This window comes from Zunongwangia pacifica (assembly GCF_023499215.1).
GTDB classification, from domain to species: Bacteria; Bacteroidota; Bacteroidia; order Flavobacteriales; family Flavobacteriaceae; genus Zunongwangia; species Zunongwangia pacifica.
The window spans coordinates 1-57671 of record NZ_JAKHSK010000025.1; the positions used below are offsets into that span (position 1 = coordinate 1).

The 57671-nt window shown below is 37.2% G+C and carries 47 protein-coding genes and 1 pseudogene (1 of these 48 running past the window's edge); 36 read left to right on the plus strand and 12 right to left on the minus strand.

The annotated features are described in order from the left end of the window. Together L1967_RS22500 and L1967_RS15460 are read left to right on the plus strand one after the other, a co-directional pair. Positions 1–107, plus strand: a pseudogene (locus L1967_RS22500) (IS982 family transposase); the annotation flags it as partial. 19 nt (positions 108–126) lie between these two features. Beyond that, positions 127–1140, plus strand: coding sequence for an AAA family ATPase (locus L1967_RS15460; RefSeq protein ID WP_338063549.1), 1014 nt, complete (start codon positions 127–129; stop codon positions 1138–1140). A 94-nt stretch (positions 1141–1234) separates the two neighbouring features. Here L1967_RS15460 and L1967_RS15465 read toward each other — a convergent pair whose 3' ends face one another. Then, a complete protein-coding gene (locus L1967_RS15465) occupies positions 1235–1459 on the minus strand; it encodes a helix-turn-helix domain-containing protein (protein WP_249602407.1) in 225 nt (74 codons plus the stop codon). Between the two features lie 77 nt (positions 1460–1536). Continuing rightward, the gene (locus tag L1967_RS15470) at positions 1537–1755 is read right to left on the minus strand and encodes a helix-turn-helix domain-containing protein (protein ID WP_249602408.1); all 219 of its coding nucleotides are present in this window, start codon (positions 1753–1755) and stop codon (positions 1537–1539) included. A gap of 92 nt (positions 1756–1847) precedes the next feature. On the opposite strand from L1967_RS15470, the gene L1967_RS15475 reads away from it, so the two are divergent. The 3 genes from L1967_RS15475 to L1967_RS15485 all read left to right on the plus strand — a co-directional run bounded on the left by L1967_RS15475 (position 1848) and on the right by L1967_RS15485 (position 4277). After that, on the plus strand, positions 1848–2057 hold the full coding sequence (locus L1967_RS15475) for a SymE family type I addiction module toxin (RefSeq protein ID WP_249602409.1): 210 nt from the start codon (positions 1848–1850) through the stop codon (positions 2055–2057). Between the two features lie 217 nt (positions 2058–2274). Next, entirely contained in the window at positions 2275–3591 is a 1317-nt protein-coding gene (locus L1967_RS15480; RefSeq protein ID WP_249602410.1) for an AAA family ATPase, read from the plus strand. A 113-nt stretch (positions 3592–3704) separates the two neighbouring features. Continuing rightward, entirely contained in the window at positions 3705–4277 is a 573-nt protein-coding gene (locus L1967_RS15485; RefSeq protein WP_249602461.1) for an RloB domain-containing protein, read from the plus strand. 85 nt (positions 4278–4362) lie between these two features. Here L1967_RS15485 and L1967_RS15490 read toward each other — a convergent pair whose 3' ends face one another. After that, on the minus strand, positions 4363–4989 hold the full coding sequence (locus L1967_RS15490; RefSeq protein WP_249602411.1) for an FMN-dependent NADH-azoreductase: 627 nt from the start codon (positions 4987–4989) through the stop codon (positions 4363–4365). 329 nt (positions 4990–5318) lie between these two features. Between L1967_RS15490 and L1967_RS15495 the strand changes: the two genes are divergently transcribed. From L1967_RS15495 to L1967_RS15510, 4 genes are all read left to right on the plus strand, one after another. After that, on the plus strand, positions 5319–5891 hold the full coding sequence (locus tag L1967_RS15495; protein WP_249602412.1) for an ATPase: 573 nt from the start codon (positions 5319–5321) through the stop codon (positions 5889–5891). Then, on the plus strand, positions 5884–6084 hold the full coding sequence (locus tag L1967_RS15500) for a hypothetical protein (protein ID WP_249602413.1): 201 nt from the start codon (positions 5884–5886) through the stop codon (positions 6082–6084). The genes L1967_RS15495 and L1967_RS15500 overlap by 8 nt, the downstream gene beginning before the upstream one ends. A 677-nt stretch (positions 6085–6761) precedes the next feature. Continuing rightward, the gene (locus tag L1967_RS15505; RefSeq protein WP_249602414.1) at positions 6762–7064 is read left to right on the plus strand and encodes a type II toxin-antitoxin system RelE/ParE family toxin; all 303 of its coding nucleotides are present in this window, start codon (positions 6762–6764) and stop codon (positions 7062–7064) included. A gap of 1 nt (position 7065) precedes the next feature. Continuing rightward, positions 7066–7350, plus strand: a complete 285-nt coding sequence (locus L1967_RS15510) for an addiction module antidote protein (RefSeq protein ID WP_249602415.1) — start codon at positions 7066–7068, stop codon at positions 7348–7350. 710 nt (positions 7351–8060) lie between these two features. Here L1967_RS15510 and L1967_RS15515 read toward each other — a convergent pair. The 3 genes from L1967_RS15515 to L1967_RS15525 all read right to left on the minus strand — a co-directional run bounded on the left by L1967_RS15515 (position 8061) and on the right by L1967_RS15525 (position 9645). Then, complete coding sequence (locus L1967_RS15515) at positions 8061–8630, minus strand: Crp/Fnr family transcriptional regulator (RefSeq protein WP_249602416.1); 570 nt, start codon at positions 8628–8630, stop codon at positions 8061–8063. 98 nt (positions 8631–8728) lie between these two features. After that, a complete protein-coding gene (locus L1967_RS15520; protein ID WP_249602417.1) occupies positions 8729–9208 on the minus strand; it encodes a GNAT family N-acetyltransferase in 480 nt (159 codons plus the stop codon). Then, positions 9208–9645 (minus strand): GNAT family N-acetyltransferase, encoded by a 438-nt coding sequence (locus L1967_RS15525; protein ID WP_249602418.1) that lies wholly within the window; start codon positions 9643–9645, stop codon positions 9208–9210. The genes L1967_RS15520 and L1967_RS15525 overlap by 1 nt, the downstream gene beginning before the upstream one ends. Positions 9646–9729: 84 nt before the next feature. On the opposite strand from L1967_RS15525, the gene L1967_RS15530 reads away from it, so the two are divergent. The 14 genes from L1967_RS15530 (at position 9730) to L1967_RS15595 (ending at position 33280) form a co-directional block, all read left to right on the plus strand. Further along, a complete protein-coding gene (locus L1967_RS15530) occupies positions 9730–10161 on the plus strand; it encodes a MarR family winged helix-turn-helix transcriptional regulator (RefSeq protein ID WP_249602419.1) in 432 nt (143 codons plus the stop codon). A gap of 769 nt (positions 10162–10930) precedes the next feature. After that, positions 10931–14092 carry a SusC/RagA family TonB-linked outer membrane protein gene (locus L1967_RS15535; protein ID WP_249602420.1) on the plus strand — a complete coding sequence of 1054 codons (3162 nt, stop codon included), beginning with the start codon at positions 10931–10933 and terminating at the stop codon, positions 14090–14092. Between the two features lie 10 nt (positions 14093–14102). Then, positions 14103–15995: a RagB/SusD family nutrient uptake outer membrane protein gene (locus L1967_RS15540; protein WP_249602421.1), complete on the plus strand. Its 1893-nt coding sequence runs from the start codon at positions 14103–14105 to the stop codon at positions 15993–15995. A 58-nt stretch (positions 15996–16053) separates the two neighbouring features. Next, entirely contained in the window at positions 16054–19086 is a 3033-nt protein-coding gene (locus L1967_RS15545) for a SusC/RagA family TonB-linked outer membrane protein (protein ID WP_249602422.1), read from the plus strand. A 24-nt stretch (positions 19087–19110) separates the two neighbouring features. Then, positions 19111–20853 (plus strand): RagB/SusD family nutrient uptake outer membrane protein, encoded by a 1743-nt coding sequence (locus L1967_RS15550; protein WP_249602423.1) that lies wholly within the window; start codon positions 19111–19113, stop codon positions 20851–20853. A gap of 29 nt (positions 20854–20882) precedes the next feature. Then, a complete protein-coding gene (locus L1967_RS15555) occupies positions 20883–21917 on the plus strand; it encodes a DUF5627 domain-containing protein (protein ID WP_249602424.1) in 1035 nt (344 codons plus the stop codon). A gap of 27 nt (positions 21918–21944) precedes the next feature. Continuing rightward, complete coding sequence (locus L1967_RS15560; protein ID WP_249602425.1) at positions 21945–23636, plus strand: endo-1,4-beta-xylanase; 1692 nt, start codon at positions 21945–21947, stop codon at positions 23634–23636. Positions 23637–23886: 250 nt separating this feature from the next. After that, positions 23887–25047, plus strand: a complete 1161-nt coding sequence (locus tag L1967_RS15565; protein ID WP_249602426.1) for an endo-1,4-beta-xylanase — start codon at positions 23887–23889, stop codon at positions 25045–25047. A gap of 293 nt (positions 25048–25340) precedes the next feature. Beyond that, positions 25341–29411: a hybrid sensor histidine kinase/response regulator transcription factor gene (locus L1967_RS15570; RefSeq protein WP_249602427.1), complete on the plus strand. Its 4071-nt coding sequence runs from the start codon at positions 25341–25343 to the stop codon at positions 29409–29411. Between the two features lie 62 nt (positions 29412–29473). Next, entirely contained in the window at positions 29474–30259 is a 786-nt protein-coding gene (locus L1967_RS15575) for a M90 family metallopeptidase (RefSeq protein WP_249602428.1), read from the plus strand. Positions 30260–30402: 143 nt separating this feature from the next. After that, complete coding sequence (locus tag L1967_RS15580) at positions 30403–30888, plus strand: DUF6428 family protein (RefSeq protein ID WP_249602429.1); 486 nt, start codon at positions 30403–30405, stop codon at positions 30886–30888. Positions 30889–30906: 18 nt separating this feature from the next. Further along, the gene (locus L1967_RS15585) at positions 30907–31530 is read left to right on the plus strand and encodes a low molecular weight phosphatase family protein (protein ID WP_249602430.1); all 624 of its coding nucleotides are present in this window, start codon (positions 30907–30909) and stop codon (positions 31528–31530) included. After that, entirely contained in the window at positions 31531–32583 is a 1053-nt protein-coding gene (gene arsB, locus L1967_RS15590; RefSeq protein ID WP_249602431.1) for an ACR3 family arsenite efflux transporter, read from the plus strand. It abuts the gene before it with no gap. A 91-nt stretch (positions 32584–32674) separates the two neighbouring features. Beyond that, positions 32675–33280 (plus strand): DUF4403 family protein, encoded by a 606-nt coding sequence (locus L1967_RS15595; RefSeq protein WP_249602432.1) that lies wholly within the window; start codon positions 32675–32677, stop codon positions 33278–33280. A gap of 43 nt (positions 33281–33323) precedes the next feature. Here L1967_RS15595 and L1967_RS15600 read toward each other — a convergent pair whose 3' ends face one another. Then, positions 33324–34043, minus strand: coding sequence for an NUDIX hydrolase (locus L1967_RS15600; protein ID WP_249602433.1), 720 nt, complete (start codon positions 34041–34043; stop codon positions 33324–33326). Between the two features lie 172 nt (positions 34044–34215). On the opposite strand from L1967_RS15600, the gene L1967_RS15605 reads away from it, so the two are divergent. Then, positions 34216–34572: a hypothetical protein gene (locus tag L1967_RS15605; RefSeq protein ID WP_249602434.1), complete on the plus strand. Its 357-nt coding sequence runs from the start codon at positions 34216–34218 to the stop codon at positions 34570–34572. 147 nt (positions 34573–34719) lie between these two features. On the opposite strand, the gene L1967_RS15610 is transcribed toward L1967_RS15605, so the two are convergent. From L1967_RS15610 to L1967_RS15620, 3 genes are all read right to left on the minus strand, one after another. After that, a complete protein-coding gene (locus L1967_RS15610; protein WP_249602435.1) occupies positions 34720–37122 on the minus strand; it encodes a glycoside hydrolase family 31 protein in 2403 nt (800 codons plus the stop codon). Between the two features lie 37 nt (positions 37123–37159). Then, positions 37160–39067: a 1,4-alpha-glucan branching protein GlgB gene (gene glgB, locus L1967_RS15615; protein WP_249602436.1), complete on the minus strand. Its 1908-nt coding sequence runs from the start codon at positions 39065–39067 to the stop codon at positions 37160–37162. Between the two features lie 232 nt (positions 39068–39299). After that, positions 39300–40052 carry a DeoR/GlpR family DNA-binding transcription regulator gene (locus L1967_RS15620; RefSeq protein WP_249602437.1) on the minus strand — a complete coding sequence of 251 codons (753 nt, stop codon included), beginning with the start codon at positions 40050–40052 and terminating at the stop codon, positions 39300–39302. A gap of 233 nt (positions 40053–40285) precedes the next feature. Here L1967_RS15620 and L1967_RS15625 point away from each other — a divergent pair, with 233 nt between their 5' ends. The 8 genes from L1967_RS15625 (at position 40286) to L1967_RS15660 (ending at position 48975) form a co-directional block, all read left to right on the plus strand. Further along, positions 40286–41860: a glycerol-3-phosphate dehydrogenase/oxidase gene (locus L1967_RS15625; RefSeq protein ID WP_249602438.1), complete on the plus strand. Its 1575-nt coding sequence runs from the start codon at positions 40286–40288 to the stop codon at positions 41858–41860. 93 nt (positions 41861–41953) lie between these two features. Then, the gene (glpK, locus tag L1967_RS15630) at positions 41954–43447 is read left to right on the plus strand and encodes a glycerol kinase GlpK (protein ID WP_249602439.1); all 1494 of its coding nucleotides are present in this window, start codon (positions 41954–41956) and stop codon (positions 43445–43447) included. A gap of 13 nt (positions 43448–43460) precedes the next feature. Then, complete coding sequence (locus L1967_RS15635) at positions 43461–44201, plus strand: MIP/aquaporin family protein (RefSeq protein ID WP_249602440.1); 741 nt, start codon at positions 43461–43463, stop codon at positions 44199–44201. A gap of 4 nt (positions 44202–44205) precedes the next feature. Beyond that, positions 44206–44991 carry a hypothetical protein gene (locus L1967_RS15640; RefSeq protein ID WP_249602441.1) on the plus strand — a complete coding sequence of 262 codons (786 nt, stop codon included), beginning with the start codon at positions 44206–44208 and terminating at the stop codon, positions 44989–44991. A 214-nt stretch (positions 44992–45205) separates the two neighbouring features. After that, entirely contained in the window at positions 45206–45682 is a 477-nt protein-coding gene (locus L1967_RS15645; protein WP_249602442.1) for a glutathione peroxidase, read from the plus strand. A gap of 6 nt (positions 45683–45688) precedes the next feature. Continuing rightward, positions 45689–46129 carry a MarR family winged helix-turn-helix transcriptional regulator gene (locus L1967_RS15650; protein WP_249602443.1) on the plus strand — a complete coding sequence of 147 codons (441 nt, stop codon included), beginning with the start codon at positions 45689–45691 and terminating at the stop codon, positions 46127–46129. A gap of 281 nt (positions 46130–46410) precedes the next feature. Next, positions 46411–46863 (plus strand): RNA methyltransferase, encoded by a 453-nt coding sequence (locus tag L1967_RS15655; RefSeq protein ID WP_249602444.1) that lies wholly within the window; start codon positions 46411–46413, stop codon positions 46861–46863. 162 nt (positions 46864–47025) lie between these two features. Next, positions 47026–48975, plus strand: coding sequence for a M1 family metallopeptidase (locus L1967_RS15660; protein WP_249602445.1), 1950 nt, complete (start codon positions 47026–47028; stop codon positions 48973–48975). A 155-nt stretch (positions 48976–49130) separates the two neighbouring features. On the opposite strand, the gene L1967_RS15665 is transcribed toward L1967_RS15660, so the two are convergent. Beyond that, positions 49131–50561: a TonB-dependent receptor gene (locus L1967_RS15665; protein WP_249602446.1), complete on the minus strand. Its 1431-nt coding sequence runs from the start codon at positions 50559–50561 to the stop codon at positions 49131–49133. 318 nt (positions 50562–50879) lie between these two features. Here L1967_RS15665 and L1967_RS15670 point away from each other — a divergent pair, with 318 nt between their 5' ends. Then, positions 50880–52391, plus strand: a complete 1512-nt coding sequence (locus L1967_RS15670) for a carboxypeptidase-like regulatory domain-containing protein (RefSeq protein WP_249602447.1) — start codon at positions 50880–50882, stop codon at positions 52389–52391. A gap of 242 nt (positions 52392–52633) precedes the next feature. Here the strand turns inward: L1967_RS15670 and L1967_RS15675 are convergent, their stop codons facing one another. Then, a complete protein-coding gene (locus tag L1967_RS15675) occupies positions 52634–54175 on the minus strand; it encodes a SulP family inorganic anion transporter (protein ID WP_249602448.1) in 1542 nt (513 codons plus the stop codon). Between the two features lie 268 nt (positions 54176–54443). Between L1967_RS15675 and era the strand changes: the two genes are divergently transcribed. The 3 genes from era to der all read left to right on the plus strand — a co-directional run. Continuing rightward, entirely contained in the window at positions 54444–55328 is an 885-nt protein-coding gene (gene era / locus L1967_RS15680) for a GTPase Era (protein ID WP_249602449.1), read from the plus strand. Positions 55329–55432: 104 nt separating this feature from the next. Beyond that, the gene (locus L1967_RS15685) at positions 55433–56692 is read left to right on the plus strand and encodes a cation:proton antiporter (protein WP_249602450.1); all 1260 of its coding nucleotides are present in this window, start codon (positions 55433–55435) and stop codon (positions 56690–56692) included. Positions 56693–56769: 77 nt separating this feature from the next. Continuing rightward, positions 56770–57671 carry the 5' portion of a ribosome biogenesis GTPase Der gene (gene der, locus L1967_RS15690; RefSeq protein WP_249602451.1) on the plus strand. 403 nt of this gene lie beyond the right edge of the window, so only the first 902 of its 1305 coding nucleotides appear in the window; its start codon is at positions 56770–56772; the stop codon falls past the right edge of the window.

Consider the following 57671-nt stretch of genomic DNA (forward strand, 5'->3'; position numbering starts at 1 on the left):
GTGCTTTGATGCCAAGGCACATAAACGCTGTAACGGCAAATGGGTTTATTCTAAAATTGATCTTGTTTGTAATGGCATTTCAGATCCATAAATGTATTTTAGAATAGGAAACTTGAGTTAAATAGTATAATTGAATCTAACAATTCGGAAATTACTACCATAAATAATAAGAAAAACAGTATAAATGAAGAAAATAGATCAATAAGAAAGCAAATATGTAAAAGATCTTTTGATGATCTTATAGATGAGAATAAAAAGAAAATTAAAAGCTTACTAGAATTAAGAAATGATTATTCAAACCTGAAAAGAGAAATTGAAAAGAAAAAGGAAAAAGAGAAAGTTAGCAGAAAAAAGAAGGTGGCGTCCACAATAAAGAGTGTCTTAAATTATTTTTTTGTTGGAAAATACACTTTAGATGATGATAGTTTTAGATTAACTTTTAAGACAAATGTACTGGAAAGTAAGCAGGCAAAGGATATTTTGAGTGCAGGAGAGAAAAATATTATTGCTTTTGCATATTTTATAGGTGATACTCATTTAAAAGTGGAATCAGATGATGATTATAAAAGATTATTTTTCATTATTGATGACCCAATTTCAAGTATGGATTTTTCTCACGTTTATACCGTATGTGGAGTTATTAGAGATTTGCAAATGATTTTGGAAAAAGTAGATAGAGAACGAATTATGATTTTTACTCATAATAATGATTTTATGAGAATCTTAGCAACTAATAATATAGTTGACAAAAAACTTCTCTTAGCAAATGGTCAATTATCTGATTTCAATAATAATTTAACTGTCCCATACATAACTCATTTATTGGATATATATAAAATAGCAAGAAAAAATATGATGCCATCTCATACTACTGCTAATTCAATTCGTCATATATTAGAAACATTAACCAAATTTGAAAGAATTCAAGTACATAGGGAAAGTGTAGCGGAATATATTAAAACAAATATTCCGAATGATACGAAGTCCTATACTTTGATAAATGATCTTTCTCACGGAGGATGGAGGACAGAGCAAGCACCAATTACCAATGAGGATTATAAAGAGATTTGTGAACTAGTAGTAGTGCATATCGAGAATAAACATAACGGACAAATTGAATATTGCAAAAATGTTTGCTAGAATGAGTATATTAATAAGCCGTTTTTGATGTACTTTTGAGATTCTGTTTTTACCAACAAAAACTCTTTTTTAGTAATTTAAACACCAAAAACACCTAACACACTTTTAAAAGTTCGTGGAGGGAAAGTTCCAAACCCCTGGCAATTTTTATAAGCGTAAGCAAACGAGGGTTGGTTTTTCCGTTTTCAATCATATAAAGCTGCGTTCTCCCAAGCTCACAATCAAAGGCAAACGCTTTTTGATCTAAGCCCTTTTCTTCCCGTAATTGCTTGATTTTAGCCCCTAGTTTTTCGAAATATTGTTGTTCTTTCGTGTTCACTATACCGAATTTGAACATTTTTTTTTATATCTTGCGTTCGTTATTCCGAACAGATAGAAATAAACCGATTTAGAAAACTAAAAATCCACCAACTTTTTTAAAGAAACTTCCAAAGCCTTAGCAATTTCTAACAGCGAGTAGAGAGTGGGATTTACTTTTCCGTTTTCCAGTTTTTCAATCGCCTGCCGGTCTTTAGCGCAGGCACGCGCCAAATCAGATTGGCTCCATCCTTTTTGACTTCTTAAGGCAACAATACGTTGGCCTATTTTCTTTTTAAGCTCTTCTTTATCCACCATACAAATGTCAATGAATTATACGACAATTTTGTCATACAAAAATTTGACAATTCGATAAAGATTAATATATTTGTCATATAAAAAGTTGACAATTGGGTACCTTCAGGATTTTAAAAATATATCGGAAATTCCGTAGCCGCAGATGGCAAAGTGATTACACCGTTCCCGAAATTCGGCTTCAAGGCAAATGGTTAGAAAAATTGGGCTTTACCGAAGGCGCACAAGTAAAGATAAAACAGCAGCGCCATCAACTTATCATCACACTTCTTCCGCAGGAAAAAGAAGAAACTAACAAACGATAATCCTATCAATTTTTTAGAAAAGAAGACTAAATTACTTATCGAAATTTGTTTGTTTTAAAGTAAACCGTAATTAATATTACAGGATTTTGGCTAGAAAAATCTTGATAAGATAACTTTCGGAATAAGTCCAAAATAAATTCAAAACAATCCAACGAACGTTGTTTTAAATCATTTCTTAATCTTATATTTGCAAAATATATGTAAATTTTTATATAGGATGAAAATTCAAGAATTTAGTTTCGGAAATTTTAAATCATTCAAGGATATTCAAACTTTGAATCTTTCAGCAGCCAAGATAAAATCAAAAAAAGAAGAAATTGATATAAATAATGTAATACAGGGAAATAACGATGAAAATATTTCCTTTCTTAAAGCGAAGGCAATTTACGGGGCTAATGCTAGCGGGAAAAGTAATGTCATTAAAGCACTAGTTTCATTTATTCGAATTGTAAGAACATCTGTTAAAGATGATAAAGTTTTACATTACACCGAACCTTTTAAGCTATCAACGGAGACAGAAAAAGAACCCACTTTTTATCAAATTATCTTTTGGCATAAAAAAATAAAATATCGCTATGGTTTTGAAGCGAATGATGAAAATATCACTTCAGAATGGCTTTATGGAAAACCTAATGATAGGGAACTACCTTTTTTTATTAGGGATAATCAAGAAGTTATTCAACTAGATAAAACTAATTTTAGTGAAGGTAATAAATTGTTAAGTTTATTAGATGATGATTCAGATGAAAATGAAATTTTCAGAAATAATTCATTATTTCTATCTACGCTCGCAACATTTGGATTTGGTAAACTCTCTAAACAACTGGTAGAGAGCTTAGCCTCGATTTTTGTAATTAGTGGTTTAGGACATAAAGGGATGTACGAATATGCTGGTGACTCTTTGGATAATGATAAAAAAAAGAAATATATTGTTGATTTTCTTAAATATGGAGATATTGGAATTGAAGATGTGAATGCTATAGAAATTTCATCTGATGATTTACCAGAAGATGTAGAAGAGGACATTCGTAAAGATTTTGATAGGAAAAAAAGAAAACTGCTTATTTCTACTAGAAAGAAATTTGATGAAAATTTGATTTCTAACGAAACAGAATCTTTTCTTTTCGGGGATCACGAATCAGAGGGAACACAAAAACTGTTTGAATTAAGTCCATTCATTTATGAAGCAATTGAATATAATAGACCAATAATTATTGATGAGTTTGATGCTCGTTTTCATCCTTTATTAACTAAGAAAATTTTAGAATTATTTAATTCAATTGAAAATAGTGGAGCTCAATTTATTTTTACAACCCACGATACAAATCTCTTGTCATCTGATTTATTGCGACGAGATCAAATAGAATTTGTGGAAAAAGATAAGTATGGAGCTAGTCATCTATATTCTTTGGTTCAATTTAAAGGAATTAGGAATACGGCTTCATTCGAAAAAGATTATATTCAAGGAAAGTATGGAGCAATTCCATTTTTAGGAGATTTTAGTAAACTAATTAATACTGAAGAAGATGCCTAAAAAGACCAAAGCAATAAAAAAAAACAGATGTTAAAGGACAAAAACCTTGGCTTAAAAAAGTAGATGCATCTTTATATCAAATAGAAGTAAAAGAAACCAATAAGACGATTTTAATAGTTAGTGAAGGTCAAACAGAGAAACTATATTTTGAGGCTTTTCCAGTACTAACCCTAACAGTAGAAGCTGTAGATTTAAAAGGTCAAAGCAAATTAAAATTAATTGAGTCAACAGCTTCCATAATAGAGAACAGTGATACAAAATATGATGAAATTTGGTGTGTTTTTGATATGGACTTTAAAGAGGGGGAAAAAGAATTTGCTGATTTTGATAATGCTATTACTAAAGGCAAGTTGTTAGGATACAATATTGCGTATTCAAATGATTCTTTTGAGTTATGGTTTTATCTTCATTTCAATTACACAGAGCAAAAGCATAATAGAACTTTTTATTACAAGTTTCTAGGTGAGAAATGGAATCTAAACTATGAAAAGGACGGTAAAACTTATAGGTTTTGCAAAACGATTTATTCTAAATTAGAAAATGATAAAAGAGCATCACAACCGGATGCAATAGAACGTGCTGATAAACTTTTTAAAAAGCAATCAGATTTGCCTTTTCATCAGCAGAATCCTGTTACGTTAGTTTATAAGTTGGTGAAATATCTTAATGATAATAAAAGAGCCTAAGTAATATGGATAATAGTTCTCTCAAAAAAATATCCCTTCAATAATCAAAAAAAGCACCTTCATTTTACCAATTTCAGCCAAAGCTTTAATCAATCGTTCTGATTTTTTCGTAAATCATCTGTTTCGATTTTTCAAAAAGTTCCCCGCCAAATTCTTCGTTATCTAACGAAATAACCTGCGAATCATTTACACCCATCATTCCAAAAACAAACTGTAAATAAGAAGTTTGAAAATTCATCACCTCGTTTTTCCCGCCTTTGGCATAACCCGTATCGCCCCGCGCCGAAAGGATAAAGAGTTTTTTACCGTTCAATAATCCCACATAATCGCCATCAGGCACACCCGATCTAAATTTCCAGGTTTCGTTAATCCGCATCACCTGGTCGATATACGCCTTTAAACCACTGGGGATCGACCAATTGTACATTGGCGCCGCCAGCACATAAACGTCGTGTTCCTTCAGCTCACTCACCAGTTCATCACTCAGCCTCACCCCACGCTGATTCTCGGTCGTCCTTTCCGCAGGTGTTACAAATGCGCTGGCAATCCAGGCCTCATCGATAGGCGGAATTTGTGCCAATCCCACATCGCGATGCGTAAACCGGTCGTTAGGATGTTTGCTTTTCCAGTTTTCCACAAATAATTCAGTAAGTTTTCTACTTTGTGAACGCGCTTTTCGAACGCTGGAATTAATTATTAATACTTTGCCCATTTCTAAAATTTTTAAGTTCAGGACAAAGCTGCGGAATATTCAGCTGAAAAAAATTGATCTAGTTCAAGATGAAATTACCAAAACCTCACAGTCCCGATAGCTATACGGGATAAACCTGTGAGGTTTTATTACTTGATTTGGGTAGTATAATTTTCACTCATTTTGGGTCATTGAGTGAATTTTCGCAGAAAATTTGTATCGAAATGCCCAAAATAGAACCGTTCAAAATATTTTAAGTGATTTTAGTTATAGGGTAATTTTTGGTTAATGAATTTGAACAATTTAAAAACAGAATATTTTTGAGGTATATTTGTTATGAATTTTAGTAAATGAAAAAACTATATATCATAGCCGGCTGTAACGGAGCAGGAAAAACAACCGCTTCCTATACTATTTTGCCTGATATTTTAGAATGTGATGAATTTATTAATGCAGATGAAATAGCTAAAGGGTTATCCCCATTTAAACCAGAAAGAGCAGGAATACAGGCCGGTAGATTAATGTTGAAAAAGATTAAAACTTTAATTCATTCAGATCAGGATTTTGCATTTGAAACAACATTATCAACTAGAAGTTATAAGAATTTTGTGGTAGAAGCTCAGGAAAATGGATTTTCTGTAACAATACTTTTCTTTTGGCTAAGTTCTCAGGATCTTGCCGTAAAACGAGTGGAAACCAGAGTAAAGGAAGGTGGCCATCATATTCCGGAAAATGTAATTCGGAGAAGATATGAAAATGGACTAAAAAACTTTTTCACTATATTTAAAGAATTGGTTGATGATTGGATGTTTATTGACAATTCAGGAGAACCTTATCAAATTATTGCAGAGGGTGTTAAAGATGATGTTGAAGTTGGAAATTCGGTAATTTGGATTGATTTAAACAAAAAGTATAATGGATAATAAAGCGGAATTAATAGAAAAGCGTAAGAAAATAATCGCTGGATTAGAAAAAACATATCAGAAATTGGTGGAATTTAAGCGTTATAAAAAAACGCCATTAATTATAGCCAGGAATGGGGAAATTGTAGAAATAGCCCCAGAAGAACTAAAACCTAACACACCCTATATCACAAATGGTGATATGAAAGTTTAGCCGCAACATCGTTACAAAGATTTTCTTATTCCAGATGAAACTTACCTAAAGCTCACAGTCCCGATAGCTATACGGGATAAACCTGTGAGGTTTTATTACTTGATTTTGGTAGTATAATTTTCACTCATTTTGGGTCATTGAGTGAATTTTCGCAGAAAATTTGTATCGAAATGCCCCAAAATGAATTTTTTAAAATCTTATTACGAAGATCTTATTTGTTTCCGGCCTACTTTTTATGTCCGTAGTAAAACAAATCAATTCCGCAGTGGTGGGCGTGGAGGATGGCCTAGCGCAGCGGTTGCCATCCGCAGGATAAGGAATTGGTGTAATTTCCACTCATTTTGGGCCATTGAGTGAATTTTCGCAGAAAATTGGTGTCGAAATGCCTGAAAATTCATTAAACCTCACAGGTTTCAAAAACCTGTGAGGTTTGCCGAAAGCCACGCAATGCAAACCGACGAAAGGAGGTTCACGAACCCCAAAAGCAACAAGCAACTATGAGCTAAAAAAGAAAGTGAAAGTTGAGCTTTTTATATCACACATTTCAGCCAGTTTTATAAAATGAATACATCAGGGATGTTTATTCGTGCATTTTAACAAACCTCTCAAATAACGCTACTTGCCTTTCAAAATTAAAAAAATTATTATATTTGTATCTAATTGGATACGTTTTTAAAATGATCATCACCGAAAAAACATCTGAATTTGATAAGTGGATGAGAAAGCTAAAAGACATTCGTGCAAAATCCAAAATACTTTTTCGAATCCAGAAACTTGAAACGGATGAACATTTTGGAGATTGTAAAACTGTTGGAGGCGGAATTAGTGAAATGCGAATTAATTATGCTAAAGGCTACCGATTATATTTTAAAGAAAAAGACAACAAAATCGTGATTCTTCTAATTGGGGGTGATAAATCAACGCAACAAGAGGACATCGAGAAAGCGAAAAAAATCTGGAACAGAATAAAAAATGATTGATATGACAACAACAAGATTTGATATAGCAGATTATTTAGATAGCGAAGAAATGATTGCTGAATATCTGAATACAGTTCTAGAAGATGGCGACAGTGCTGATTTGATTATAGCAATCGGACATATCGCAAAGTCTATTGGGATGACTAAAATTGCAGAGCGAACAGGAATGAGCAGACCAAGTCTCTATAAAGCATTATCAGACGGAGCGAAACCACAATTTGAAACAATAATGAAAGTGCTGAAAGCCATTGGCGGACAAATTAGTGTGAAACCGATCTCAGCATAAAAAAACGACACCATAATATTGCTACTTTAAAAAGGAAAATCATAATAACCATTTAGCACTTCACCACTCCCAGCTAAGTAAAATAGTCTCCACCCATTTTTGGATCATTGAGTGAATTTCCTAGAAAATTTATATCGAAATGTCCCAAAATGAATCTTTTAAACCTCACAGGTTTCAAAAACCTGTGAGGTTTGTTTCTTTCACTTGCGCTGAGCTTTGTCGAAGGGTGGCAATGCAAAAAAGAAAAAGATTATGCATAGGATCTTTAATCTCATAACCGTATTGAAAAACATAATCTAGAAAATAAGATTCTGAAATAGAATATTCTACTTAGTTAATCGACATTTCGACTCCGCTCAATGTGACAATTCAGGGTGACGACAAATTATGACGCTCCATTCCGGCCTACTTTTTATGTCCGTAGTAAAACAAATCAATTCCGCAGCGTTGGAGGTGGAGGATGGCCTAGCGCAGCGGTTCGCCATCCGCAGGATAAGGAATTGGTGTAGTTTTCAAGGATAGGAAAATAAGCCTAGACTTTTTTGTTTCTTTTTTGGGCGATGCAAAAAAGAAAAGGATTAATAAAACATTCTAAAAAATCAAAAACAATAATTAAAACACTGATTTTTAAGATGAATTTTCTTTTAAGCATTTTGGTCCATTGAGTGAATTTCCTAGAAAATTTATATCGAAATGTCCCCAAAATGAAATTAAGCATTTTGGATGCGACTTAAAAACTCGGCCGACATATTTAAATACGAAGCGATGAGGTAGTTGGGAAACCGAGCGGAAATAAGCGGATAGCGCTGTTGAAAATCGAAATACCGCTCCTTGGCATCGAGCACCTGTCGGAAAATGATTTTTTGTTGCAGCGCGCCCAGATAGCTTTCCAGAATAATCCTGAAAAAACGTTCCAGTTTCGGGATTTCCTGTAGCAATTTCTGAAAGGATTCGTAAGAAATCTGTAGGAGCTGCGTATCTTCCACCGCCTGAATATTGTAAATAGAAGGTGTTTGCTGCTGAAAACTATGCATATCGGTAGCCCACCAATCTTCAATGGCCAAATAAAGAATCTCTTCTTTCCCCGATTTCGGATTAATAAAATAAGCTTTTAACGCGCCTTCTACCACAAAATTATCGGTTCTGCAAATCTTTCCGTTGCGCAATAAATACTCCCCTTTTTTTAACGAATATGGCGTCCAATACCGGTGAAAAGCCTGTTCTTCAGCTTCCGTAAGCTTTACAATTGTATTTACTTTTTGTAGCAGTTGCTCCGTCATTGGGTGGTTTTTAAGCGCCTTTTCATCGGTTTCAATTTAAAAATTATTCCACTATCCCGAAGCGCATTTGCCATTTTCTGTTTCAAATTTATCTGAAACTACACCAGCGGTTTCAGCATCCAGATATTGCAGGAAGAGTGTCCCGAATTTCCTAAACGGGCATCGAGCGTTTTAAAGCCCAGTTTTTTATACCACGAAACGGCATTGGAAAACTCGGGTAAGCTTTCCAGGTAAAGTTCGCGATACCCAAATTGCAGGGCAGATGCGATAGAAGCCTCCATTAATTTTTTGCCCAAACCTTTTCCGCGGGCTTCCTTGGCGATATAAAATTTAACCAGCTCGGCACAAGCTTCCGGCAATCCTTCAGTAGGATAGACGCCACAGCAGCCAACAATTTTCCCTTCCGCTTCGGCTACCCAAAGTTCCGCTTTTTCTATTCCGAAGAATTCGTAAAGCCTATTCGTATCGGCATCAGAGTAGACGGTTCCTTCTTTTGGCGCGTTATATTCTTCGAACACGGTTTTAATCAGCGTGGCCACCGCGGGGTTATCGGTGCTTTTGATTTTTCTAATTTCCATTATAATAGCTCTAATTTCATATAATTATGCGGAATTCCTACTTCGGTAAAGGTGTCGCCATAGATGGTAAAGCCGGCTTTTTTATAAAAATTAACCGTGTATTGCCGTGAATGACAATGGATTTCCTGCAAGGATTTACGTTTTGCAAATGCGATAATCTCTTTAAGCAATAACTGACCGATGCCTTTTCCCTGAGCCTCGGGAGCTACCGCCATTTGTATGAGTTGTGCCGAAGTTTTATTTTCTTCGGAAGGAACCAGCACCGCGCAGCCAATCACCTGATCGTCCTGAAGGGCTACAAAATGCCAAGACCGCGCGTCGTGCATTTCCCAGGAATGATCGGGAATGCCGAGGGGGCGGAGCAATACCTTGTTGCGGAGTTCACGCATCTGCTGATACTGCGGACTCGTGATGTTGATATTTTTTACGCTGATCATTGCTTGAATTTATTAGGAGATGTTGTATATTACTTGACAAAAGCAAATATAAGTATAAATACTTGATATAGGCAAGTAAATTTTATGGAAGAAATCGAAATTATACATAGCATCCGGAAATTCAACCGTAATTATGTACGAAGCATCGGGCTGTTGGAAAAAACTTTTTTAAACACGGGATATTCGCTTACCGAATCTCATATTCTGTATATCGTTAAGGAACAGGGCAAAACCACCGCGACCGATATTAATAAGGTGCTGAATTTGGATGAAGGCTATTTAAGCCGGATCATCAAAAAACTGATTTCAAATTCCATACTAACGAAAGAAAAATCGGAGGACGATAAGCGGGTTTTTAAAATCAGTTTAACCGAAAGAGGCATCAAAGAGCAACAAAAACTCGATGAGTTGTCTTCGGTTTCCGTCGCCGGTATCATTTCTCATTTATCCCTCCCGGAACAGGAAGAATTGGCGCATTCTTTTAACAATATAATGCGATTGTTGTACGGGGAGTGAGTAGGGGGGGAGAGAACAATGATACAAACCTGAATTAAAATTCATCGATTCAGTGACTAAAATAAAGTGTCACAAAATGTAAAGACTTTTTTATGTAATCTCTTTATTGCTATTTTCTTCCACAATTCTATAAATCGAATTTGTGGCTACTTCGCAGCTTTGTTAAAAAAATGCTATCAATTATTAAAATCGACGATCAGATTTCCTTCCACATTATATCAAAATTTTTTCTCTGTATACTTTTCTATTCAACCTGACTTTCTCAAACTCAAATTCTCCAATGAATTAGGTTATAGATTCTTAAATATTTTAAGGTGTTGTTTTTTAGTGTGTTAAGTGTTGTTTTGTCTCTTTTTTATACAAGTTTCCATATTTCTTTTCAGTAATGTAACCTAGCGTAAAGTAATTGTAACAACTAGTTTTTTGTTAAGAATTATTAACAGATATATTTGATTTCGTTAATGATAACTAAAAATAGGCAGGATTAAATACTGTATTTCTGTTAAATCATTAAAAATAGATATGAAAATTAAGGTTATGGTAATAGTAGTACTGTAATTCTTTAATAACGGTTTAATTGATTTTTAAAATATATAAATGAGAGAAAATTTTACACTTCAAATTTATACGAACGCTAAAAATAGTAATTCAGCCCAAACTGGCTAACTGCAAGCATTTTCTTTTCTTATCCACTACAACGTTATAGTGGTGGTTTTTGAATATAAAGTGAAAAAACATCTCCCTTTAATTGAATTTAAAATTAAAAAGTATGAGTATAAAATTACTTAACCCTCCCAATCTCGCTAAGTTTCTTGTTGTAGGAGTGTTGTTTAGTTTCTTTTTTTCGTCATCTGTTTATGCAAAGAACACTGATGTGCAGAAAATCATTACAGGGACAATTACATCTTCTGATGATAATTTACCCATTCCTGGAGTAAACATTTTTGTAAAAGAATTACCAAATGTAGGGGCCGTTACCGATATGGATGGGAACTATAGTATCCAGGCACCTGCCGATGCAACTTTAGTTTTTAGTTTTATAGGGTTTAAAACCGTAGAACGAAAGGTAGATAACCAGACTGAGATTAACGTAGTTATGGATTCAGATCTGGATGCCTTACAGGAAGTTGTAATTGTAGGGTATGGTGAGCAGAAAAGGGAAACGGTTGTTGCGGCAGTAGTGCAGGCGAGTGGTGAAGAGCTGGAACGTGCCGGTAATGTTCCTAATATAGGTTCTGCACTTGCGGGTAACGTACCTGGGGTAATTACCACAGCAAGTACGGGGCTTCCAGGTGGTGAGGAACCACGAATTTTTATACGTGGGCAAAGTACCTGGAATGATTCCAGCCCGTTGGTGCTTGTAGATGGTATAGAACGTCCTTTAAATACTATTGCCATAAGTTCGGTAGAGTCAATATCGGTGCTTAAGGATGCTTCAGCTACGGCAGTGTATGGAGTAAGAGGTGCAAATGGGGTGATTCTGGTGACTACTAAACGAGGCAAAACAGGAAAAGCGGTTATTAGGACCCGACTTAATTCTACAGTAAAAACGGCTTCAAAACTTCCAGGTAAAAAGGATGCTTTTGATACTTTCCTGGTGCGTAATCGGGCTATTGAAAATGAACTGTCACTTACACCTGAATCCTGGAGTTTCTATCAAACTCAGGACATTATTGATAAATACCGTTATCCTGCAAACTTAACTGAAGCAGAGCGTTATCCTAATGTAGACTGGGATAAAGCTTTATTCCGGGATTATGCGCCTTCCTACAATGCTAACCTGAATATAAGTGGAGGCTCAGAACTCGTTAAGTATTTCGCTGGAGCAGATTTTCAATATGAAGGTGATTTGCTGAAACAGTATGATAATAGCCGAGGCTACCAACCCGGTTTTGGATACAATCGATTAAATGTACGGACCAATCTGGATTTTCAGCTTACCTCAAGCACTGTGCTAAAAGTGGGACTTTCTGGATCGTATGGAGTACGTAAAACACCTTGGGGTTTTGGCGGAGGTGACTATGTGTATTGGATTGCAGCTTATTCTACCCCGCCAGATATTTACCTGCCTCAATATTCAGACGGTTCATGGGGGTACGATGCACCTTCAGGTGGAGGACAGGGTAATGCCATAAGAAACCTGGCAATAAGCGGAGTGCAATATGTAACAAATACACAACTTCAAACTAACTTTACCCTAGAGCAGGATCTGGATGTAATTCTAGATGGTCTAAAGTTTACCGGTACCATTGCTCTTGATAATACTTTTGTAGAAGCCAATCGTGGAGTAAATGACCTTTATAATGACCCACAGGAAAAATATATAGACCCCGAAACAGGGATTGCAACTTATCGCAGAACGTACGATGCAAACACCGGATTTGACTATCAGCAGGGGGTGAAATGGTCTTCTTCTGCAGGTGGGGTAAATGATGGCGCTTCATATCGTAGATTATTTTATCAGACGCAGCTTAACTATGCAAAAAACTTTGCAGGAAAGCATGATGTAACCGCAATGGGCTTGTTTAACCGAAATGAGTTTGCCACCGGTAGCGTACTGCCTTTCTATCGTGAAGACTGGGTTTTTAGAACCACCTATGGGTATGATAATCGCTACCTTATTGAATATAATGGAGCCTATAATGGTTCAGAGCGTTTTGCAGCCGGTAACCGTTTTGCATTCTTTTCATCAGGAGGGTTAGGATGGAATATATCGAACGAAGCTTTTATGAAAAAAGCAGATTTCATAAATAACCTTAAGCTAAGAGCTTCTTATGGAGAGATTGGAGATGATAATGTTAACGGAAGATATTTGTATTTAACGCAATGGGCTTATGGCGGTCAATCCCGATTAGGTACAGTTGGGGAGCAGGCAGAACTTAGCCCTTATGTATGGTATACAGAATCTGCCGTAGGGAATCCCGATATCAGCTGGGAAAAAGTGAAAAAATCAAACATTGGTCTTGATTATGGATTTTTCGATAATTCCATCAGCGGAAGTATAGATTTCTTTAGGGATAAACGGGTAGATGTATTGATCTCAGGAAACCAACGTGCCATCCCTGAATATTATGGAACAACCGCACCAGTAGCTAACCTGGGAACGGTACAAAACCAGGGGTATGAATTGGTGCTTAACCTGAATCATTATTTTGGAGAGAACCTGCGACTTTGGGCAGATTTAAATATGACGCATGCAGAAAACAAGGTGATTGAAGGAGATAACCCAGAATTACTGCCTGAATATCAGAAAAATAATAATAAAGCAATTGGGCAAGCCTATTCTTATGTAGATAATGGTTTCTACAATACCTGGGACGAGTTGTATGGTACTACGTCATTTAATACTGATGATTCTCAAAAAATTCCTGGAGGTTATCAGATTGTAGATTTCAATGCAGATGGGATTATCGACGGTTTTGATAATGTTCCTTACGCTTTTTCCGGCGCACCTCAAAACACCTACAATGCGACGGTTGGTTTTGACTGGAAAGGTTTAAGCGGCTTTGTGCAATTCTTTGGAGCTAATAATGTGACCAGACAAGTTGTGTTTAATAGTCTGGGCAATCAAAATAATATTGTTTATGATGAAGGCTCTTACTGGAGTAAAGACAATACCAATGCAGATGCGCCGGTACCAAGATGGGTCACTACTCCTAACGGTTCAGCAAACGGATCACGTTTTTTCTATGATGGCTCTTATGTGCGCTTAAAGAGTGCTGAACTTGCCTATACGTTTTCAGGTGATTCCAAGATGCTAACAAGCTTCGGTTTTGAAAGTCTGCGCCTGTTTTTAAACGGAAACAACTTATACATCTGGACTAAAATGCCAGATGATAGAGAATCAAACTTTGCAGGTACAGGTTGGGCATCACAGGGTGCGTACCCTACCGTAAAGCGATTTAACTTCGGATTGAATATCACCTTTTAAAATTGTTATTATGAAAATTTATTCTAAAATGCTAAGTAGATTTTGCCTGGTGATTGTAGCTACCCTGGTATTTTCTTCTTGCGAAGAATACCTTGATAAGGAACCTGAATCAATCATCTCAGAAGAAGAAGCATTTAAAAATTTCACCAACTTTCAGGGGTTCACAGAAGAATTGTATCACTGTATCCCCGATTTTTCCAATGCCTATTGGACTAATTCATGGAACTGGGGAGATGATGAGATCACCTCTGCAGATATGAACTTTCATGTGATCCATAAATTCGATAACGGTAACTTTTGGGGTTGGCAAACAGAACATGATGGTTGGGGAGCTTCCTGGTTAAATCAGGCAGACGCATCGCGCAACGATGATCGTATGCAAAAAGATTTATGGAAAAATGGATGGTATGGGTTGCGTAAAGTAAACCTGGGCCTTGAGAATCTCGATCTTTTGGTAGATGCTACTCAGGCTGAACGTGATGTTATTGAGGGGCAGTTATTGTTCTTTAGAGGTTGGTTTCACTTCCAGATGATACAATATTTTGGTGGTATGCCTTATATCGATTATGTGTTGCCTAGTGATGAGCCTTTAAGACTTGCAAGGCTAAGTTATCATGAATGTGCAGACCGTGCAGCTGCAGATTTAAGGGAAGCCGCAAACCTACTTCCTGTAAACTGGGATGATACGCAACCGGGAGCAGCTACCAGAGGTAAAAATGATCTTAGAATCAATAAAATCATGGCTTTGGGCTATTTGGGTAAAAATTACCTGTGGGCAGCAAGTCCTTTAATGAATCTGGAATCGACCGGTTCCCGTGAATATAATTCAGATTATGCTAAAAAAGCTGCAGATGTTTTTGGTGAATTATTAGCACTTTGCGAGAGTGGCGAGGCACCGTATGCTCTGGTTCCTTTTGAAAATTACAGCGTTAACTTTTATACCACCGGGCAAGGATGGCGTATTCCGGGAGGGACTGAAGCCATTTTTAGAGGGCCATATTTTGGAGCAAATGGTTCAAACTGGGGGACCAGTAAACAATATCAGCCTGCAATTATTCAGGATGGAAGTAACTTTATGCCAACGGCAAACTATGTTAACTTTTATGGTATGGCAAATGGCTTACCTATCGAAGATATCACCAAGCCAGATCCTGTTTCAGGATACGATCCGCAATATCCCTGGAAAGATAGGGATCCAAGATTTTACCATGATATTATTTATGATGGGGTAAAAGTGGTTCAGGGAGCGATGCCGGCCGATGTTGAACAACACAGATATGCCAACCTGTATACGGGAGGTAGCTATAGAGATGTGAGTACCGGTAGCCGATCTGGATTTCTAAATTATAAATTTATACCTATTACGGCCAACCGTTATGATGATGGGTTTAACTATGGGGCAAACTTAAACCTGCATTTGCCCTGGATGCGTCTTGCCGATGTGTATTTAATGTATGCCGAGGCCGCAGCTATTGGTTATGGAAGCCCCGACGGAAAGTCAGCGAACTATGCTAAAACAGCAATAGAGGCTGTAAATGAGATACGTGATCGTGCAGGAGCGGGACATGTTTCTTTGGGAGAGGGCAGTGTTGCCAGTGGTCTGGAAGGTTTTATGAGTGAAGTACGTCGTGAGCGTGCGGTAGAACTGTCGTTTGAAGGGCATCGCTTTAATGATCTAAGAAGATGGTTACTGCTTATTGAACGACCGTATACTTTAAAGACATCTTTAGAATTTGATCGTGCCGGTGAGTTTAATACAGAAAATCCTACTGAAAACCGGGTACTTAACTTAAGGGAAGAGATTATACTGGAGAGAGATTTTTCTACCAAACATTATTGGCTACCACTTAAAAATGCAGATACCAATATGTATGTAGAATTCCCTCAAAATCCGGGTTGGTAATTTCTATAACCAATTTTTAGATAGCATTTTAATTTATATAATCCAAACGTAGAATTAAATGAAATACTTACAAACAAAAATTGTCTTGTTTGCTTTAATTGCTTTAATCGGGCTCCATCTAAGCGCTCAGACTGAAGGGCAAGTCGCTGTAGAGGCTCGTATTTTAAACCAAGACGGTGATCCGCTTGCGGGTGTCTTGGTCCAAAGTGAGCAGGATGATGCTTTTGCAATGACTGGTGATTCCGGGGAATTCTCTATTAATGTGAGTCCGGAGGCACTTTTAAAAATCTCGGCAGATGGTTTTGTAACGACAACCATTACAGTAGAAGACTACCAAAATGAGATCATACTTATTAAGTCGGGAGAAGGGAATGTACAAACTGCTTATCGCAAAGTAGCTGAAGAAGATATTATTGCCGGCGGTACTTCATTTGTTAATCTTCCAGAGATTCTGGAGAAGAATTATACCACCTATAGTTTGGATGGAATCAATGCTTTTATAGGAGGGTTTAATGGCGGGAATATTTGGGGGATGAGTGATTATCTTGTTCTTGTTGATGGGGTACCCAGAAGCCCAGAGAGTGCTTTGCCGGTTGAGATAGAACAGATAAGCTTTTTAAAAGGGGTGACAGCAGCAGCTCTTTACGGAAGCCGTGCAGCGCAAGGTGTGATCTATATAACTACTAAAAAAGGAACGATAGGAAAACAACAAATTGATGTGCGTTTGGATGCAGGTTTGTTTGTACCAAAACGATATCCTAAATATTTGGGCTCTGCAGAATATATGACACTGTATAATGAGGCTCGTGCAAATGATGGATTGTCTCCATTATATTCAGAAGAAACAATCTTCAATTACGCCTCTGGGAATAATCCGTTTAGATATCCCAATGTAGACTATTACAGTGAAGAATACCTAAAAAGGGTTTACGAGCACTATGATGCAACACTTCAAATTTCCGGGGGAAATGAAAATGCCCGTTACTATACTGATGTGGGTTTCTATAGAACCGGTAACCAGATTGATTTTGGTGAAGCAAAGAATAATAAGTCAGAGCGTTTTAATATACGCGGTAACGTAGACCTTAAAATCAATGACTGGATAAAGGCCTCTATAGGAGCAAATGCGATCTATTTCAGTGGTCGTGGAGTAAACACCGATTATTGGCAAAGTGCGGCAAACACAAGACCAAACCGTTTCTCGCCACTTATTCCTATAGATCGAATTTCAGAAAACAATACATCTACCCAGTTACTTGCACAAAATAGTTCTAACATTATTGATGGTAGATTCTTACTTGGGGGGACACAGCTTGATCAAACAAACGCTTTCGCAGCGATTTATGCCGGAGGATATAACACTTATACCAGTAGGGAATTTCAATTCAATACTTCGGTAGATGCAAATCTTGAACGTGCCGTTAAGGGATTAACCTTTAATGCGATGTTTGGGGTGGATTATTCAACCTCTTACAATCAATCTTATAATAATGAATATGCCGTATATCAGGCGAATTGGGTGAATACAAACGGCATAGATGAGATTGGCAGTTTAACCAGATATGGCCAGGATGCGACTAATGGAATTCAAAACATTAGCAACAGTGCTTATCAACAAACCCTGTCTTTTTCCAGTCAGCTAAATTATAAGACGAATTTTGACGAAGATCAGCATTTTTCGGCAATGTTGGTGGCAGGAGGCTGGCAGCAAACATTTTCAGGCGAATACCACCGATTGAGTAGTGCAAATCTTGGGCTTCAGCTCTCTTACGATTATAAAAAGAAGTATTACTTTCTTTTCAATCAGGGATTGGTACACTCGGCTCGATTTGCAGAAGGGGAGCGTACAGGATATTCCCCTACGGCTACAATTGCTTGGAAGCTAAGTCATGAATCGTTTTTAGAAAATTCTTCGGTCATTAATGATTTAGAACTTTCGGTTTCAGCAGGAATATTGAGTACCGATATGGGATTAGATATAAATGATTATTATTTATATCAAAATGTCTATACTCAAACAGACGGAGCCTGGTTTAGCTGGAGAGATGGAGCGCTTACGCGATCTACCGATTCCAGACAGGGTGGCAACCCAGATTTAACTTTTGCAAAGCGAAAGGAAATTAATGTAGAACTTAAGGGTTCTTTATTTAATAACTCTCTGGATGTTCAGACGGCTTTCTTCCTCAATAGAATGAAAGGTAATATTATACAGGCATCTGTTTTATATCCAAATTATTTCTCAACAGGGTTCCCAAATAGCTCATTTATCCCTTACATTAATTATAATAATGACGATCGAGTAGGAGTTGATTTTGATATCACTTATAAAAATAAAATCGGCAGTGTTGATTTTGCCGTAGGTGTTGCCGGTATTTACTATGATACCGAGGCTTCGAAGCGAGCCGAGATGTTTGAAAACGACTATCAGTATCGAGAAGGAACTCCTCTGGACGGAATGTGGGGATTGCGTAGCGACGGTTTATTTGCAAGCGAAGAGGAAATTGCCAATGCACCCAGCCAGGAAGCTTTGGGCGATGTCGCTCCCGGTGATATTAGATACATTGATCAAAACGGCGATGGCATCATCAATGATCAGGATGAGGTTTATCTTGGCAAGGCGGGATGGAATGGCTCACCTTTTTCGGCAGGATTACATCTAAGTGCTACCTGGAAGAATTTCACCTTGTTTGCCCTGGCAACAGGTCAAACCGGAGCTAAGGCCATGAAAAATAATTCCTATTTCTGGATTGACGGTGAGGATAAATATTCGATAACGGTAAGGGACCGATGGACCCCTGAAACCGCAAATTCAGCCATATTCCCAAGGCTTACTACTCAGAATGCTTCAAATAATTACAGAGCTTCAGATTACTGGATTTATAGTACAGATCGTATCGATTTAGCCAAAGTACAGCTTAGTTATGACCTGCCTTCGAGCATAATAGGGGATGGAATCTTTAAAAACTTCAACATCTATATTAGCGGTGCAAATCTCTTGACCGTATCTTCAGAACCAGAACTTATGGAATTGAATATAGGTGGTGCACCACGAACCCGATTTTATAACCTGGGAGTAAAAGCTCTGTTTTAATTAATCTATATGTATTCAAAAAGTATGAATAATAAATTAATAGTTCTTTTAATAGCAGTTTTGTCGCTTACAAGTTGTGATGACCTTTTTGAGCCCGCAATAGAAAATAACCGCGACCTTGAAGATGCTTATGGAGAAGCCACTTATGCAGAAGGATTGCTGCTTAACGGCTACTTAAGAATACCTACTCTTAACTGGAGCTTCAACGATGTGGCTACAGATGATGCGGTAAGTAACGATATTGATAATACGTACCGAAGGGCAGCCACGGGACAATGGGCTTCTAACTTTAATCCTTTTACCCAGTGGCAAAGCTCGAGAGCAGCGATTCAATATTTAAATATTTTTCTTTCTGAGACAGATAATGTAGAATGGTCTACAGATGAGAATATAAATGCACTGTACAACAGACGTCTTAAAGGAGAGGCTTATGGGCTTCGTGGGCTGCACATGTATTACCTGTTACAGGCGCATGGTGGTTTTGCAGATGGCGAATTACTGGGAGTGCCTATTATTCTTGAACCTGAAGATCCACAGTCAGACTTCAATGTTGCCCGGGCGACTTTTGCCAACTGTATGGAACAATTGCTTAGTGATCTTGATAAAGCCGATGAGATGTTGGCTCTTGATTTTGAAGATATTGATGATCCCAGCCTGCTTCCTAGCGGCATCACGAATACCAATGATTTTAATCGGGTGTTTGGAGAGCGTGGTAGACAACGTGTTAGTGGTCGTATTGTAAAAGCAATTAAGGCGCAGGCCACTCTTTTAGCTGCAAGCCCTGCTTATAGTGAGGCAAGTGGGATTAGCTGGGCACAGGCCGCAAATTTTGCAGGTGAGGTGTTGGCCTTAAACGGTGGTTTAGAAAGTCTGGCTCCCAATGGGCATACCTGGTATACGAATACTGCCCAAATTGCAGATTTAGGCGGCGGTGTAAATCCTCCTGAAATTTTATGGAGAGGTGATGTGGCAAACAGTAATAATTTAGAACAGGATCATTTTCCACCCACTCTTAATGGAAGCGGAAGACTAAATCCTACTCAAAATCTGGTTGATGCCTTCCCGGCAGCTAACGGGTATCCTATTTCTAATGCCGCCAGTAATTATAATCCCGATGATCCTTATACTAATCGTGATCCGCGATTACGCACGTATGTTTTGGTGAATGGAGCTACAGCAGGAGTAAATAATAATACGATTGTAACTGCCGTGGATGGTACCACCAATGATGCCCTTAACAGGGAAGCGACTTCTACCCGTACGGGATATTATTTGAAAAAATTATTGCGCCAGGATGTGAATTTAAGTACAACTACCACCACAGAGCAATTACATTACAAACCACGTATACGTTATACTGAACTTTATTTGATCTATGCTGAAGCAGCAAACGAAGCCTGGGGACCAACCAGTAGTGGTTCTTACGGATTTTCTGCCTACGATGTGATTGCTGCCATACGAGCGCGTGCGGGTATTAGTCAGCCAGATGCTTATCTAGAGTCGATACGTAATGATAAAACTGCGATGCGTGAACTTATACGCAATGAGCGCCGTCTTGAACTGTGTTTTGAAGGTTTCCGTTTTTGGGATTTACGTCGATGGGGCCTTGATCTTAACGAGCCGGCTAAAGGGGTTTCTATAGAAAATAGTACTCCTGAAGTAATCACTGTAGAACAACGTAACTATCAGGATTATATGCAATATGGGCCGGTACCATATAACGAACTTTTAAAATTTGATGCTCTTAAGCAAAATAGAGGTTGGTAAAGCCATCTCGAAAAAATAATTAGATAGCAATGAAAAATAAAATTCTTATACTTTTATTCCTTAGCGTAGCCCTTTTGAGCTCCTGTGAAAATGGAGATTGGGATTTTCCTGACTATGAATATCAGGCGGTGTATTTTGCATATCAATATCCCGTACGAACTATTACTCTGGGAGAAGATATTTTTGATACCACCCTGGACAATGAAGGAAAGTGCGTAATCATTGCCACTATAGGTGGGCTTTATGAAAATAAGCAAAATGTAACTATAGATTTTCAGGTAGATAATTCTATGGTTGATGGTCTTGTTTTTGAAGGTGCGGGTAATAAGGTTCTTCCGCTCCCTTCATCGCATTATACGCTAGGTTCTGATGATATCGTAATTCCAAAGGGAGAACTTACCGGTGGAGTTGAGGTTCAGCTTACCGATGCTTTTTTTAATGATCCTAAATCTTTAGAAAACAACTATGTGATTCCCGTTCGTATGTTAAATGCTACGGTGGTAGATTCTATTTTATCCGGAGAGCCGCAAGTGGCTACACCAAGACGGGGAGTGGAAACCGACTGGGCCACGCTGCCTAAAGATTTTATTTTTTATGCAGTGAAATACATCAATACTTGGGAAGGTTTTTATCTGCGCCGCGGTGAAGATGTAATCACCGGAAAAAATGGAAATACAGGATTAAACCGTACTGAAGTAAGACGTGAAGAATCTGTAGTTGATGACGAGGTGGTTCTGCTGGATTCTCAATCCAGATGGCAGGTAAATTTCCCCTTATCACTTCAGGATATTGATGGAAACGATCTCAATATTGTTTTATTACTCAATTTTGATGAGGAAGGAAATGTAAATGTTAGTTCCTCCAATCCTTCAGAATATACGGCAACCGGTAGCGGAAGCTTTGTAAAAGACGGTGAGAAAAACAGCTGGGGCTCTCAGGATAGGGATGCACTTTATATTTCTTATGAGATCGAAACGGAAGACCTAAATATTAGAACTGAAGATACTTTGGTTATGCGTAATCGAGGGGTGGCCATGGAGACTTTTAAACCTGTTTTAGAATAGACGTTAAATCCTTTAAAAAACCAAAAAATGATGACGAGAATAAGTACTGTAAAAGGATTTTTATGGATTTTGATATTGTTGGTGGTTGTAGGCTGCGCTGATATGGATTCCTTAGAGTTTGAGGTTGAAAAACCTTTGAGCATCAAAAAACAAGAAGAGTTAAACAGTTTTGAAGAACTAAAAACGTATACATCAGATCCCAATTTTAAACTGGGAGCCGGAGTTAGTATGGGCACTTATAATGCACAAGGTGCTATGTATGCCTTAACCAACGAAAATTTTCAGGAAGTCACTGCGGGTTATGGAATGAAGCATGGTGCCATCGTAAGTGATGATGGCGCGCTTAATCTCACTGCTGTTAACGAATTTGTTGAAAATACGACCGAACAGGGTATCACCATTTACGGGCATACCTTGATGTGGCATGCCAATCAAAATGCCTCTTTTTTGAAAAGTACCATTGCCTCTAAAGAAGTACCACTTCCGGGCGGTCCGGGCTGGATGCTTTTATTAGATCTGTCTTTTGAGAATGAGGATGCTACAGGTTATCAAACTAATGGGCCAAGTGCACCAATAGCATTTACAGCAGATGGAGAGGGCTATAATGAAGAAGGACGCGCTTTAAAAATTACAAATGCTGAGGTGCGACCTAACGATTGGGAATCACAATTATTTGTAACATTTCCTAAAGTAACAGAAGTAGGTCAAAAATATCGTCTAGAGATGGATGTGCGTAGCGAAGCACCCGCTTCTTTTTCTACTCAGGCGCATACTGCGCCGGGAGGTTATAAACATTGGAACTTTTTTGGCAGTATAAGCTCAACTCCAGAATGGAAGCATATAAGTGTAGAAACAACTATAGAGGATAATACTTCGGGTTGTAATACCATTGCATTTAATCTGGGTGCTACAGCGACCACCTATTATTTTGATAATGTAGAAGTAAGCTGGTATAACTCCAAAGGAGTGACCTATGAAGAACGAACACCGGAAGAAAAAAAGGATACGCTTAACTATCATCTTGACAAATGGATTGAAGGTATTATGACGGCTTCAAAATCGAATACCCACGCCTGGGATGTCGTGAATGAACCTATGGATGATGGTAATCCTTATGAACTTAAAACAGGAATTGACAAAACCGATCTCGCTGAAGATGAGTTTTACTGGCAGGATTATTTAGGTAAGGACTATGCGGTTACGGCCTTTAAATGGGCAGCAATGTATGGTAATCCCGATGATTTATTGTTTATAAACGATTATAATCTTGAATATAACCTGGATAAATGTAAAGGCATTATCGAGTATGTAAAATATATTGAAGAACAGGGAGCGCGTGTAGATGGAATAGGAACCCAGATGCACATCAATATAGATTCCGATAAAGCCAACATCACCGAAATGTTTCAGTTGCTTGCCGCTACCGGCAAAATGATAAAAGTTTCTGAATTGGATATAGGTGTAGGCGTAAAAACGACCGAGGCTGACGAGGAGTTGTATTTAGCTCAGGAAGAAATGTACAAGTTTGTAATGGATCAATATTTTACCATAATTCCTAAAGCCCAGCAATATGGTATAACCATTTGGAGTCCTAAAGACAGCCCGGCCTCTTCTTCCTGGAGGGCAGGCGAGCCCATAGGCTTATGGACAGAAGGATTTAGCCGTAAACCGGCCTACCGTGGCGTGGTAGAAGGATTAGGTGGAACAAGTGTAAATTAATTGTTTGTTTTAGATCATAGAGAGCCTGATGGCCATATTACATTGGGCTCTATTTTTTGGTTAATTCATACTCTTATGAACTTATATCAAATGAAATTATCTCAATAAAAAGCTTTTTGCTGATCGAAAGCTAAAAAATAAATGCAATGATATTGAAGCATCTGCACAGTCAACTTTAAGATTAAACCATCCCAAAACCAAAAATGAACTAGCGATAGTTTCGCCAAAATGTGTTTTTAAAATCGAATTAATGAAAAACCTATTTTATCTTTTTACAATCCTATTGTTTTTTTTAGGCTGTAAGCCTAATCGATCTGAATCTGATATCGCAATGTCTGATACAGTGACACTAGAAAATGAAAAACCACAAAATCTAAAAGATGCTCTAAAAGGAAAATTTTTAATGGGTACCGCTCTTAATACCCGCCAAATAGAAGGGTTTAATCCAGCGGAAATGGAGGTTGTAAAAACGCATTTTAATTCTATTGTTGCAGAAAACTGTATGAAAAGTGGGCGTCTGGTACCGCGAAGGGATAATTATAATTTTGAGACTGCCGATAAATTTGTACAATTTGGCGAAGACCACAATATGGTTATTCACGGGCATACCCTGGTGTGGCATTCCCAAACCCCTCGCTGGTTTTTTAAAGATGATGCCGGTAATGAGATCGATAGAGAAGAACTTACAAAACGTATTAAATCCCATATTAATACTGTAGTAGGTCGTTATAAGGGGCGCATAAAAACCTGGGATGTTGTAAACGAAGCAGTGTTGGATGATGGTTCTTTGCGTAAAAGCAAATTCTACAATTTACTGGGCGAAGATTTTATAAAAATAGCATTTGAAACAGCTCACGAGGCAGATCCTAATGCTGAACTGTATTACAACGATTATTCAACGTCTATTCCAGAAAAGCGCGAAGGAATCGTACGTATGATCAAAAAACTACAGGCACAGGGAGTACCTATTCATGGAGTTGGGATGCAGGGCCATGTAGGGATGGACTATCCTGAACTGGAAGAATTTGAAAAGACTATCGAAGCTTTTGCAGCTCTTGATTTGAAAGTAGCCGTTACCGAATTTGATATCACCGTGTTGCCTTCGCCATGGGAAAATCAGGGAGCAGAAATTTCAGCAAATTTTGAATATAAAGAAGAAATGAATCCCTATCCCGATAAACTTCCCGATTCGGTAAATGTTGCTTTTAACAAGCGATGTCTCGACTTTTTTAAGCTCTTTTTAAAGCATCAGGATAAATTGGATAAGATCACGATGTGGGGTGTTAATGATGGTAATTCCTGGAGAAATAACTGGCCTATAGGCGGGCGTACCGATTATCCATTATTATTTGATCGCCAAAACAAGCCAAAACCAATAGTGGGTAACCTTGTAGATTTAGCTACACAATAATTTCCTCGAGAGACAATTCGGGCTGTTTTTAGTAAATGAATTAAACGTTTAGAGAACATTTTTCATTTATCTAAAATAGTCCGGTTGTCTTTTTTATAAATAGCGCTTTATTTTTAATGGTGCTGTTTATTTTGATATTTTGATGAATACCATGTAGACTGTTTGTCAAATTGTTTATTTTAAATTAAAATATTGAAGTATAATTAAATTTCGTTAACTTGTAGTCGATGAAACTACAACTATAAGTTGTTTTTAATCTTTAAGGTCATTTTTTAGTTTCAAACTTTATCAAAATGAGGGTGTATGACAAACCCATTACTCAGGTATTTTCTTTTAGTAGAAAACTTTTTATTCTTTTAATAGTTTATTTAACCCCTTTTGTTGGACAAACACAGGTAAGTAAACTTTTTACAACAGATTCAGAGATTTCCAGTAGCCTTATTAATCAAATTTATCAGGATGATAAAGGGTATTTGTGGATAGCTACTGAAGATGGATTAAATAGATACGATGGGGCCAAGGTTACTATTTATAAGCAAAATGAAAACGATTCTACTTCGATTTTAAACAATTATGTGAAAAGCATATTTCAGGATAGAGCGGGTAAGCTTTATTTTGGCTTTTTTAACGGACTTCAGTATTACGATTATGCAACCGAAGAATTTCACTATATCCCAATTTATATTGGGAATCATTATTTATATCGATCGCACGTCACCTCATTTGTACAGCGAAAAAATGGGGATATTCTTTTAAGTACTTCTGGGCAGGGCATTCTTAAAATAGAAGAGACCGAAGAAGGGCTGGCGGCCATACAAATCCCCAACTTATTACCAGATCAATATTTCGAAAGGATCTTTGAAGATGCGAAAGGGGATTTATGGGTGCTAAATCAATCACATGGGTTATATAGAATTAACAATAATAATCAGATAACAACATATTTTAAAGACACCACTCTCGAAACCTCTTTATCTTCAATTGCTCAGGGAAAAAACGATGATCTTTATGTGGGAAGCTTAACTAAAGGGCTCTTTAAGTATAACCATACTCAGGATGAATTTATTCAGATAGAAAATTCACAAAAACTTCCTGTAAAATCACTGTTAATAAATGCAGAGGCTGAAGTAATGGTGGGAACCGATGGGAAAGGACTTTGGTTATACGATCCTGCGACAGATAAAATACAGGAAAACGATTTTAGTATTGCCAATTTTGATTTTACAAAAACTAAGATCCACTCCATAATTCAGGATGAAGCCAATAATTTTTGGTTGGGAATTTATCAAAAAGGCGCTTTACTGGTTCCCGATAAGGCCAATAACTTTGATTATATTGGTTACCAATCGGTTAAAAACAATATTATAGGCTCTAATAGTATCGCTTCTTTAATTAAGGACAATGAAGGTATTTTATGGGTTGGCACAGATGGGGATGGATTGTACGGGATTAATAAAGATAAAGAACAAACATACCATATTGAAACCAAAAGACAACAGGGGTCTGTTAGTGTAATGAGTTTGTTTGAGGACTCTAATGATCAGGTATGGGTAGGCACTTATCTTAAAGGTCTCGCAAAATTGAACCGAAAATCCAAGAAACTTGATTTTATAAATGATTTTAAAGATGAGCAGGGCAACAGGGTAGAGCGTATTTACAGCATTATTGAAGACGATCAGAAAAACCTCTGGATAGGCTCTTTAGGCTACGGTCTTTTTAAATATAATCTAGATAAAAAGGTCTTTGAAAACTATAACGTTTTAGGGGATCAGCCCTATGAGAGAATTCAAAATAGATGGATTAATTGCCTTTTATACTCTGATACGAAGAGACTTTATATAGGGACCTACGATGGACTTACGATTTTAGATGTCCAAAAAAGAAGTTTTAAAAATAAAGAAGGTAAAGATCATATTTTACGAAATAAAATCATTTATAATCTCTTTGAAGATGAAAAAGATGATTTGTGGATAGGTACCTCTGAAGGATTATATTTTAAACCTAAAAACGATACGATTACAAAAGTCTACCATACGACAGATGGTTTACCTAGCAACGTTATCTGCGCCATAGAACAAGATCTGGACAAGAATTTATGGATTAGTACTAACCATGGTATCGCAAAGCTCGAAAAAAATACGGAAGAATTTAAAAACTATTATTTTAGAGACGGACTTCAGGGGAATGAGTTTAATAAAAATGCTTCATTTTTTGACGAAGAAGGGAAATTATATTTCGGAAATACCAATGGGGTTACCTATTTTCAACCTTCACAAATAAAAGCATCGGGCAACGAGTTGGATTTAAGGATTACCGGATTTTACATTCAGGATCAACCTATAAAAAAGGGAATGAAGTCTGGTAAATATTCAATTATAGCTCAGCCGATCATTGAAGCAGATACTATAGAACTTAATTATCGCGATAACGATTTTAGTATCGAGTTTTCTTCTTTTACTTTTCGCCATCAGGAATGGATTACCTATGCCTACGCGTTAAATTCAGATAGCTGGATAAAGCTAAGACCCGGGATAAATACTGTTACTTTTAACAATTTAGAGCCGGGGACTTATACGTTTAAAGTAAAAGCGAAAGATATAGACGATTACTCTGGTGAAAAAAAACTAACTATTATTATTCATTCTCCCTGGTATCTCTCCAGTTGGGCAAAACTTGGCTATTTCTTATTGTTTCTTGGGTTTACTTACGTAAGCGTTCAGGTTATTAAGAATAGACAAAATACGAAGAAAAAGTTATTGGAGCATGAACATGCCGAGCAGATCAACGAAGCCAAATTGCAGTTTTTAACCAATATTTCGCATGATTTAAAAACACCAATTACCTTAATTATTAATCCTTTAAATCGATTGATAAAGACTGATGCTAGTGAAGATCGACAAAAGTTATATAAGGTGATGGAGCGAAATTCTGAAAGAATGATTCATCTTTTAAATCAGCTTATCAATGCCCGTAAATTCGATCAGGGTCAGATTATATTGAAATTCAGGAAAACCGAGATTATTAGTTTTCTTAAAAATATCGTCGCTTTATTTGAAGATCAGATAGAAAGCAGGCGTATCGACTTTGAAATTCTGCATAGTGAAGAAGAATTATACGCGTATATCGATCCACGGCATTTCGATAAAATTATTCAAAATCTGGTTGCCAATGCCATAAAGTTTAGTCCGCATGGAGGTAATATTCAGGTAAAAATTTCTACGAATGAGCAATGGAACCGTTTTGAAATTTCTATTAAGGACAATGGGATAGGTATAAAAGAAAAGGATATCAAAAATATTTTTAACCGATTTTATCGAATTTCAGGCGATAATCAAAGACAGTTTGAAGGTACGGGAATAGGCTTGCATCTCACAAAATCTATTGCAGAACTTCATCATGGTACGGTAAGCGCAAAAAATAATCTAGATCAGCCCGGTTGTACTTTTGTAATTACTGCCCCACTGGGAAAAGATCATTTAAATGAAGATGATATTGTTTCAGAATCACAATTAAGTGGGGAAAGCGCTTCCTATACAGAAAGTATATCTTACATTGGAACTGAAGAACCTATAGAAGACTCTACTTCTAAGAAAGAAATACATACGCTATTTATTGTCGATGATGATGCCGAGATTAGGAATTATATAGCTTCAGAATTAAAAAGTTCGTACAACGTAAAAACATTCTCCAGCGCGAAAACGGCTTTTCCAGAGGTGGCTAAAAATCCACCAGATTTAATAATCAGTGATGTTGTTATGCCCGAAATGGACGGTATCTCATTTACCAGAAAAATTAAAAAGAATATTTACATAAATCATGTTCCCGTTATTCTTTTAACCGGTAAAACCGATAAAGAAACCAATATCGAAGGTTTAGAGATTGGTGTAGATGCGTACATCAATAAGCCGTTTAATATTGAAATTCTACGAAAAACAGTTAGAAATCTAATTAAAAACAGGGCTTTACTTAAAAATACATATACAGGAAATCAATTACAGGAAGATAAGATTAAGAAAATAGAATTGAAATCTGGAGACCAGGCACTCTTAGAGAAATTTATGGAGGTTGTAAATAAAAATATAGGGAATTCAGATTTAAATGTCGAGATGCTGGCCGGGGAATTGGGGATTAGCCGTGTGCATTTATACCGAAAATTAAAGCAACTCACCAACCAGTCTGCCGGAGAATTAATTACAAATATCAGGCTTAAGCAGGCGGCAAATTTAATCATTTCAAGTACCACCAATATTTCTGAAGTTGCCTATGCTGTAGGTTTTACAAGCACTTCAAAATTTTCCACAAAGTTTAAAGATTTATATGGAATGACTCCCAGTAATTATCGCAAGAAACATTTACAGGTTTAGGAGGTCGTAAAGAATTTTTTTTCGATATTTTTAGCGGAATTTTTTTCGACTTTAAATAAACGATGAATAGACTTGTTGAAGGTATACTGATTTTAATAGTTATTGCCGGGGTGTTAATTTATAGGATCACCAGGAAGAAGAAAAAGAAAATCGATCCATTTCCGGCAAACTGGCACCAATTACTTTTAGATCATGTAAAGTTTTATGCCGAATTGAATGCGGCGGAGCAAAAGAGATTTCAACGTCGCATTATGCTATTTCTAAGTGAAGTTTACATCGAAAGTGTATCGTTTGAGTTAGAAGACCTAGATCGTATTTTGGTAGCTTCGAGTGCCGTTATCCCGGTTTTTGGCTTTGAAAAATGGTGTTATTCTAATTTAAGCACGGTGATTTTGTATCCAGATCACTTTAATAAAAATCTTGTTTTTGAAAATAGCGGTGAAGATAAAATCGTGATGGGACTTGTAGGTAGTGGCAGGTTTGAGCATCAAATGATCCTTTCCCGCCGAGCCCTGCACGAGGGTTTTGATAGGCATAACGATCGTTTAAATACCGGCATTCACGAATTTGTTCACCTAATAGATAAGGTAGACGGAGTAACAGATGGGATGCCCGAGCGATTGCTGAAACAGGCCTATATCATTCCGTGGCTTAAAATGGTACATAAAGAAATGGAAGCCATCAATGCAAACGAATCTGATATTCGGAGTTATGGAGGGACTAATGAAGCCGAATTTCTGGCGACTGCAAGTGAGTATTTCTTCGAAAATCCCCGGCTAATGCAGCGTAAGCACCCCGATTTATATAATATGCTACATGATTGCTTTTTCCCTAACGAAAAACAGTAAAAGCGTACAGAGAATCCCCAGATAAATCTCAGATTATTTATTAAATAGCATAATATGTTGTATCGTATTTTTTAGAATCAATTATATTATCGTAATATTGCAATGAAATTTAATCGTAATATTACGATGATAAATTAGTGATTATGAAATTGTCTGAAATAAAGCACATTTTAAAAGAAAAGGAAACTATAGTTTTTCAGTTGCCTGATGGTAGTTTAGTGCCATCTCATTTTCATGTTACTGAAATTGGTCGGGTAGAAAAGAAATTTATAGACTGTGGGGGTACAGTAAGAGATGAGTCTAAGGCTAGCTTTCAATTATGGGAGGCCGATGATTACGATCACCGTTTGCATCCAGAGAAATTACTCTCGATTATAGAACTTTCAGAAAAAGTTTTGCATTTAGATAAAGACGCCGAAATAGAGGTAGAGTACCAGGGAAGTACGATTGGAAAATATGATCTCGAATTTAATGAAGATCGTTTTTTACTGGTAAATAAATTTACCACCTGCCTTGCTATGGATCAATGCGGTATTTCAGAAAATCCCAAAGAGAAGACAAAAAAGAGTTTAAGAGCACTTAGTGCTACGGCAACTAACACCTGCGCTCCGGGATCTGGTTGTTGTTAATTAAAATAGGTGCAAAAAATGTACAATGCGATCCAAAAATTTATAGCGTCTTTAGATACTACTGCCATTAGTGAAGACCGAAAAAAGGCTTTAAATGTTTTTGTTTCTTTTCTAACTGAAAAACTACAAAAAAGAGAACCGATAAACCTTAATTTTATATGTACGCATAATTCCAGGAGAAGCCATTTTTCGCAGATATGGGCTCAAACCATATCCGAATTTTTAGGGATTAAAAGTATTAAATCGTATTCTGGCGGAACTGAAGCTACAGCGGTATATCCTTCCGTATTAAAAGCTTTTCAAAGTGTAGGTTTTGCTGTAGGGCAACTTTCAGAAAATGAAAATCCTGTTTCATTTTTAAAGTTTGCCGAAGATACTTTACCAATACTATGCTTTTCTAAACTTTATGATCACCCTTTTAATCCAAAGAAGAATTTCGTAGCGGTAATGACGTGCTCCCAGGCTAATGAAGCCTGTCCTTTTGTACCGGGAGCTGAAGCCCGAATCTCTTTTACGTTTGAAGACCCTAAAATAAGTGATGGTACACCACAGGAATTAGAAAAATATCAGGAGAAAAGCAAAGAAATCGCTACAGACCTTCTTTATGTATTCAGCAAAGCAAAAGAACTTTCAAATTACTAAATGATGAAAAAGAAACTGAGTTTTCTGGATAGTTATCTTACGCTCTGGATTTTTATTGCCATGGCAGTAGGGGTAGGCCTGGGGTATTATTTTCCTGCCGTACCCAAAGCTATCAACTCTTACAGTTCTGGCTCTACGAATATTCTTATCGCTGTAGGGCTTATTTTAATGATGTACCCACCTTTGGCCAAAGTAGATTATAAAATGCTTCCCAAGGTGTTTCAGAATGTGAAGATCTTAAGCATATCGGTGATTTTAAACTGGATCATAGGCCCTGTTTTAATGTTTTCCTTAGCGCTTTTATTTTTGGGAGATCATCCTGAATATATGACGGGTTTAATTTTAATTGGCTTGGCACGTTGTATCGCGATGGTTTTGGTATGGAACGATCTTGCCGGCGGAAGTAAAGAATATGGCGCGGGACTGGTAGCTTTAAACAGTATATTTCAGGTTTTTGGCTATTCTTTTTATGCCTGGTTATTTATAACAAAATTGCCGCCATATTTTGGTTACCAGGGGAGCATAGTCGATATTTCTATAGCCACTATTGCAGAGAGTGTGGCGATTTATCTGGGCATTCCGTTTTTAATGGGGATTGTAAGCAGGTTACTTTTGGTGAAGCTGAAAGGGGAAAAATGGTATTCAGAAAAATTTATCCCCAAAATATCCAAAATCACCTTAATCGCCTTGCTTTTTACCATTGTGGTGATGTTTAGTTTAAAAGGAAATTTAATTGTAGAGATACCTAAAGATGTGGTGCTTATTGCCATTCCTTTAATGGTGTATTTCGCTTTGATGTTTTTAATTGGATTTATAGCCAGTAGGTGGGCAGGTGCAAAATACGATGAAAACGCGGCAATTTCTTTTACTGCGGCGGGGAATAACTTCGAACTTGCCATAGCCGTCGCCATAGCGGTATTTGGATTAAATTCTGGGCAGGCGTTTGTGGGGATTGTGGGACCATTAATCGAAGTGCCGGCACTTATCCTTTTAGTAAGCGTCTCTTTTTGGCTACGGGAGAAATTTTATCGTAACTCAGCTATGCAATCCTAGCCGATATTAGAGGAATTTTGAATCAATTTTAACCTAATATTAGACTGGCGGTATTTTTTCTTTTATACCTTTAAAATAAAGCCTGAAAATTATGAATGAAGATTACCAAAAAGGATTGGTCCTTAATATACCTGTGAAATTGCCTTATGCCGTTTTAGAAAAGGTGATTGAAGAGAAATTACAGGAAGATGATGATGAGGAAAATGGAATAGCAGAGTATGCTGAGGTAAAATTTGCCTGGTTGGAGAAAAATCCTGAGGTTGATTATGATATTACACTGGGTTTGCGCTTAAAAGCCAAAACATTTTTATTTAAAAATAAAGAATTAGAGCTTAAGATTCATCTTAAGTTTCATTTCGATCCCGTAACCAATCAATTTTCGCTGGAAGATTATGAGGCTGTAGGGGAAAATCAGAATAAAATAATGAATAAGATTGTTCAGGTGATTCTAAATAAATTTCTTCAGAAGAAGGTATTGCAGAAATCGCGACAAAATCTTTCAGAAAAATTACAGCAGGAATTGACCAAAATCAATGCAAAACTTAAAGAAAATAATCAACCAACTGAAGGATTACTGGTGGATGCGCAGCTCGATCAGCTTAACATATCTCATTTTGAATTCGCGCCGCAAGAAGTTTATATTTACTTAAGTCTTACCGGTGAGGCCGCCATGGAAGTGACAAAAATACCGGAATAAAGGTTTCTTGAGAAACTAACTTTAAACGATCAAACTTTAAACTTTAAAACTCAAAAGTAAACCCTTTTTTGGTAAGTTTTTGATAAACTTCTTCGTCAAAACTGTAAAGTTTGGCCGCGCGATGGGAAACGTCTTTTTGCTTTTCCCCAATATCTACCAAAAGCTTCATTTTTAAAAATTTTCTTCGGAAGTTCGGTTTGTCCATTTTTACATCCAAAATCTCTTCGTATAGATGCATTAATTCAAGCAGGGTAAATTTTTCGGGAAGCAAATTGAAACCTATTGGAGCCTGGCGCACCCGGTTTCTAAGTTTTTCCTGTGCCGCTTCAAAAATCATTTTATGGTCATAAATAAGATCGGGTAATTCTTCTACTAAAAACCATTTCGCTTCAGAGGCGGTAAAACCGGCAGCAATCTCATAATCTTCACTTTTAACCAGCGCGTAATAGCCAATGGTAATTACACGGCTGGCGGGAAAACGATTGGGTTCACCAAAAGCCTGTAACTGTTCCAGGAAGATGTTATCCAGCCCTGTTAGATCCCTTAGTACTCGTTTGGCAGAGTCGTCTATAGATTCCTTTTCGGTAATCCATCCCCCGGGCAATCCCCATTTATCTTTACTAATCCCTTCCGCATGCTTTACCAAAAGAACTTCCATTTTCCCTTCATTAAACCCAAATACAACACAATCTATGGTAACTGCTTCAATAAAGTTTTCTTCCTGAATATATTTTTCGCCTTCTGCGATAAAGCCTTTGGACATCTTGTAAAAATTTGATGGTAAAAATAATAATTTCAATCAAAAGGGCACCTAAAAATAAGTCAATCCAACTTTTTAGGATTACCGTTGGTCGATAGAAGAGAATACCTCCATCGAAATCTCCGAATCTCGCTGCCTTTTGTGGCTAATTTTGGAGTATCAAAAACGATTAAAAATGAATGTGACAGTTAAAAATACAAACGGCAAATTGATCGATGTGACGATCGAGGTTTATAGCAAAGAGCAGTTTGTAAACTGTTGCGATGCTGAAAATATGCAAGAGATTTATGCCAAGGGCAAAGAACCAGAAAAAACACCTGGGGTTGTTTACCATCATAAAATCGTGAAAGCTTATATCGATAAAGATTCGAGAAAAACGGTAGGAGTTACGGTGGCAAATGCGCTTTGTATTTGCAGTAAATCGATTGAAAAATTTATACAAGACAACTATCTAAATAAACAGATTTTTTTTGTCGAATTAATGAGTCATACACCCTATGAATTGCAATATCATTATTTGATATCGCAATAACAAAGAGACACTTTTTTGCCCCTCAAAAAAGAGAGTTTAATTTGCATTGAAAGAAACGGATTGGTGGGGACTAGGTCAAGCCAATCCGTTTTCTTTTGGTCTTTTTTTAAACTTTCGGGATCCATTTTAATGGATCCCGAAAATTAATTATTCCCCAATTAAATGTAAATCGGTAAAGTTTTCCTGTAAAATAATCGAATTACGTTCGTTATCGTAACCAATGCTTTCCAAACTTACATCTTCGTTATTTACAGTGGCCGATTTAATGGTAAAAGGCAATCCATGAAAGGTGATCTTCATGGTCTTTAAACTCGATTTATAAGTACCATTAACGTGTTGCTGAACAAAAATGTCGTTTGTTTTTCCTGTAAGTTTAAAGGTCCTAAAATTGAAAATACCCATTTTATAATCATAGCCATCATGATCATCTTCGTACAATACCGAATTTTGTTTTCCGTTTTTGTAGTAAATATCTAAGTTGATTTCTTCAATTTCAATTTCATCTACATATTGTTGTACAGGATATTTAGGGATTATCGCTCCTTCTTTTACGTAAATTGGCATGCTATCTAGAGGAGCGTCTACCCAAAGTTCTTTTCCACCTTCGATAACAGTGTCGTTCCAGAAGTTATACCATTGGCCTCTTGGAATGTACATTCTTCTTCCCTGTACGTTAGGTTCTTGTATTGGACAAATCAGAAAATGCTCCCCAAAGATAAATTCGTCTGATCTATAATGCGTTTGGATATCTTCCTGATCAAAATACACTAAAGGTTTAAGAATAGGAATATTATCTTTACAATATTGATAAAACGCAGTATATAAATACGGAAGTAACTGATAGCGTAATTCTACAAATTTACGAGTGATGTTTAGTACTTCTTCACCAAAGTACCAGGGCTCTTGTTCACCGTGATCTCCCGAAGAGTGTACGCGACAAAACGGGTGAAAAACACCAAGTTGAATCCATCTTGTAAATAATTCTCCTGTTGGCTGGTCTGCAAAACCACCAATATCGGTACCGGCAAAACTAAATCCGCTTATTCCCAAGCGCTGGATTTGGGTATTTGCAAGCCATAAATGTTCCCAGCTTGCCAGGTTGTCTCCCGTCCAGGTGGAACTGAAACGTTGCCCGCCAGAATAACTTGCCCGGGTAATCGTAAATGGTCGTTTAGGGAAAATATACTTTCTAACTCCTTCGTAAGTAGCTCTGGCCATTTGCATCCCGAAGATGTTATGTGCCTTACGGTGGCTGCATCTATTGCCATCGTAATCGTGCCGTACATCTAGCGGGAAGGTTTTTCCTGGTACTTCCATCACCGCAGGTTCATTCATGTCATTCCATATTCCTTTAATGCCAATTTCACCAATTAAAGTTTTATAGTGATCTGCCCACCATTCTCTAACTTTTGGATTAGTGAAATCTGGGAATACGCATTTTCCCGGCCATACTTTTCCCTGCATGTAAGGACCATCGGCACGTTTACAGAAATAATCTTTTTCTAATCCGTCTTTAAAAATCGGGTATTCATTATCAATCTTAATCCCGGGATCGATAATAGCTACGGTTTTAAAGCCATCTTCTTCCAGCTCTTCCACCATTCTTTTAGGCTCTGGGAAATAATCCTTGTTCCAGGTGAAGCATCTAAACCCATCCATATAATCAATGTCTAAATACAGCGCATCACAAGGAAATCTATTGTTTCTAAAGTTTGCGGCCAGTTCTTTTACTTTGGCTTCAGGGTAATAGCTCCATTTACTTTGGTGATATCCCAGTGCCCACATGGGGGGAAGCTCTGGCCTTCCGGTAAGATTGGTATATTTTGTAACTACATCACCAATTTTTGGACCATAGATAAAATAATAATTCATTTCACCACCATCTGCCCAAAAACTGGTTATATTTCGCCGTTCATGGCAAAAATCAAAATGTGTTTTAAAGGTATTGTCAAAGAAAATCCCGTAAGCTTTAGCACTATGAAGCCCAATATAAAATGGGATCGCTTTATATAATTCGTCCAGATCTTTTCCAAAAGCATACTGGTCGGTATTCCAGTTGCTTAGCCTTTTTCCTTTTAGGTTAAAGCTTGTGGGTTTATCGCCAAGACCGTAAAAGTTTTCCCCATCTACGGTGCTTTTACTCATTTTTACGTAGTTGCCGCCAAATTCAAAACTTTCTTCCCAGTGGAAACCAAGTTCGTCCTGTAGGATTAATGCACCCTCTACATCGAACATGGCAGTTCTCATGTCTTTTCGGGTGATTCTACATTTTATTTGTTCGGTGATGATCCAAATAAATTCATCATCTTCAGTAATATCCAGTACCGAATAGCCATGGGATTGATCCTGATCTATAGCGTAAGAGAAGTCATTTTCGAATATACCATCGGTAGCATACCTAAGGCGAAGCATGCTGTCTCGAACCACGGTGATTATTAGTTGTACACCATTTTCAGAAGTAAAACAAATAGAATCTCCGTTTTGTTCATAAGAAACCAGTTTAGAGGGGAATAGGTTTCCTTTCTTTTCTAATTCTGTATTTGTAATCATATTCTAGGTATTAAGAACATTTTTAAGGGGATTATTATTATTCTATACTGAAAAAGACAGCGCCTAGTGGCGGTACCGTTAAGGTAACCGAATAATCTCTCCCGTGAAATGCCTGATTTTCTATAGTTAATTTATTGTTTTTTACACCAGAACCTCCGTATTTAGAGTTATCGGTGTTTAATAGTTCCTTTAATTTTCCTGCGCTGGGAACACCAATTCTGTAATCTTTTAAAACCGTTGGCGTAAAATTGCAGATAATTATAAGGTCATTTTTTTGCTCTTTACCTTTTCTTAAATAGCATAAAACGGAGTTTTGAGCATCATTGTAAGATATCCATTCAAAGCCATCTGGGCTAAATTGTTTTTCGTATAAAGCAGGATGTTTTTTGTAAATCTTATTAAGGTCTTTTACTAGTGTGTTCAGTCCATTATGCATAGGATAGTCCAGTAAATTCCAATCTAAGCTACTGTTGTAGTTCCATTCTTCATATTGTCCAATTTCACCCCCCATAAAAAGTAATTTATTCCCGGGATGTGAGTACATATAGGCATACATTAATCTTAAATTAGCAAAACGCTGCCATTCGTCCCCGGGCATTCTCCCTAAAAGGGAATTTTTGCCATAAACCACTTCATCATGACTTAAGGGAAGCGTAAAGTTTTCGCTAAATGCGTAGGTGAGGCTAAAACTAATATCGTTTTGGTGATATTGGCGGTAAATACTATCTTTTTTAAAGTATTCTAAAGTATCGTGCATCCAGCCCATCATCCATTTCATACCAAAACCAAGTCCACCTAAATAAATAGGTTTAGAAACACCGTGATAAGCCGTAGATTCTTCGGCGATGGTTTGTACTCCTTCAAAACTTTGGTAAACTTCCATATTTAGATCCTTCAGGAAAGAGATGGCTTCAAGATTTTCATTTCCGCCGAAAATATTTGGTTCCCATTCTCCTTCTTCCCTGGAATAGTCTAGATATAACATTGATGCTACGGCATCTACCCGTAACCCATCGATATGATACTGATCTATCCAGAAAATAGCGTTACTTATTAAAAACGAACGAACCTCGTTACGTCCATAATTAAAAATAAGACTTTTCCAATCGGGGTGATAGCCTTTTCGACGATCGGGATGTTCGTATAGATGAGAGCCATCAAAACGACCTAAACCGTGATCATCTTCGGGAAAGTGAGAAGGCACCCAATCCATAATAACCGCAATATTTTTGCGGTGAAAAGCGTCAATTAGGTATTTAAATTCATCTGGGCTGCCAAATCTAGAAGTAGGCGCATAATATCCGGTTATTTGATAACCCCAGGAGGGATCGTAAGGATATTCCATTACCGGCATAAATTCTACATGGGTATATCCCATTTCTTTTACATAATTTACCAGCTCGTCTGCCATTTCTATATAAGAAAGAGATCTTCTTTCTTCACATTTTCGTTTCCAACTGGCTAAATGAACTTCGTACACCGAAATTGGTTGATCCAGGGCATTTTTAGTTTTCCTGCTGTTAAGCCATTTTTTATCTTTCCACGAATAATTGTCTTCCCACACAATCGAGGCCGTTGCCGGCGGATGTTCACATTTTCTGGCGTAAGGATCGGCTTTTTCGGTAATCATATTATCATTAGAGCTGCTGATCTTATATTTGTATCTGGAGCCTTTACCAACGCCTGGAATAAATCCTTCCCAGATACCACTGCTGTCCCAGCGAACAAATAATTGATGTTCATTGGCGGTCCAGTAATTAAAATCTCCTACTACAGAGACTTCTTTGGCAGAGGGAGCCCAAACGGCAAAATAAGTTCCTTTTTTACCATTAACTTCAAGGATGTGTGATCCTAGTTTTTCATAAATTCTGAAATGTTTACCGGCTTTAAATAAAGAAATATCGAAATCTGAAAATAAAGAATAAAGCTGTACTTCCTGCTTCATAAGGGTTGTAATTGGTTAGTGTTATTTTGAAGGTGGTTAACCTTCAGTTTGATTAATCGCCTTAAAAATAAGGGGATTATTACACAATCTTGGCCTTAAATTAGTGTTTTAATTCTACATCCCGAAGTTTTTAAAGTAATATTAGCTTTTAATTAAAATTGGCGGATGCCAAATAAAGAGGTAGGTTAAATAAACTTCAAAACCTTTAATTAAAGCAGGGCAGATATTATCATTATACGATACTAAGTTTTACGCCCATATCCCTAATTTTCTTGGCAAGGTTGGGAGAAACACCGCTATCGGTTATTACCTGATCTACCTGTTCTAACCCACAAATTCTGCCGAAACTTTTCTTGCCAAATTTAGAGGAGTCTGCCAAAATTATAGTGCGTTGTGAGGCTTCCATCATTTTTTGATTCAATAAGGCTTCTTCAAGGCTGGTCGTCGTGCACCCATATTCTAAATCTATGCCGTCAACACCCAGAAATAACAGGTTGCAGGAAATATGTTCTAAAATATGCTGCGCATAATGTCCTGTTACTGATGAGGAAGAATGTCTAAGATTTCCGCCAAGCTGTATAACCTGTATATTGTGATGGTTTAATAATTCTAAAGCTACGTTTAATGACGAGGTAATAACATTTAACGAACCCTTGTTGGTAATGGATTTTGCTAATTGCTGAACAGTTGTTCCTGAAGCAATCATTATAGAGTCATTATCATTTATTAATCCTGCGGCTTCTTTGGCGATATCTGATTTTTCTGAGACCGAAATTTTTTCCTTTTCATTTACGGGTCTATCGGTAATATAAGGGTTTTCTAAAGAAGCTCCGCCATGTGTCCTAAATAACAAACCTTTGTCTTCCAGTAACTTTAGGTCTTTACGAATCGTAACCGCTGAAACCTTAAGTTCTTCACAAAGCTCTGAAACCTCAACATGATGTTCGTGATTTAATTTGTCTAAAATTAGTTGATGTCTTTTCATAACAATGAATAATGGCCTATACAAATGTATAAAATTTGATGTTGCGAAGTACTGATTTTAAAACGAAAGTAAGTGAAAGTAAATTTATAATTAGGTAAAATTTAAGCTAAATTAGTGAGTACCACCCTTTCGTTAACACTTTCATTTGTTTTCTTTAACTAATATTTTGTTTCGAAATGTTTCGTTTTGATAAAATTTTATTATTTTAGCTAAAAATTATAAGATTCTATATTATGGCTGCTGAAAATATATACTCAAGAAAATCTTTAGTCGATTCGGTAAAATCTGTTGAAAAATGGGATGTTATTGTAATTGGTGGAGGGGCGACCGGTTTAGGTGTTGCTTTAGACAGTGTAACAAGAGGTTATAAAACATTGCTATTAGAGCAGGCAGATTTTGCAAAGGGGACTTCCAGCCGTAGTACAAAATTGGTACATGGAGGGGTAAGATATTTAGCGCAGGGAAATATAGATCTTGTTAAAGAAGCCTTGTACGAACGTGGATTGCTTAGTCAAAACGCACCACATTTAGTAAAAAATCAAAGCTTTGTAATTCCTAATTACAGATGGTACGAAGGGATGTTTTATACCGTTGGGCTTAAAGTCTACGATTTTCTTGCTGGTAAACTTAGTTTAGGAAAATCTACCCACATTAATAAAAAAGAAACGTTAAAGAGAATAACCACCATTCGCCAGGATAAATTAAGAGGCGGAGTGGTGTATCAGGATGGACAGTTTGATGACTCTCGTTTGGCGGTAAATGTGGCTCAAACCTGTGTAGAACATGGAGCTTCTGTTCTAAACTATTTTAAAGTAAATAACCTAATCATCGATAATAAGGTCATTAAAGGAGTTTCTGCCAAGGATATGGAAACTGGGGAGGATTATCAATTTCATGGTGATGCCATCATTAATGCTACAGGGGTATTTACCGATGAAATCTTGAAAATGGAGAATCCTAAAGCCCGCAACATGGTGAAGCCAAGTCAGGGTGTACACCTTGTTTTCGATAAATCTTTTTTACCGGGAGAAGATGCAATTATGATTCCAAAAACCGAAGATGGTCGTGTGCTTTTTGCAGTGCCATGGCATGACAAAGTAATTGTAGGAACTACAGATACCCAATTAGACGAACATAGTCTGGAGCCTTCAGCATTAGAAGAAGAAATAGAATTTATCTTAAAAACCTTCAATAATTATCTGGATAAAAAAGTAACCAGAGCAGATGTTCGCAGTATATATGCTGGTTTAAGACCGCTTGCCGCACCAAAAGATGGTTCAGAAAAATCAAAAGAAATTTCTAGAAGTCATAAAGTGATAGTTTCTGAAACAGGGCTTATTACTATTACCGGTGGTAAATGGACAACCTTTAGAAGAATGGCTCAGGATACCGTAAATAAAGCCATTTCCCTTGGTAAACTGCCTAAAAAGGAGTGTAAGACTAAGGATCTTAAAATTCATGGTGCTAAAGAAAACCCAGATCTTTCTAATCACTTATACATTTATGGAAGCGACCAGCCCGAAATTCATAATTTAATTAATGAGAATCCTAAACTTGGAGAAAAACTTCATCCAAGGCTCGATTTTCTAAAGGCCGAAGTGGTATTTGCCGCAAGGCACGAGTTGGCCAGAACCGTGGATGATGTATTGGCAAGAAGGGTGAGAATGCTGTTTATGGATTCTAAAGCAGCGATTGAATCTGCTCCTGAAGTTGCTGGTTTATTAGCTGAAGAATTAGGGAAAGATGAGACATGGAAAGAGAAACAAATAGCTGATTTTAAAGAAATAGCTAAGCATTACACGATTTAAATAACAGGAACCAATTTTATTAATCAAAATAGCTCTCGCCTAGGCGAGAGCCAGCGATTTCATTTTTTAGAAATCCTTAAAATACAAGTAATTATGGATCAGTACATGTTAGCCCTGGACCAGGGTACTACGAGTTCTCGCGCAATCCTTTTCGATAAAAAAGGGAGTATTGTATCGATAGCTCAAAAAGAATTTACGCAATATTTTCCAAAACCAGGATGGGTAGAGCATGACCCTAGTGAAATCTGGTCTACACAGGCTGGGGTAGCTGCCGAGGCAACTACAAAGCACGGGATGAATGGGAAAAACATTGCGGGAATCGGTATCACAAATCAACGCGAAACCGTTGTAGTATGGGATAAGAATACCGGAGATCCCGTTTATAATGCCATTGTATGGCAGGATAAAAGAACATCAGATTACTGCGATGAGTTAAAGGAAAATGGCAAAGCCGATTTGATTAAGAAAAAAACAGGATTAGTAATCGATTCTTATTTTGCCGGAACTAAAGTAAAATGGATTCTTGATAATGTAGAGGGGGCTCGTGAAAAAGCAGAAGCCGGCGACCTGATTATGGGAACTATTGATACCTGGCTAATCTGGAATTTTACAAAAGGAGAATTACACGTTACCGATGTGACCAATGCCTGTCGTACTTTATTTTTTAATATCAATACGATGGAATGGGATGACGAACTTCTGGAAATCTTTGATGTTCCAAAAAGCATGTTGCCAGAAGTTAAAGATTCCAGCGAAGTTTACGGGCATACCAAAACCACCGTTTTTGCTTCAAAAATTCCTATTGCCGGTATCGCGGGAGATCAGATGGCCGCTTTATTTGGACAAATGTGTACCAAAAAGGGAATGGTTAAAAATACTTATGGTACTGGTTGCTTTATGTTAATGAACATTGGGGAAGAACCCATAGTCTCAGAAAATAATCTTTTAACCTCTGTAGCCTGGAGAATTAATGGTAAAACCGAATACTGTTTAGAAGGTTCTATCTTTATCGCCGGTGCTGTGGTACAATGGCTACGTGATGGATTGGGAATAATCAAAAGATCTTCGGATGTTGAAAATTTAGCAGGTTCTGTAGATTCTACCGAGGGAGTATATTTTATCCCGGCATTTTCTGGTTTAGGAGCTCCTCATTGGAATCAAAAAGCACAAGGTACCATGTTTGGGATCACCAGAGGAACTACAGATGCCCATATTGCAAGAGCTTCTTTAGAAGCGATTGCTTACCAAACTATGGATATTCTTAAAGCAATGGAAGCCGATAGTGGGATAGATATTAAACAACTTCGTGTAGATGGGGGGGCTTCAGTTAACAATATGCTTATGCAATTTCAAAGTGATGTTTTAAATACAGAAACTGTACGCCCTGAAGTTACTGAAACTACCGCTCTTGGAGCTGCCTATCTTGCTGGTTTGGCCGTAGGATATTGGGATAGCATGGAAGAAATTGAAGAAATCTGGAAGATAGAAAAAGAATTTCAGCCTACAGAAAATCAGGATGCTGTAAAAGATGGAATTGAAGGTTGGTATAAAGCTGTAAAAGCTTTAGAAGAATGGACAAAACTTTAAACCTTTAAAAGTTATGACACCATTTATTGCAGAGATTTTAGGAACGGCACTACTTATTCTTTTAGGAGGCGGAGTAGTAGCTAACGTAAACTTGAATAAAACTATTGGTCACGGGAGTGATTGGATTGTGGTGACCACAGCATGGGGACTGGCTGTTTTTGCTGGAGTTGTAGTGGCAGGTCCATATAGTGGAGCACACTTAAATCCGGCCGTTACTATAGGCCTTGCTATTGGGGGATTATTCCCATGGGCCGATGTGCCAACGTATATTGCAGGGGAATTTATAGGAGCAATGCTGGGAGCATTTTTTGTATATCAAATGTATAAGAGTCACTTTGATGCTACAGAGGATGGTGGGGCAAAACGTGCAGTGTTTTGTACCGCTCCGGCAATACCCAATACTTTAAGGAATCTTATAAGTGAGATCCTGGGAACATTTGTTTTGCTTATTACGGTCTTCTATTTTGCTGATGCATCTTTTGAAACTCAGGCAGGAGCAACAACTAAAGTAGGTTTGGGAGCTATTGGAGCAATTCCCGTTTCATTTATCGTATGGGGTATAGGTCTTTCCCTTGGAGGGACTACAGGCTATGCCATTAACCCGGCTCGTGACCTTGGTCCCAGAATAGTACACGCACTTTTGCCAATTAAAGGAAAAACCGATAATGGTTGGGGATATGCCTGGATTCCCATTGTAGGGCCTATCATAGGAGCCACTATTGCAGCTGCCGTATTTTTAATTTTAGGAAAGTAATTCAATGAAAAATATACATTATTTATGCCTGCTAGGTCTTATCCTAGTGGGTAGTATCTCTCATGCTCAGGTGAGTGAAGAGAATATCGTAGAAGAACGAAACGAAAATGAAGTTGAAGACGATACTAAGTTATTTCATTTTAATCTTCAGCTAAAGAACATGCACCTCTGGAAAGGTTTGCACGTTACCGATGCGCCAATGACGGCTGCAGATATTAATTATACATCCAGGAATGGCTTTTTTAAAGCCGGACTTTGGGGCGGTAGGGGTTTTGATGGAGACTATACCGAATTTGATTATTACGTAAGTTTTATGCATAAGGGTTGGTCGTTATCCATTTGGGATATTAATAACTATAGTGATTACCCAGATGCTAAAATATTTGACTACGATCGCAGTACGACTTCGCATTTTATCGATGTGATCCTGGCGTATCAATTTCAAAAAGTACCGCTAAAATTATCATGGAGTACCATTGTTCAGGGTAGGGATACATATCTTAATGACGATGGGCAATTAAGAAATGCTTATTCTAATTATGTAGAAGCCAGTTATGTGATATTAAATGAGAGTAACTGGTCGTTATCTGGATTAGTGGGAGGTTCCTGGTCTTTTGCTCCACAAGATGCCCATTTTTACGGCGACGAAGCAGGGATTACTAACATAGGGGTAATCTATAACCGGGAGCTTAATGTGTTCGATAAATTTACCCTTCCTGTTTCTGCTACGGCAAGCTGGAACCCCGTGCAGGATTACGGAGCTATTCAGGTCGCTTTTAATTTATTCTGAAAAGGTGTATAGTGTTAAATTTCAGTAATTTATATTGAATTTTAAAAAAGATGGTTAACTTCAGCAGCCTTCGTATTTTTATCAATTTTTTTTCAGAAATTTGATCGAAGAAAAGCATAATATCCTCATAAAATAAATTTATGGGGATTGTTGTATTTTACTACTGAAATTAAGGAAATTTGATTTCGAAAAAGAAAATGGGAAAGTTTTTGCTATGAAAATTTATGATTTCGAAGTAAGTACTGCCAATGGGAAAATTCTTTATTTAAAAGAGTTTGAAAATCGACCAATTTTGGTTGTCAATACGGCTACAAAATGTGGCCTTGCGCCACAATTTGAAGGTCTGGAAAAACTACATCAACAATATAAAGATGCTGGTTTGGTAGTACTTGGCTTTCCATGTAATCAATTTGCAGGGCAGGAGCCAGAATCTAACGATACCATGGTAGAAACCTGTAAATTTAATCACGGAGTAACCTTTACATTAACCCAAAAGATCAATGTAAACGGCAGGGATACCCATCCCATATTCAAGTACTTAAAAGAACAATTGCCAGGAACATTTGGGAAAAGAATTAAGTGGAATTTTACTAAATTTATAATCGCTCCCAACGGAGAACCCTATAAAAGGTACGCTCCAACAACTTCACCAGAGAAAATAGAAAAGGATATCCAACAACTTCTAAAATAGCGCAAAATGACAACTAAATCTACCCTCACCTTAAACGAGCAACTTTGTTTCCCTGTTTATGGTTCAACCCGAATTATTTCCAGACTTTACCAACCGGTGTTAGCTAAACTTCAATTAAGTTATCCAGAATATCTTGTGATGCTGATGCTATGGGAAAATAATGAAGTTAATATTGGTCAGATTCGGCGACAACTTTATTTAAATAAAGAAAGCCTGATGCCTATTTTAAATACACTTCAGCAAAAAGATTTTATAAGTTTTCAGGCGGAAAATTCAGGGGTATTGGAAACTAAAATACAAATCACTAAAACAGGAAAAGCTTTAAAAACAAGGGCAAAAAGAATTCCATTTTCGTTATCCAGAGTGCTGAATACCCCGGTGGAAGAATTAGGAAGCATGCAATTGCTAATTAAGAACTTCTTAAATCGTTTCGAAAAGAAGAAGTAGTATTCGATATTTGAATGCCTGGAATGAATCATAATAAGCTATTGTCATCCTGAACTTGTCCTCGATAGCTATCGGGACAGGATCTCACCCTCAAGATTTTGTTTTTCAGTGTAGTATGAGATTCCGGATCAATTCCGATAGCTATCGGAACGGAATGACGAACAAAAGAAATATTACTAATTACGGATAATCAATTCTATATTAATAAGAATCGAAATTGTAAAGTTTAGGGCTAATATTTTAGAATTTCAGGATTGATTCTAAAATGATACCTTGCAGCCATGAAAGTGGATAATTTAGCGCAGGGCTTCTTCGGAATTGGGATCCAGAATGGTAAAACTCCTGAAAATTTAGGGGTATTATGGCGTTCTGCCCAAAATATGGGTGCAAGTTTTATTTTTACCATTGGTAACCGCTATGCAAAACAGGCATGTGATACCCATAAGGCCGTTGGTGCGATGCCGTATTTTCATTACGAGACTTTCGAAGATTTTTATGCACATTTGCCCAAAGGCGCTATGCTGGTTGGGGTAGAACTGGACGAGAATGCCGAGCCTTTGGAAACGTTTAAGCATCCACGGCGTTGTGTATATCTTTTAGGAGCTGAGGATCATGGCCTTTCTAAACAAGCGATAGAAAAATCACATTTTTTAGTAAAATTCAAGTCAACCTTAAGTCTAAATGTCTCTGTAGCCGGTAGTATTATTATGTACGATCGCAGTGCAAAGCAATAATTGAATTGCTCGTTTTTTATTCAAAATAAAATTGAGCGTGAAAATTATCGAATTTCAGAAGTAATTAGTTAATCGATTTATCTATTGATTTTCGTTGAGGTTTTAGTAAAATTTTCTTAATAGTTTATTTAAATTAGCTGCAGTTAAATAAAAATTTAAAAAATGAAATATTTTTCAAAGGCTTTACTGGCCTTGGCTTTCACAGGAGCCTTTAGCTTTTTGTCTCAGGCTCAGGAAGTCGTAGGGAGCAATCAGCAGGATTTTGATGAATTTATGGATCGAAGCGGTAATCGATACCGTTCGGCTTCTGGAGTACCAGGGCCAGATTACTGGCAAAATGAAGCCGATTATGATATTAAAGCAACTTTAGACGACAAGGCACATACGTTAAGTGGAGAAATTACGCTATCGTATATCAATAATAGCCCAGATGAATTACCTTTTATCTGGTTATATCTGGAACAAAACCGTTTTACAGAGAATTCCCGTGGAACGTTAACCACTCCAATTGGGGGTAACCGTTATAACGGAGATGTAGATGGGGGGTATGAAATTTCGAATCTTAAAGCGAAAACCGGTAGAAGTACTTCCTCAAAACATATCATCAACGATACCAGAATGCAGGTTTGGTTTGATGAACCCATTAAAGCGAATGGAGGTAAGGCAACGGTTTCTATGAATTTTACTTACAAAATTCCGGTAAAAGGAATGGATCGTATGGGGAGATTGGATGTAGAAGATGGTACAATTTACGCAATGGCACAATGGTATCCTCGTACGGCAGTTTACGATGATATCGAAGGCTGGAATGTAGAGCCGTATCTTGGTGCAGGAGAATTCTATTTAGAATATGGTGATTTTGATTATGAAATTACAGCACCGTGGGATCATATTGTAGTAGGTTCTGGAGAACTAGTAAACGAGCGCCAGGTACTTTCATCTAAATTAAGAGAGCGCCTGGATAAAGCGAGAAAAAGCGATGAAACCGTAACTATTGTTGGTGAAGACGAAATCACAGATGCTTCTTTAAGAGCAAAACAAGAAGGAACACTTACCTGGCATTTTAAAATGGAAAATACGCACGATGTTGCTTTTGCATCTTCAAAAGCATTTATCTGGGATGCCGCAAAAATCAATTTGCCAAGCGGTAAGCATATCCTGGCACAATCTGTATATCCAAAAGAAAGTGCTGGCAACGATGCCTGGGGGAGATCTACAGAATACAGTAAGCATTCTATCGAAAATTATTCCAACAAGTGGTTTGAATTTCCTTGGCCGGTAGCAACTAACGTGGCTGCGGAAATTGGAGGAATGGAATATCCTGGACTTAACTTTTGCGGTTGGAGAAGTAAAGGAGCATCACTTTGGGGTGTTACAGATCACGAATTTGGTCATAACTGGTTCCCAATGATCGTAGGATCTAACGAAAGAAGATATGCCTGGATGGATGAAGGTTTTAATACTTTTATCAACTATTACAGCACTCAGGAATTTGGAGAATACCCAACAAGTCTTAACAAAACAAGAAATATGACAGGCTGGTTTACGTCTGAAACCCGTGAGGGGATCGATACCTATCCAGATGTTACTAATTTAAGAAACCTGGGAATGACGGCGTATTACAAACCGGGAATAGGTCTTTTAATGCTAAGGGAATATATTTTAGGACATGAGCGTTTTGATAATGCCTTTAAATCGTACATTAAAACATGGGCCTATAAGCACCCACAACCTAAAGATTTCTTTAATCACATGGAAAATGTAGCCGGAGAGAACTTATCCTGGTTTTTTGGTAGTTGGTTCTACGGAACAGGAAATATCGATCTTGCTATTGAAGGAGTGCAGGGGAATGGAAACGGTAGCGGTTTTATTATCAATTTAGCGAATAAAGGAGAAGTGCCAATGCCGGTTAAACTAAAGATCACTTATCAGGATGGTTCTACAGAAGATCTAACGCTTCCAGTAGAAATCTGGCAACGTGGTGATAGCTGGAGCCATTTAGTGGAAACCGACAAAGCTCCTAAGAGCATTGAGATCGATCCAGATAAAATCTTACCAGATGTAGATTACTCTAATGATAGCTGGCCAGCACAGTCATTCTATCAAAACTAGAATTTGCAATAAGAGCATAAAAATCCCGGGAATACCGGGATTTTTTATTTTACTCGATAATCGAGATGGAGTACTGCCTTGATAACTCGAAATAAAAAATCTAATAAATAAGCTTGTGTTGAGAAGTTTAATAGATGGTTTAAGAAGTAAAATGACTACTTTTTGAACATCTGCTTTTCTTTAATAAGTAGGGTTACCGTTTCGGGAAGCATATCTTCCCAGCCGCTTTGGCCCTCGTGGATCATTTCGTGTATTTTTCTTGAATTGATATCTAAAGATTGTTCTTCAAAATCGGTAATATCGATAATACGATCGTTTTGTTTAAAGAAATTATATAAACCACGGGTATTATTATTAACCCTTAAATTTTTGGTAGAAAGTATTTTTCCTGTTTCTTCATCTTTGGCGGGGTACAGGTAGATATTTACATTTCGGGCAAATAAACTACCAAAAGCTTCTAAAATTCCGCCGCTTAATTCTTTGTAATATTTATCGTCAAAAATATCAATTAAGGTGCTTACCCCCATGGTAAGTCCAATTTGTTCTGAAGTAAACTGAGCAAAATAATTGACAACTTTATAATATTGCTGAAAGTTAGAGATCATTACCGTATGTCCTAAAGCACAAAGTAAGTCGGCACGATCTAAAAAGTCTTTTTCATCAATTTCGTCTCCTTCAGCTTTTAGGTTAAATAGCGTCATTTCAAAAATCACTTCAGTAGAAGATCGCTCTACTTTATGTTCCTCCATAAACATTTGCAGGGATTTTTCGTACATGCTAATGTTTACATTGGTTACGGGTCTAAAACTTCCGCGAAGCGTAAGGATATTTTTTTTATATAAAACATTTGCGGGTAGCACATTGTTCCCTGAAGGAGCAAACATTACCGCATCGGTCATTCCATTTCTTACCAGTTGCAAACTCATTAAGCGGTTATCTACCTCTTTAAAAGCAGGGCCGGTGAAATTAATGGTATCGATTTCAATTTTATCGGGACTTAAATGGTCATATAAGCGTTTTAGTAGCGTTTTGGGATCGTTATGATGGTAATAGGCAGCATAAATAAGATTTATACCCATAATCCCAAGGCTTATTTGCTGTTGTACGGCTTTATTTTCATGAAGCTGTACATGCATTATAATCTCGTTATATGCTCCTTTTGGAGTGGTTTGGTAACGAATCCCAATCCATCCATGGCCTTTATACTTTTTAGCCCAATCTATAGTCGCTACCGTATTCGCGAAACTAAAGAAAAGCTTATTGGGATGCTTAAGCCGTGAAATACGCTTTTCTATTAGTCCGGTTTCGTAAGCCATCATGGCTTTAAGTCGTGGTTCGGTTACGTACCTTTTGGCGGGCTCGGCCCCATAAATGGCATCGCTAAAATCCTTGTCGTAAGCACTCATGGTTTTTGCAATGGTCCCTGTAGGATTTGGTGCTCTAAAAAAGTTTCTTACTGTTTCCTGGCCGGCACCAATTTCAGCAAAAGTTCCGTAGATATTTTCGTTAAGGTTAATACGAAGGGCTTTATTCTGAATAGAAGTTACGCTGTTAAACTCCTTATCACCCTGAACGTTAATTGGCATAGATTAGACCTTTAGGCATTCATTTGCCTAAAAATACGATTATTCTAAATAGTGCGCGCTAAAGCAATGTTAGATATTTTATAATATTTATTGATGATAGGGCGTTAAGTAAACAAAACCAGCGGTTAACATCGATTAAAATTTCTAAAATTCCTGTAACAGTTTTTAACTCTAATCGTCTTTTAGATAGTTCTTTTAACTCAATAATCGAGATTAAATGATCAGAGGCTTGCCTCGAAATAAAAATAAGTTTATAACAAATGCCTTATGGGCTTACCCTTAGGTAGTTTACTTTAACTAAATATAACCATCATCAAAATGCGAACATTACTTATTAAAGCACTTTTGCTTATTTCATCCAGTGTTTTTAGCCAGCAGTTTGAAATTTCAGCCGTGTTGGCCGATGCTCAAACTAAAGAAACAATTCCTTTTGCAACCATTCAGTATGCTGAAAATAAAGGAGTGGTCACTAATGATGAGGGTGTTTTTGTGCTTCCCGAAGGGACTTCTGGCGAAACCAAAATTAAAGTATCTTCATTGGGCTATGAAGAAATTGAAATTGCTGTTTCAGATTTAAAAGACACTCTTTTTATAAAACCTTCTTCTATAGCATTAAGCGAAGTTTTTCTTTCAGACAAAAATCTTAGTGGAGAAGAAATAGTAGAGCGTGTTTTGGCTAAAATCGACTCGAATTATAATTTTAATTTTTCGAGAAAGCGCTTTTTTTACCGAAGCTCTTTTTTCAATAATATTAGTCGAATGGATATGGAAGTTGAAGAAAGCACTATTCCTGAAATTGATCAGAAATTTGTGGATAACGCACTACAACAAATCCCGCGATATGTAGATAGCTATACAGAATACCTTGGTGATTTTTATGGAAACTATGAGGAACAAAAAATTCAGCTCATCAAAATTGCAGATCTTTATAATCCCACCAACGAGCAGGGTGTGGAAGAATTAGGCAAGAGAATGGAACAAATCATTAGGGATAATCTTGGAGAAGATACCTATGTGAAAATAAAATCTGGGATTTTGGGGGTGAAAATGGATAGCGAAGAATTTCTTGAAGATATGGAATCTTCCAAGCCCAAAGAAAAAACACCTGAGGAGAAAGCCAAGGACAGTATAAAAAAATACGAAGATATTGCCAACGGTCTTAAAAGCCGGATTAATTCGAATTTAAAAGGAATGTTCTGGAAAGAAGATATCACGCTGGATATTTTTGAAAAGTCCAGAAAATATGAATTTGATGTTGAAGGTTATACCCAAATAGGCAATGATATTGCTTATGTGATTAATTTCAAACCAAAACGTGGTGCCGATTTTACTGGGAAAATGTACGTAAGTACTACTGATTTTGGACTTTATCGACTGGATTTCGAAAATGTAAAACCATTAAAAAAGTTTAAGATTTTTGGGGTGAGCAACAAAGAAGATGTGTATAATGGTAAAATGATTTTCGAAAAAGATGAAAAAGGAAAATATAACCCAAAGTATATAGAAAAAAGTGCCGGAAACACGTTTGGAGTAGACCGTCCTTTAACTTTACTGGTTAAAAAAGGCAGCTGGCTATGGAATAAACGTCTTAAAGAATTAGATCTGGAAATGGATATTGTTGCCAGCAATGTTTCTAAATATCAATGGATTATTTATGATGAAGAAGATTTAAGTAAAGATGCCTTTGCTGCGGTTAAAACCAATATTAATTTTGATTATCAGAAATTTAAAAAATATAATCCTGAGTTTTGGGATGGATACAATATCATGGAGCCTAACCAGGCCATTAAATCTTTTAGTTCTTTAGACAAGTCTGAAGAAACCAAATAAGGAGCTTTTACTCGATAACAGGGATATCTCTCTGAATAAAAATTAATTTCTAACAAATCCCTCATAGGGTTACCCTGAAATCTATCATAAAAAAAGGCTTAAAACTTATCGATTTTCGATGGTTTTAAGCCTTTTTTCTAGGAGGGTAAATACCCCGAGGCTTGCCTCGGAATTGAAATTTTGTGTCTATCGAATGCTTCGTGGGCTTACCCCGAGGTAGTTTACTTGTGGTAAGATCAAGATTATTTTATATTATCGGTAACCACATGGTACGTGGGATCTTCTATAATATTTACCTCGATAATAGCATCGGCATTGCTCAACAAACGTCGGCAATCTTCACTAAGATGTCTTAAATGTAATTTCTTGCCCTGTTTGGCATAGCGTTCCGTAAGTTTATTTACGGCTTCGATACCAGACATGTCTACAATTCTACTTTCAGAGAAATCTACGATAACTTCTTCAGGATCGTTTAAAACATCAAATTTCTCATTAAACGCAGTGGTAGATCCAAAGAAAAGCGGACCGTAAATTTCATAATGTTTTATGCCATTTTCGTCTATTCTTTTGCGGGCTCTAATTCTTTTGGCATTATCCCAGGCAAACACCAATGCTGAAATAATCACTCCAATAAGTACAGCGAGCGCTAAATTGTGAAGTAAAATGGTAATAAATGTCACCACGACCATCACAAAAATATCGTGTTTAGGCATTTTGTTAAGGGTTTTAAAACTTGCCCATTCAAATGTTCCAAAAGCTACCATAATCATAACCCCCGTAAGTGCGGCCATAGGCAATAATTCGATTACCGGGGCACCCACAAGAATGATAACCAAAATGGTTATGGCGGCGATGATCCCTGAGAGTCTAGCCCTAGATCCCGACGATAAATTTACCAGGGTTTGTGCCAGCATTGGGCAACCACCCATTCCGTAAAAAAATCCGTTTGCAATATTTGCGGTTCCCTGCGCAACACATTCTTTGTTGCTACGGCCGCGGGTTCCGGTAATCTCGTCTACCAGGTTTAGGGTAAGTAAGCCTTCGGTTAAACCAACCGCAGCCATAATGAGTCCATAGGGGAAAATAATTTTAAGTGTTTCAAAAGTAAAAGGGATCTGCGGAATATGAAACGGGGGTAAGCTTCCGCTCACCGAAGCAATATCTTTAACCTGTTTGGTGTCAATTCCGAAGAAATAAACAATGGCAAAAACCACCAATATCGCCACTAAAGATGGCGGTACTGCTTTCGTAATTTTGGGAAAAATAAGAATTATGGCAATCGTTAAGGTAACTAAAGCCAGCATGATAAAAAGCGGGCTACCCGTTAGCCAGGCTTTTTCGCCGTTAATAATGGTCTTAAATTGCTCTAACTGGGCAGAGAAAATAATGACAGCCAGCCCGTTTACAAAACCAAACATCACCGGTTGCGGTACCAGCCTGATAAACTTACCAAGCCTAAAAACACCTACGGCAATCTGGATAATCCCGGCCATCGCTACGGCAGCAAAAACATATTCTAAGCCGTGTGATTTCATTAAAGCGATTAAAACCACCACGGTGGCACCGGCACCACCAGAAACCAAACCAGGGCGGCCTCCAAAAATTGCAGTGATTATCCCCATAATAAAAGCAGCATATAAACCAACCAGCGGCGGGAAATCTGCAAGGATCGCAAAAGATAGCGACTCTGGGATCATGGTCATGGCTACGGTTAGCCCGGCCAGGATCTCGGTTTTATAATTTACTTTTTGGGAGAAATCAAAGAGGTTGAAAACTTGTTTCATGTTGAATTTTTTTGCGTGCTTTTCCTGATATTTAAATGCTTAGCTTTAAATTTTTGGAAGCCGCAAAATTATATAATTAAATTTAATAAGAAAGAAGACGACTTAAAAGCCTTTAATTTTTAATGGTATCGTAATATAAAACACTGGTTATTATGTAATTCGTAGTGATTTTTGAAGAAAAAGCATGCCTTTTTTAACGGGAAGTTCAAATTATCATTTCGTTTTAGGATGCAGTAATTAAATAAAATACCTTTGTAAAAAAATCAGTATGGCACATAAAGCAGGTTTTGTAAATATTATAGGGAATCCAAACGTAGGGAAATCGACATTAATGAACGCTTTTGTAGGAGAGCGATTATCAATTATCACTTCAAAAGCACAAACTACAAGACACCGGATCTTGGGCATTGTAAATGGCGAAGATTTTCAGGTGATTTTAAGTGATACCCCGGGAATTATCAAACCCGCTTACGAGCTTCAGGAATCGATGATGGATTTTGTGAAATCTGCTTTCGAGGATGCTGATATCCTGGTGTATATGGTAGAAATCGGAGAGCAGGAATTAAAGGATGAAGCCTTTTTTAGAAAAATTGTTCATGCTGAAATCCCTGTATTATTATTGCTGAATAAAATAGATAAATCTAATCAGGAACAACTGGAAGAGCAGGTGGGTTTATGGAAAGAAAAAGTGCCAAATGCTGAAATTTACCCAATATCTGCGCTTGAAGGCTTTAATGTTTCTGAAGTTTTTAGCCGAATTTTAGAATTATTGCCAGAAAGTCCTGCGTTCTATCCAAAAGATAGTCTTACCGATAAGCCAGAACGTTTTTTTGTAAATGAGATTATTCGTGAAAAAATTCTACTGCATTATAAAAAAGAAATTCCTTACGCGGTAGAAATAGAAACCGAAGAGTTTTTTGAAGAAGAAAAAATTATAAGAATGCGCAGTATCATCATGGTAGAGCGCGATACCCAAAAAGGAATTATTATTGGGCATAAAGGGAATGCTTTAAAAAGAGTAGGGGTAGAAGCCCGTGCCGATTTAGAGAAATTTTTTGGGAAACAGGTGCATTTAGAATTGTATGTAAAAGTGAATAAAAACTGGCGTAGCAACGATAGACAACTAAAGCGTTTTGGCTATTCTAAAGATTAGGCAAAAACTCCCATGTTTTTAATCTTTCGTTAAAAAGCCGGTAAATAAAGGCGTCGCCGGGGATATTGATTTATATTTAAACTGAACTATACTTCAGCAAAAATATGAGTCCCTTTATTATTCTTACCATCATCATTTTTTTAGCCGCATTGTTTGGCTATGTAAATGTTCGGTTTTTAAAACTACCAACCACCATTGGCTTAATGCTAATTACCATTGTTTTTAGTTTGGTCATTTTTGGGATTAGTTTTTTTGATGATACCCTTTTGGATATAGAAGGGTATATCATTACCAAACTAGATTTTAGGACGCTTCTTTTAGATGTGATGTTAAGCTTTCTATTATTTGCAGGGGCATTACATACCAATTTCGAGCAATTAAAGGTGCAACGCTGGCCCGTGATCGTTTTTGCGACATTGGGCGTTTTGGCCTCAACTTTTCTGGTAGGAACAGCCGTTTTTTATATGCTTCCTTTATTTGGATTACAGGTAAGCTATATTCATTGTTTATTATTTGGAGCTTTAATTTCTCCAACAGATCCTATTGCAGTGTTGGGTATTTTAAAACAAGCCGGAGCCCCAAAAAAATTAGAGACAAAAATTGTAGGAGAGTCCTTGTTTAACGATGGTGTTGGCGTGGTTGTATTTTTGACGATTTTTAATATCGCCGAATCTGGCGGAAGTGAAGAAAGCACCGGTTTTTTACATATTCTTGAACTTTTTGGAGCCGAAGTTATTGGCGGAATAGGCCTGGGGCTGGCTATAGGTTATATAACTTATCTTTTAATGCGTTCTATAGACGATTATGATACAGAGGTGATTATCACATTGGCAGCAGTAATGGTAGGAACGGCTGTAGCCCAAAAGCTACATTTTTCAGCACCTCTAGCGATGGTTACTGCCGGTTTGTTGGTGGGCAATGATACCGTAAGACAATCAACCATGTCTGAAATGACCGAAACTTACGTTGATAAATTTTGGGAGCTTATCGATATTCTTTTAAATACCATTTTATTTGTATTGATAGGGATGGAAATTTTAGTGCTTACCTTCGATCTAAACTATGTTTTTGCAGGATTAATGGCAATACCTATTGTATTAATTTGCCGTTATCTCTCTTTGTTATTGCCCATAGAATTTTTTAAAGATCGATTGGGATTTGTGCCTAAAACCAATCTTATCATGACGTGGGGAGGATTACGCGGAGGGATCTCGATTGCATTGTGCCTGGGGCTCACCCAGGATATGGAACGTGATTTATTTTTGGTGATTACCTATGTTATAGTCATTTTTTCTATTGTAGTGCAAGGATTAACCGTTGGGAGGCTGGTAGAGAAAACTCAGAATACTCAGCTTAAGGAATAACCCTACTTTTAAATTCCTGAAAGTTTATTGTTTAAAGTTCGGTTGTTAAATACTACCTTTGCCAATAATTTTTAGATATGAGTGGTATTGTTGCTATCGTAGGAAGGCCTAATGTTGGGAAATCTACTTTTTTTAACCGTTTAATACAACGTCGTGAGGCGATTGTAGACTCGGTAAGTGGGGTAACCCGTGATCGACATTATGGAAAATCTGACTGGAATGGTCGTAATTTTTCACTAATCGATACCGGTGGTTATGTAATTGGTAGTGATGATGTTTTTGAGGCTGAAATCGATAAGCAGGTAGAACTGGCCATAGGCGAGGCCGATGCTATTATCTTTATGGTCGATGTCGAGTCTGGGATTACACCAATGGACGAAGATGTGGCTATTTTACTTCGAAAGGTCAATAAACCGGTATTTTTAGCTGTAAACAAAGTAGATAACAATAAACGTTTAGAAAACGCTGTTGAGTTTTACGCTTTAGGTTTAGGAGAATATTTTCCTATAGCCAGTACCAATGGTAGTGGGACGGGAGATCTTTTAGATGCCGTAATCGAATCTTTACCTGAAGAAACTTATCAGGAAGAAAGTGAATTACCAAGATTTGCCGTGGTGGGACGTCCAAATGCAGGAAAATCTTCTTTTATAAATGCCTTAATTGGTGAAGATCGTTATATCGTTACCGATATTGCAGGAACTACACGAGATGCTATAGATACCAAATACAATAGATTTGGATTTGAATTTAATCTGGTAGATACGGCCGGGATCCGTAGAAAATCTAAAGTAAAGGAAGATTTAGAGTTTTATTCGGTTATGCGCTCTGTAAGGGCTATAGAAAATGCCGATGTATGTTTATTGGTTTTAGATGCCACCCGTGGTTTTGATGGGCAGGTTCAAAATATATTCTGGCTTGCACAACGTAACCGCAAGGGGATTGTGATCCTGGTAAATAAATGGGATTTGGTAGAAAAAGA

Coding starts and splice junctions, on each gene's coding strand:
- L1967_RS15470 (WP_249602408.1), bottom strand. CDS start 1,755: ATGGTGGATAAAGAAGAGCTTAAAAAGAAAATAGGCCAACGTATTGTT.
- L1967_RS15480 (WP_249602410.1), top strand. CDS start 2,275: ATGAAAATTCAAGAATTTAGTTTCGGAAATTTTAAATCATTCAAGGAT.
- L1967_RS15490 (WP_249602411.1), bottom strand. CDS start 4,989: ATGGGCAAAGTATTAATAATTAATTCCAGCGTTCGAAAAGCGCGTTCA.
- L1967_RS15495 (WP_249602412.1), top strand. CDS start 5,319: ATGAAAAAACTATATATCATAGCCGGCTGTAACGGAGCAGGAAAAACA.
- L1967_RS15500 (WP_249602413.1), top strand. CDS start 5,884: ATGGATAATAAAGCGGAATTAATAGAAAAGCGTAAGAAAATAATCGCT.
- L1967_RS15505 (WP_249602414.1), top strand. CDS start 6,762: ATGATCATCACCGAAAAAACATCTGAATTTGATAAGTGGATGAGAAAG.
- L1967_RS15510 (WP_249602415.1), top strand. CDS start 7,066: ATGACAACAACAAGATTTGATATAGCAGATTATTTAGATAGCGAAGAA.
- L1967_RS15515 (WP_249602416.1), bottom strand. CDS start 8,630: ATGACGGAGCAACTGCTACAAAAAGTAAATACAATTGTAAAGCTTACG.
- L1967_RS15520 (WP_249602417.1), bottom strand. CDS start 9,208: ATGGAAATTAGAAAAATCAAAAGCACCGATAACCCCGCGGTGGCCACG.
- L1967_RS15525 (WP_249602418.1), bottom strand. CDS start 9,645: ATGATCAGCGTAAAAAATATCAACATCACGAGTCCGCAGTATCAGCAG.
- L1967_RS15530 (WP_249602419.1), top strand. CDS start 9,730: ATGGAAGAAATCGAAATTATACATAGCATCCGGAAATTCAACCGTAAT.
- L1967_RS15535 (WP_249602420.1), top strand. CDS start 10,931: ATGAGTATAAAATTACTTAACCCTCCCAATCTCGCTAAGTTTCTTGTT.
- L1967_RS15540 (WP_249602421.1), top strand. CDS start 14,103: ATGAAAATTTATTCTAAAATGCTAAGTAGATTTTGCCTGGTGATTGTA.
- L1967_RS15545 (WP_249602422.1), top strand. CDS start 16,054: ATGAAATACTTACAAACAAAAATTGTCTTGTTTGCTTTAATTGCTTTA.
- L1967_RS15550 (WP_249602423.1), top strand. CDS start 19,111: ATGAATAATAAATTAATAGTTCTTTTAATAGCAGTTTTGTCGCTTACA.
- L1967_RS15555 (WP_249602424.1), top strand. CDS start 20,883: ATGAAAAATAAAATTCTTATACTTTTATTCCTTAGCGTAGCCCTTTTG.
- L1967_RS15560 (WP_249602425.1), top strand. CDS start 21,945: ATGATGACGAGAATAAGTACTGTAAAAGGATTTTTATGGATTTTGATA.
- L1967_RS15565 (WP_249602426.1), top strand. CDS start 23,887: ATGAAAAACCTATTTTATCTTTTTACAATCCTATTGTTTTTTTTAGGC.
- L1967_RS15570 (WP_249602427.1), top strand. CDS start 25,341: ATGAGGGTGTATGACAAACCCATTACTCAGGTATTTTCTTTTAGTAGA.
- L1967_RS15575 (WP_249602428.1), top strand. CDS start 29,474: ATGAATAGACTTGTTGAAGGTATACTGATTTTAATAGTTATTGCCGGG.
- L1967_RS15580 (WP_249602429.1), top strand. CDS start 30,403: ATGAAATTGTCTGAAATAAAGCACATTTTAAAAGAAAAGGAAACTATA.
- L1967_RS15585 (WP_249602430.1), top strand. CDS start 30,907: ATGTACAATGCGATCCAAAAATTTATAGCGTCTTTAGATACTACTGCC.
- arsB (WP_249602431.1), top strand. CDS start 31,531: ATGATGAAAAAGAAACTGAGTTTTCTGGATAGTTATCTTACGCTCTGG.
- L1967_RS15595 (WP_249602432.1), top strand. CDS start 32,675: ATGAATGAAGATTACCAAAAAGGATTGGTCCTTAATATACCTGTGAAA.
- L1967_RS15600 (WP_249602433.1), bottom strand. CDS start 34,043: ATGTCCAAAGGCTTTATCGCAGAAGGCGAAAAATATATTCAGGAAGAA.
- L1967_RS15605 (WP_249602434.1), top strand. CDS start 34,216: ATGAATGTGACAGTTAAAAATACAAACGGCAAATTGATCGATGTGACG.
- L1967_RS15610 (WP_249602435.1), bottom strand. CDS start 37,122: ATGATTACAAATACAGAATTAGAAAAGAAAGGAAACCTATTCCCCTCT.
- glgB (WP_249602436.1), bottom strand. CDS start 39,067: ATGAAGCAGGAAGTACAGCTTTATTCTTTATTTTCAGATTTCGATATT.
- L1967_RS15620 (WP_249602437.1), bottom strand. CDS start 40,052: ATGAAAAGACATCAACTAATTTTAGACAAATTAAATCACGAACATCAT.
- L1967_RS15625 (WP_249602438.1), top strand. CDS start 40,286: ATGGCTGCTGAAAATATATACTCAAGAAAATCTTTAGTCGATTCGGTA.
- glpK (WP_249602439.1), top strand. CDS start 41,954: ATGGATCAGTACATGTTAGCCCTGGACCAGGGTACTACGAGTTCTCGC.
- L1967_RS15635 (WP_249602440.1), top strand. CDS start 43,461: ATGACACCATTTATTGCAGAGATTTTAGGAACGGCACTACTTATTCTT.
- L1967_RS15640 (WP_249602441.1), top strand. CDS start 44,206: ATGAAAAATATACATTATTTATGCCTGCTAGGTCTTATCCTAGTGGGT.
- L1967_RS15645 (WP_249602442.1), top strand. CDS start 45,206: ATGAAAATTTATGATTTCGAAGTAAGTACTGCCAATGGGAAAATTCTT.
- L1967_RS15650 (WP_249602443.1), top strand. CDS start 45,689: ATGACAACTAAATCTACCCTCACCTTAAACGAGCAACTTTGTTTCCCT.
- L1967_RS15655 (WP_249602444.1), top strand. CDS start 46,411: ATGAAAGTGGATAATTTAGCGCAGGGCTTCTTCGGAATTGGGATCCAG.
- L1967_RS15660 (WP_249602445.1), top strand. CDS start 47,026: ATGAAATATTTTTCAAAGGCTTTACTGGCCTTGGCTTTCACAGGAGCC.
- L1967_RS15665 (WP_249602446.1), bottom strand. CDS start 50,561: ATGCCAATTAACGTTCAGGGTGATAAGGAGTTTAACAGCGTAACTTCT.
- L1967_RS15670 (WP_249602447.1), top strand. CDS start 50,880: ATGCGAACATTACTTATTAAAGCACTTTTGCTTATTTCATCCAGTGTT.
- L1967_RS15675 (WP_249602448.1), bottom strand. CDS start 54,175: ATGAAACAAGTTTTCAACCTCTTTGATTTCTCCCAAAAAGTAAATTAT.
- era (WP_249602449.1), top strand. CDS start 54,444: ATGGCACATAAAGCAGGTTTTGTAAATATTATAGGGAATCCAAACGTA.
- L1967_RS15685 (WP_249602450.1), top strand. CDS start 55,433: ATGAGTCCCTTTATTATTCTTACCATCATCATTTTTTTAGCCGCATTG.